Annotated in this window: 60 protein-coding genes and 1 pseudogene (2 of these 61 only partly in view); 27 read left to right on the top strand and 34 right to left on the bottom strand. The window is 74.3% G+C overall.

The window, feature by feature from the left end; translation table 11 throughout:
- From AB3388_RS09640 to AB3388_RS09625, 4 genes and pseudogenes are all read right to left on the bottom strand, one after another.
- A protein-coding gene (locus AB3388_RS09640) for a putative quinol monooxygenase (protein ID WP_495410546.1) crosses the window boundary here: on the bottom strand, nt 1–166 show its 5' end (the start). The gene continues 185 nt to the left of window position 1, outside the view; the window shows 166 of its 351 coding nt (coding positions 1–166); the start codon lies at nt 164–166; its stop codon lies off the left edge, out of view.
- Between the two features lie 17 nt (nt 167–183).
- Nucleotides 184–1,314, bottom strand: a complete 1,131-nt coding sequence (locus tag AB3388_RS09635) for an aromatic ring-hydroxylating oxygenase subunit alpha (protein ID WP_495410545.1) — start codon at nt 1,312–1,314, stop codon at nt 184–186.
- 94 nt (nt 1,315–1,408) lie between these two features.
- Nucleotides 1,409–2,455 carry a Rieske 2Fe-2S domain-containing protein gene (locus AB3388_RS09630; RefSeq protein ID WP_495410544.1) on the bottom strand — a complete coding sequence of 349 codons (1,047 nt, stop codon included), beginning with the start codon at nt 2,453–2,455 and terminating at the stop codon, nt 1,409–1,411.
- A pseudogene (locus tag AB3388_RS09625) lies at nt 2,452–3,447 on the bottom strand (PDR/VanB family oxidoreductase); the annotation flags it as partial. The pseudogene AB3388_RS09625 and the gene AB3388_RS09630, both read right to left, overlap by 4 nt.
- A gap of 138 nt (nt 3,448–3,585) precedes the next feature.
- On the opposite strand from AB3388_RS09625, the gene AB3388_RS09620 reads away from it, so the two are divergent.
- Both AB3388_RS09620 and AB3388_RS09615 read left to right on the top strand, forming a co-directional pair.
- Entirely contained in the window at nt 3,586–3,996 is a 411-nt protein-coding gene (locus AB3388_RS09620) for a nuclear transport factor 2 family protein (RefSeq protein ID WP_495410543.1), read from the top strand.
- A gap of 15 nt (nt 3,997–4,011) precedes the next feature.
- Entirely contained in the window at nt 4,012–4,317 is a 306-nt protein-coding gene (locus AB3388_RS09615) for a hypothetical protein (protein WP_495410542.1), read from the top strand.
- Between the two features lie 120 nt (nt 4,318–4,437).
- Here the strand turns inward: AB3388_RS09615 and AB3388_RS09610 are convergent, their stop codons facing one another.
- From AB3388_RS09610 to AB3388_RS09600, 3 genes are read right to left on the bottom strand one after another with little or no spacing between them, the layout of a single operon-like run.
- Nucleotides 4,438–4,878: a nuclear transport factor 2 family protein gene (locus tag AB3388_RS09610; protein ID WP_495410541.1), complete on the bottom strand. Its 441-nt coding sequence runs from the start codon at nt 4,876–4,878 to the stop codon at nt 4,438–4,440.
- Between the two features lie 39 nt (nt 4,879–4,917).
- Nucleotides 4,918–6,270: a phosphotransferase family protein gene (locus AB3388_RS09605; protein ID WP_495410540.1), complete on the bottom strand. Its 1,353-nt coding sequence runs from the start codon at nt 6,268–6,270 to the stop codon at nt 4,918–4,920.
- Nucleotides 6,267–7,268 (bottom strand): NAD-dependent epimerase/dehydratase family protein, encoded by a 1,002-nt coding sequence (locus AB3388_RS09600; protein ID WP_495410539.1) that lies wholly within the window; start codon nt 7,266–7,268, stop codon nt 6,267–6,269. The genes AB3388_RS09605 and AB3388_RS09600 overlap by 4 nt, the downstream gene beginning before the upstream one ends.
- Nucleotides 7,269–7,333: 65 nt before the next feature.
- Between AB3388_RS09600 and AB3388_RS09595 the strand changes: the two genes are divergently transcribed.
- Entirely contained in the window at nt 7,334–8,488 is a 1,155-nt protein-coding gene (locus AB3388_RS09595; RefSeq protein ID WP_495410538.1) for an Rv3169 family protein, read from the top strand.
- 2 nt (nt 8,489–8,490) lie between these two features.
- On the opposite strand, the gene AB3388_RS09590 is transcribed toward AB3388_RS09595, so the two are convergent.
- From AB3388_RS09590 to AB3388_RS09580, 3 genes are all read right to left on the bottom strand, one after another.
- Complete coding sequence (locus AB3388_RS09590) at nt 8,491–9,051, bottom strand: nuclear transport factor 2 family protein (protein ID WP_495410537.1); 561 nt, start codon at nt 9,049–9,051, stop codon at nt 8,491–8,493.
- Nucleotides 9,048–10,103, bottom strand: a complete 1,056-nt coding sequence (locus tag AB3388_RS09585) for an NAD(P)-dependent alcohol dehydrogenase (protein WP_495410536.1) — start codon at nt 10,101–10,103, stop codon at nt 9,048–9,050. The genes AB3388_RS09590 and AB3388_RS09585 overlap by 4 nt, the downstream gene beginning before the upstream one ends.
- Before the next feature lie 125 nt (nt 10,104–10,228).
- Nucleotides 10,229–10,756: a pyridoxamine 5'-phosphate oxidase family protein gene (locus AB3388_RS09580; protein WP_495410535.1), complete on the bottom strand. Its 528-nt coding sequence runs from the start codon at nt 10,754–10,756 to the stop codon at nt 10,229–10,231.
- 99 nt (nt 10,757–10,855) lie between these two features.
- Here AB3388_RS09580 and AB3388_RS09575 point away from each other — a divergent pair, with 99 nt between their 5' ends.
- Complete coding sequence (locus tag AB3388_RS09575) at nt 10,856–11,329, top strand: nuclear transport factor 2 family protein (RefSeq protein ID WP_495410534.1); 474 nt, start codon at nt 10,856–10,858, stop codon at nt 11,327–11,329.
- A gap of 25 nt (nt 11,330–11,354) precedes the next feature.
- On the opposite strand, the gene AB3388_RS09570 is transcribed toward AB3388_RS09575, so the two are convergent.
- A complete protein-coding gene (locus tag AB3388_RS09570; protein ID WP_495410533.1) occupies nt 11,355–13,097 on the bottom strand; it encodes a PEP-utilizing enzyme in 1,743 nt (580 codons plus the stop codon).
- 158 nt (nt 13,098–13,255) lie between these two features.
- On the opposite strand from AB3388_RS09570, the gene AB3388_RS09565 reads away from it, so the two are divergent.
- The gene (locus AB3388_RS09565) at nt 13,256–14,017 is read left to right on the top strand and encodes a tyrosine-protein phosphatase (protein ID WP_495410532.1); all 762 of its coding nucleotides are present in this window, start codon (nt 13,256–13,258) and stop codon (nt 14,015–14,017) included.
- Nucleotides 14,018–14,136: 119 nt separating this feature from the next.
- Here AB3388_RS09565 and AB3388_RS09560 read toward each other — a convergent pair whose 3' ends face one another.
- Nucleotides 14,137–14,571 (bottom strand): nuclear transport factor 2 family protein, encoded by a 435-nt coding sequence (locus tag AB3388_RS09560; protein WP_495410531.1) that lies wholly within the window; start codon nt 14,569–14,571, stop codon nt 14,137–14,139.
- Nucleotides 14,568–15,050, bottom strand: coding sequence for a VOC family protein (locus AB3388_RS09555; protein WP_495410530.1), 483 nt, complete (start codon nt 15,048–15,050; stop codon nt 14,568–14,570). The genes AB3388_RS09560 and AB3388_RS09555 overlap by 4 nt, the downstream gene beginning before the upstream one ends.
- Before the next feature lie 37 nt (nt 15,051–15,087).
- Here AB3388_RS09555 and AB3388_RS09550 point away from each other — a divergent pair, with 37 nt between their 5' ends.
- Nucleotides 15,088–15,852, top strand: coding sequence for a histidine phosphatase family protein (locus AB3388_RS09550; protein ID WP_495410529.1), 765 nt, complete (start codon nt 15,088–15,090; stop codon nt 15,850–15,852).
- Here AB3388_RS09550 and AB3388_RS09545 read toward each other — a convergent pair.
- The gene (locus AB3388_RS09545; RefSeq protein WP_495410528.1) at nt 15,849–16,964 is read right to left on the bottom strand and encodes an ABC transporter permease; all 1,116 of its coding nucleotides are present in this window, start codon (nt 16,962–16,964) and stop codon (nt 15,849–15,851) included. The two genes, AB3388_RS09550 and AB3388_RS09545, sit on opposite strands and share 4 nt — an antisense overlap.
- The gene (locus AB3388_RS09540) at nt 16,961–18,484 is read right to left on the bottom strand and encodes a sugar ABC transporter ATP-binding protein (RefSeq protein ID WP_495410527.1); all 1,524 of its coding nucleotides are present in this window, start codon (nt 18,482–18,484) and stop codon (nt 16,961–16,963) included. The genes AB3388_RS09545 and AB3388_RS09540 overlap by 4 nt, the downstream gene beginning before the upstream one ends.
- 354 nt (nt 18,485–18,838) lie before the next feature.
- On the opposite strand from AB3388_RS09540, the gene AB3388_RS09535 reads away from it, so the two are divergent.
- A complete protein-coding gene (locus AB3388_RS09535; RefSeq protein WP_495410526.1) occupies nt 18,839–19,975 on the top strand; it encodes a sugar ABC transporter substrate-binding protein in 1,137 nt (378 codons plus the stop codon).
- Nucleotides 19,976–20,051: 76 nt separating this feature from the next.
- Here the strand turns inward: AB3388_RS09535 and AB3388_RS09530 are convergent, their stop codons facing one another.
- A complete protein-coding gene (locus tag AB3388_RS09530) occupies nt 20,052–20,177 on the bottom strand; it encodes a hypothetical protein (protein WP_495410525.1) in 126 nt (41 codons plus the stop codon).
- 443 nt (nt 20,178–20,620) lie between these two features.
- Complete coding sequence (locus tag AB3388_RS09525; RefSeq protein WP_495410524.1) at nt 20,621–21,373, bottom strand: SDR family NAD(P)-dependent oxidoreductase; 753 nt, start codon at nt 21,371–21,373, stop codon at nt 20,621–20,623.
- A 127-nt stretch (nt 21,374–21,500) separates the two neighbouring features.
- Between AB3388_RS09525 and AB3388_RS09520 the strand changes: the two genes are divergently transcribed.
- Complete coding sequence (locus AB3388_RS09520; protein ID WP_495410523.1) at nt 21,501–22,046, top strand: VOC family protein; 546 nt, start codon at nt 21,501–21,503, stop codon at nt 22,044–22,046.
- 42 nt (nt 22,047–22,088) lie between these two features.
- Here the strand turns inward: AB3388_RS09520 and AB3388_RS09515 are convergent, their stop codons facing one another.
- From AB3388_RS09515 to AB3388_RS09480, 8 genes are read right to left on the bottom strand one after another with little or no spacing between them, the layout of a single operon-like run.
- Nucleotides 22,089–22,910, bottom strand: coding sequence for a sugar phosphate isomerase/epimerase family protein (locus tag AB3388_RS09515; RefSeq protein ID WP_495410522.1), 822 nt, complete (start codon nt 22,908–22,910; stop codon nt 22,089–22,091).
- 1 nt (nt 22,911) lies between these two features.
- Entirely contained in the window at nt 22,912–23,517 is a 606-nt protein-coding gene (locus AB3388_RS09510) for a hypothetical protein (RefSeq protein ID WP_495410521.1), read from the bottom strand.
- A complete protein-coding gene (locus AB3388_RS09505) occupies nt 23,514–25,151 on the bottom strand; it encodes an FAD-dependent oxidoreductase (protein ID WP_495410520.1) in 1,638 nt (545 codons plus the stop codon). Before AB3388_RS09505 ends, AB3388_RS09510 begins: the two co-directional genes overlap by 4 nt.
- Nucleotides 25,148–25,912: an SDR family NAD(P)-dependent oxidoreductase gene (locus AB3388_RS09500; protein WP_495410519.1), complete on the bottom strand. Its 765-nt coding sequence runs from the start codon at nt 25,910–25,912 to the stop codon at nt 25,148–25,150. The genes AB3388_RS09505 and AB3388_RS09500 overlap by 4 nt, the downstream gene beginning before the upstream one ends.
- Nucleotides 25,912–27,561, bottom strand: a complete 1,650-nt coding sequence (locus AB3388_RS09495) for an FAD-dependent oxidoreductase (protein ID WP_495410518.1) — start codon at nt 27,559–27,561, stop codon at nt 25,912–25,914. The genes AB3388_RS09500 and AB3388_RS09495 overlap by 1 nt, the downstream gene beginning before the upstream one ends.
- Nucleotides 27,562–27,593: 32 nt before the next feature.
- Nucleotides 27,594–28,394 carry an SDR family NAD(P)-dependent oxidoreductase gene (locus AB3388_RS09490; RefSeq protein ID WP_495410517.1) on the bottom strand — a complete coding sequence of 267 codons (801 nt, stop codon included), beginning with the start codon at nt 28,392–28,394 and terminating at the stop codon, nt 27,594–27,596.
- 3 nt (nt 28,395–28,397) lie between these two features.
- Entirely contained in the window at nt 28,398–29,774 is a 1,377-nt protein-coding gene (locus AB3388_RS09485) for an aromatic ring-hydroxylating oxygenase subunit alpha (RefSeq protein WP_495410516.1), read from the bottom strand.
- On the bottom strand, nt 29,771–30,016 hold the full coding sequence (locus AB3388_RS09480; protein ID WP_495410515.1) for a hypothetical protein: 246 nt from the start codon (nt 30,014–30,016) through the stop codon (nt 29,771–29,773). Before AB3388_RS09480 ends, AB3388_RS09485 begins: the two co-directional genes overlap by 4 nt.
- Before the next feature lie 195 nt (nt 30,017–30,211).
- On the opposite strand from AB3388_RS09480, the gene AB3388_RS09475 reads away from it, so the two are divergent.
- Genes AB3388_RS09475 through AB3388_RS09465 form a run of 3 tightly spaced genes read left to right on the top strand, consistent with a single transcriptional unit; the run spans nt 30,212 to nt 32,732 of the window.
- Nucleotides 30,212–31,591, top strand: coding sequence for an aromatic ring-hydroxylating oxygenase subunit alpha (locus tag AB3388_RS09475; protein WP_495410514.1), 1,380 nt, complete (start codon nt 30,212–30,214; stop codon nt 31,589–31,591).
- On the top strand, nt 31,588–31,830 hold the full coding sequence (locus tag AB3388_RS09470) for a hypothetical protein (RefSeq protein ID WP_495410513.1): 243 nt from the start codon (nt 31,588–31,590) through the stop codon (nt 31,828–31,830). The genes AB3388_RS09475 and AB3388_RS09470 overlap by 4 nt, the downstream gene beginning before the upstream one ends.
- Nucleotides 31,831–31,832: 2 nt before the next feature.
- Nucleotides 31,833–32,732: an SMP-30/gluconolactonase/LRE family protein gene (locus AB3388_RS09465; RefSeq protein ID WP_495410512.1), complete on the top strand. Its 900-nt coding sequence runs from the start codon at nt 31,833–31,835 to the stop codon at nt 32,730–32,732.
- Here AB3388_RS09465 and AB3388_RS09460 read toward each other — a convergent pair.
- Nucleotides 32,687–33,463: a GntR family transcriptional regulator gene (locus AB3388_RS09460; protein WP_495410511.1), complete on the bottom strand. Its 777-nt coding sequence runs from the start codon at nt 33,461–33,463 to the stop codon at nt 32,687–32,689. The two genes, AB3388_RS09465 and AB3388_RS09460, sit on opposite strands and share 46 nt — an antisense overlap.
- A 64-nt stretch (nt 33,464–33,527) precedes the next feature.
- On the opposite strand from AB3388_RS09460, the gene AB3388_RS09455 reads away from it, so the two are divergent.
- From AB3388_RS09455 to AB3388_RS09420, 8 genes are read left to right on the top strand one after another with little or no spacing between them, the layout of a single operon-like run.
- The gene (locus AB3388_RS09455; protein ID WP_495410510.1) at nt 33,528–34,055 is read left to right on the top strand and encodes a nuclear transport factor 2 family protein; all 528 of its coding nucleotides are present in this window, start codon (nt 33,528–33,530) and stop codon (nt 34,053–34,055) included.
- Nucleotides 34,056–34,069: 14 nt separating this feature from the next.
- Nucleotides 34,070–34,837: an SDR family NAD(P)-dependent oxidoreductase gene (locus AB3388_RS09450; protein WP_495410509.1), complete on the top strand. Its 768-nt coding sequence runs from the start codon at nt 34,070–34,072 to the stop codon at nt 34,835–34,837.
- Between the two features lie 54 nt (nt 34,838–34,891).
- The gene (locus AB3388_RS09445; RefSeq protein ID WP_495410508.1) at nt 34,892–35,755 is read left to right on the top strand and encodes a sugar phosphate isomerase/epimerase family protein; all 864 of its coding nucleotides are present in this window, start codon (nt 34,892–34,894) and stop codon (nt 35,753–35,755) included.
- A complete protein-coding gene (locus AB3388_RS09440; RefSeq protein WP_495410507.1) occupies nt 35,752–37,185 on the top strand; it encodes an FAD-dependent oxidoreductase in 1,434 nt (477 codons plus the stop codon). The genes AB3388_RS09445 and AB3388_RS09440 overlap by 4 nt, the downstream gene beginning before the upstream one ends.
- On the top strand, nt 37,178–38,227 hold the full coding sequence (locus AB3388_RS09435) for a zinc-dependent alcohol dehydrogenase (protein ID WP_495410506.1): 1,050 nt from the start codon (nt 37,178–37,180) through the stop codon (nt 38,225–38,227). Before AB3388_RS09440 ends, AB3388_RS09435 begins: the two co-directional genes overlap by 8 nt.
- The gene (locus AB3388_RS09430) at nt 38,224–38,748 is read left to right on the top strand and encodes a nuclear transport factor 2 family protein (RefSeq protein WP_495410505.1); all 525 of its coding nucleotides are present in this window, start codon (nt 38,224–38,226) and stop codon (nt 38,746–38,748) included. Before AB3388_RS09435 ends, AB3388_RS09430 begins: the two co-directional genes overlap by 4 nt.
- Entirely contained in the window at nt 38,741–39,565 is an 825-nt protein-coding gene (locus AB3388_RS09425; protein ID WP_495410504.1) for an SDR family NAD(P)-dependent oxidoreductase, read from the top strand. Before AB3388_RS09430 ends, AB3388_RS09425 begins: the two co-directional genes overlap by 8 nt.
- A gap of 11 nt (nt 39,566–39,576) precedes the next feature.
- On the top strand, nt 39,577–40,491 hold the full coding sequence (locus tag AB3388_RS09420) for a carboxymuconolactone decarboxylase family protein (RefSeq protein WP_495410503.1): 915 nt from the start codon (nt 39,577–39,579) through the stop codon (nt 40,489–40,491).
- Between the two features lie 104 nt (nt 40,492–40,595).
- On the opposite strand, the gene AB3388_RS09415 is transcribed toward AB3388_RS09420, so the two are convergent.
- From AB3388_RS09415 to AB3388_RS09405, 3 genes are read right to left on the bottom strand one after another with little or no spacing between them, the layout of a single operon-like run.
- Nucleotides 40,596–41,513, bottom strand: coding sequence for a TIGR03619 family F420-dependent LLM class oxidoreductase (locus AB3388_RS09415; protein ID WP_495410502.1), 918 nt, complete (start codon nt 41,511–41,513; stop codon nt 40,596–40,598).
- A complete protein-coding gene (locus AB3388_RS09410; protein ID WP_495410501.1) occupies nt 41,510–41,968 on the bottom strand; it encodes a hypothetical protein in 459 nt (152 codons plus the stop codon). Before AB3388_RS09410 ends, AB3388_RS09415 begins: the two co-directional genes overlap by 4 nt.
- A complete protein-coding gene (locus tag AB3388_RS09405) occupies nt 41,965–42,966 on the bottom strand; it encodes a phosphotransferase family protein (protein WP_495410500.1) in 1,002 nt (333 codons plus the stop codon). The genes AB3388_RS09410 and AB3388_RS09405 overlap by 4 nt, the downstream gene beginning before the upstream one ends.
- Before the next feature lie 92 nt (nt 42,967–43,058).
- On the opposite strand from AB3388_RS09405, the gene AB3388_RS09400 reads away from it, so the two are divergent.
- Together AB3388_RS09400 and AB3388_RS09395 are read left to right on the top strand one after the other, a co-directional pair.
- Nucleotides 43,059–43,853 (top strand): SDR family oxidoreductase, encoded by a 795-nt coding sequence (locus AB3388_RS09400; RefSeq protein WP_495410499.1) that lies wholly within the window; start codon nt 43,059–43,061, stop codon nt 43,851–43,853.
- A 10-nt stretch (nt 43,854–43,863) separates the two neighbouring features.
- The gene (locus tag AB3388_RS09395) at nt 43,864–44,304 is read left to right on the top strand and encodes a nuclear transport factor 2 family protein (RefSeq protein WP_495410498.1); all 441 of its coding nucleotides are present in this window, start codon (nt 43,864–43,866) and stop codon (nt 44,302–44,304) included.
- Between the two features lie 44 nt (nt 44,305–44,348).
- Here the strand turns inward: AB3388_RS09395 and AB3388_RS09390 are convergent, their stop codons facing one another.
- Nucleotides 44,349–45,185: a mycofactocin-coupled SDR family oxidoreductase gene (locus AB3388_RS09390; RefSeq protein WP_495410497.1), complete on the bottom strand. Its 837-nt coding sequence runs from the start codon at nt 45,183–45,185 to the stop codon at nt 44,349–44,351.
- Nucleotides 45,186–45,277: 92 nt separating this feature from the next.
- On the opposite strand from AB3388_RS09390, the gene AB3388_RS09385 reads away from it, so the two are divergent.
- Together AB3388_RS09385 and AB3388_RS09380 are read left to right on the top strand one after the other, a co-directional pair.
- Complete coding sequence (locus AB3388_RS09385; protein WP_495410496.1) at nt 45,278–46,156, top strand: glucose 1-dehydrogenase; 879 nt, start codon at nt 45,278–45,280, stop codon at nt 46,154–46,156.
- A complete protein-coding gene (locus AB3388_RS09380) occupies nt 46,153–47,037 on the top strand; it encodes a sugar phosphate isomerase/epimerase family protein (RefSeq protein WP_495410495.1) in 885 nt (294 codons plus the stop codon). The genes AB3388_RS09385 and AB3388_RS09380 overlap by 4 nt, the downstream gene beginning before the upstream one ends.
- A 3-nt stretch (nt 47,038–47,040) precedes the next feature.
- Here the strand turns inward: AB3388_RS09380 and AB3388_RS09375 are convergent, their stop codons facing one another.
- Together AB3388_RS09375 and AB3388_RS09370 are read right to left on the bottom strand one after the other, a co-directional pair.
- Complete coding sequence (locus AB3388_RS09375; RefSeq protein ID WP_495410494.1) at nt 47,041–47,784, bottom strand: SDR family NAD(P)-dependent oxidoreductase; 744 nt, start codon at nt 47,782–47,784, stop codon at nt 47,041–47,043.
- Between the two features lie 10 nt (nt 47,785–47,794).
- On the bottom strand, nt 47,795–48,439 hold the full coding sequence (locus AB3388_RS09370) for a histidine phosphatase family protein (protein WP_495410493.1): 645 nt from the start codon (nt 48,437–48,439) through the stop codon (nt 47,795–47,797).
- A 39-nt stretch (nt 48,440–48,478) separates the two neighbouring features.
- Here AB3388_RS09370 and AB3388_RS09365 point away from each other — a divergent pair, with 39 nt between their 5' ends.
- On the top strand, nt 48,479–50,437 hold the full coding sequence (locus AB3388_RS09365) for an oxidoreductase (RefSeq protein ID WP_495410492.1): 1,959 nt from the start codon (nt 48,479–48,481) through the stop codon (nt 50,435–50,437).
- Nucleotides 50,438–50,511: 74 nt separating this feature from the next.
- Nucleotides 50,512–50,961 carry a nuclear transport factor 2 family protein gene (locus AB3388_RS09360; RefSeq protein ID WP_495410491.1) on the top strand — a complete coding sequence of 150 codons (450 nt, stop codon included), beginning with the start codon at nt 50,512–50,514 and terminating at the stop codon, nt 50,959–50,961.
- A gap of 1 nt (nt 50,962) precedes the next feature.
- Here the strand turns inward: AB3388_RS09360 and amaB are convergent, their stop codons facing one another.
- A complete protein-coding gene (gene amaB / locus AB3388_RS09355) occupies nt 50,963–52,489 on the bottom strand; it encodes an L-piperidine-6-carboxylate dehydrogenase (RefSeq protein WP_495410490.1) in 1,527 nt (508 codons plus the stop codon).
- 116 nt (nt 52,490–52,605) lie between these two features.
- Here amaB and AB3388_RS09350 point away from each other — a divergent pair, with 116 nt between their 5' ends.
- A complete protein-coding gene (locus AB3388_RS09350; protein ID WP_495410489.1) occupies nt 52,606–54,054 on the top strand; it encodes a cytochrome ubiquinol oxidase subunit I in 1,449 nt (482 codons plus the stop codon).
- Complete coding sequence (locus tag AB3388_RS09345) at nt 54,051–55,046, top strand: cytochrome d ubiquinol oxidase subunit II (protein ID WP_495410488.1); 996 nt, start codon at nt 54,051–54,053, stop codon at nt 55,044–55,046. Before AB3388_RS09350 ends, AB3388_RS09345 begins: the two co-directional genes overlap by 4 nt.
- Nucleotides 55,047–55,055: 9 nt before the next feature.
- Here the strand turns inward: AB3388_RS09345 and AB3388_RS09340 are convergent, their stop codons facing one another.
- Nucleotides 55,056–55,058 carry the 3' end of a glycerophosphodiester phosphodiesterase gene (locus tag AB3388_RS09340; RefSeq protein ID WP_495410487.1) on the bottom strand. It continues 783 nt past the right edge of the window, so the window shows 3 of its 786 coding nt (coding positions 784–786); its start codon lies beyond the right edge, outside the window — the gene reads right to left on this strand; its stop codon occupies nt 55,056–55,058.

Below are 55,058 nucleotides of genomic sequence, written 5' to 3'. Positions count from 1 at the left end.
GGCCGGGGAGGTCCGGGTCCGGGGTGAACGCGTAGTCGATGCAGCCGGGCTCCTCGCGGCTCTTCGCCACGACGCCGGCGAACGCGCGCAGCGCCGCCTCCCGGTCCGCCGGTTCGAAGTCCATCCAGCCGGCGACGATGACCGCGGGACCGTCCTGAGATGCCACGCTGACCGCCCTTCCCGTCAGGCGTCCAGCATCTGCTGCACGACCTGGTGGAAGTGCGTGATCTTGCATTCGTGGTCGTTGAAGCGGTTCTTCTCGTACGCGGAGGAGTGCTTGGTGGCGCCGACCTCCTGGTAGATCTCCACGTCCTCGGCCACGACGTCCTTCAGCCGGTTCCAGTGCTTGTTGACCCCGGCGAGGTACTCCTCGTCGCCCTCCGGGTCGTACTGCAGCTCCCACGTCTCGAAGCGGGTGCGGTCGACCGCGAGCGGCACCGCGCGGAAGAGCTGGATGTGGTTCGGGTTGTTGTTGAACACCGCGGTCGGGAAGACCGTGTAGTGGCAGATGGCCAGGCTCTGGTGGTCGCGGGTCTCCTTGAGCCGGGGCAGCACGCCCTTGTAGGGGACGATCATCATCCCGTGCGGGCCCCAGTGGAAGAAGGTGCTCTCGCGGCCGTCCTTGGCGTCCTGTGCGGGGACCTTGTGCAGCGCCGGGGCGTGGTAGTTCTCGTTGAAGCCGTCGATGACGACCTTCCAGTTGACCGGCAGCTCCCACACCAGCTTCTCGACGAGGATCATGTCCTCCATCCGGTAGGCGCCGAGGTCACCCACCAGTTCCTCGCCCAGGTACTCCACCAGCGGCGGGGCCACCCCGGGGCCGGCGAGGACCGCCCACACCCAGCCGCCCCACTCGTCGCACTCGACCGCCGGGGCCGCGAGCCCCTCGAGCTGGGACGTCGCGAAGTCCTCGCGGTCGGGGACGCCGAGCACGTTGCCCTCGAAGTCGTAGGTCCAGTTGTGCCAGCGGCAGGTGAACCGGCGGGCGCCGCAGCCGGACTCCTTCACGATGCGGGCGCCGCGGTGCATGCAGACGTTGTGGAACCCGGCGACGCCGCCGTCGCGCCGGCGGGTGACCACGATCGTCTCGCCGTGGCCCTCCCAGACGACGTGGTCGCCGGCGTTCGGGATCTCCGAGGAGCGGCAGACGATCTGCCAGGTGCGGTTGAGGACCTTCTTGCGCTCCTGCTCGTAGCGCTGCGGGTCCAGGTACACCGACGCGGGCAGCTCCGACGGCTCGGCGTCCGGGGGCAGCAGCGGCACGCCGGGGCCGTGCCGGTAGGGCAGGTCGCCTCGGGTGGGGACGAAGACCACGGAACCCTCCGGAAGACGGGGTGACAGGGCTACTGCGGCCGCTGTGACCTGGGGCACGATCCGCGGCCGACGATTCCCGAAAGCGGAGTCGGTGTCAAGTAAGTCGGCGGGGCCGCTCCTCGTCGATGAGCCGCCGCACGAGCTGCTCCGCGCGCACCGAGGCGGCGTCCGCCGCGGCGTGCACGCGGCGTCCCGGGCCGTCCCGGTCCACCGTCTGCTGGATCGCTTCCAGCAGCGGCTCGTCCTCCTCCATCGTGCGCTCGTGGATCCGGCGCAGGGTGTCGTCCACCTCGCGGTCGCCGAGGGCGTAGTCGCGCGCCGCCCACCAGTGCACCCGGGTGGCGCCGGGGTCGATCGGCGTGAACGCGCGGACGAACACCGAGCGCAGCACGACGCCGTCCGCCTCGATGCGCATGTGGTCGACGTGCATGGCCGGCGAGACGAAGATGCCGGACTCGTGCTGCACGGCCCGGGTGTCCGGGGGCAGCCCGGTGGCCGCGCTCTGCCAGGCGGCCAGCGGCGCGGCCGGGAAGGTGCGGGCGTAGGAGACCGAGGTCTCGGTGACCTCGATCTCGAGCGGGGGCGGCCCCTCGAGGTAGCCGCGGTGCGAGGTGTCGGGGTGCACGTACGCGAAGTGCGTGCGGTCGAGCGCGTTCTCGTGCAGCAGCTGGTAGCCGGCGGCCACCGTGCGGCTGCCGCCGAGGACCGACCACGCGGCGTCGTCCAGCCACGGCGCCCGCGGGGGCGCGGCGGTGCCGGCCCGGCGGGGGTCGCCCAGCCAGACCCAGACCAGCCGGCCCTCCTCGCGCACGGGGTGGCCGGCCACCGCCGCCCCGTAGGGCACGTGCTCCTGCGACGGCACGAGCACGCAGGCGCCGGTGCGGTCGTAGGTGAAGCCGTGGTAGCGGCAGACCACCTTGTCGTCGACGAGGCGGCCCATCGACAGCGGCAGCGCCCGGTGGGCGCAGCGGTCCTCGAGCGCGACCACGCCGCCGTCGCTCGCGCGGTAGAGCACCACCTGCCGGCCCAGCAGCCGCCGGCTGGTCAGCTCGGCCCCGACCTCGTCGGCGGTGGCGGCGAGGTACCAGCAGTCGAACGGGTAGTCGGCCGCGGGCTCCCTGCCGCTGCCCGGGCCGGTCACAGGTCCAGCACCAGACGCGGGGAGTTCGAACGCGAGACGCAGATCATCATGTAGTCGCCCGCCTCCTTCTCCTCCTCGCTGAGCAGCGAGTCGCGATGATCCGGGGAGCCTTCCACGACGGCGGTCTCGCAGGTGCCGCAGACGCCCTCGAGGCACGACGACAGCGCGTTCACGCCCGCCTCCTGCACGACGTCGAGGATCGAGCGGTCCGGCGGCACGGTGACCGTGATCCCCGAGCGCTGGCAGACCACCTCGAAGCCGGTCGCGGCGGCGCCCTCGGCCACCGGCTTGGCGGCGAAGCGCTCGACGTGCAGGCTGCCCGCCGGCCAGGCCGCGCAGCGCTGCTCGACCGCCTGCAGCAGCCCCTCGGGCCCGCACGCGTACACCAGGGTGTCCCGCTGGGGCTCGAGGATCGTGGCCAGGTCGAGCAGCCCGTGCTCGTCCTCGGGCCGCAGCACGACGCGCTCGCCGTAGGCCGCCAGCTCGTCGCGGAACGCCATCGAGCCCGACCGGCGGCCGCCGTAGAACAGCGTCCAGTCCGCCCCCGTGGCCTCCGCCTGCGCCACCATCGGCAGGATCGGGGTGATCCCGATGCCCCCGGCGATGAAGACGTAGCGCTCCGAGGCCACGAGCGGGAAGTGGTTGCGCGGTCCCCGCACCGGCAGCCGGGCGCCGGCCTCCAGCCGTTCGTGGACGAAGCGGGAGCCGCCGCGGCCGCCCTCGTCGAGCAGCACGCCCAGCCGCCAGCGGCCGCGGTCGGCGGGCGAGCCGGACAGCGAGTACTGGCGGGTCAGGTCCGGGGAGAGCACGAGGTCGACGTGCGCGCCCGGCGTCCACCCCGGGAGGTCCTGGCCGTCGGGGTGCTCGAGGACGAGGCTCACGACGCCGTCCGCGACCTGCGTCCGCTCGGCGACCACGAGCTCGTCGACGTGCTCGGAGTAGATCGTGGCCATGGCCGTGGTCGGCTCGGCCGCGGTCATGGGCCGTCCCCCTCGTTACTCGACTGCGAGCACAGAAAGTGTCGCCCGAGTGTGGTCGCGGGCACGATCGGCGTCAACCGGACCACCTGGCACGTCCGGCCGCCGACCCCCAGAATGAGCGCCGACGACGGCGCCGGCGGAAGGTGCGACGTGGACGAACGGATCGCGCTCGTCGAGGCCCTGTTCGCCGCGTGGTCCAGCGGCGACCCGGACGCGCCTCGGCCCTACCTCACCGAGGACGCCGTCCTCGACGACGTCATCGGCGGCGTGTACCGCGGGTGGCCGGCGATCCGCGCCTACTTCGCCCGCGGCCTGGCCAGCTGGCCCGACCTCCGGCTGGTGCCGACCGGCGAGTGGTGGAGCCGGGACGACGGACTCGCCTTCACCTGGGTCATGTCGGCGACCGTGTCCGACGACCGCTTCGGCCCGGGGACGGCGGGGCGCCGGTGGCAGGCGCCGGGCATGAGCTACGTCGTCCTCGACGGCGACCGCGTCCGGCTCGAGGTCGACTACCACGACGGCGGCTCCCGGGCCCGCTCCCTGCAGACGCCCGGTTCCTGACGAAGGGGGACTTCCGTGACCAGCGAGAACGAGCAGATGCCGGCCGAGGCCCGCGTGGCGCCGACCGCCGAGGCCGCGGAGGCGGGCGCGGTCCCGCTGATGAACGAGGAGGTGCCCGTCCCCCGCGGCGCGACCGGCCCGTCGTACGAGGCGGTCTCGGCCGCGGAGGCCGCCGCCGAGCAGGCCCACCAGCCTCCGGCCGAGATGCGGGTGGCGCCGCTCGTCGAGCCCACGGTCGAGGTCGACGCGGGCGCCCACCTCCCGCCGGAGGCGGCGATCATCCCGGTGACGCACACCGAGGGCGAGGACCCCGCCCGCTGACCCGCCCCGCCTCCGGGTCGAGGCGCAGCCCGGTGACGATGTGCGGAAGCGGCGCGTTTCCGGCCGGGACGTGCGCCGTGGACGCACAGCGTCGGCCATCCCGCCCGGTGACTCCCCGGGTCAGCCGCCCAGGACCGCCGGGTTGCCGTCGGTCCACCAGGTCTCCAGCCGCCGGCGGGTGAACCGCCAGCCGTCGGGGGTGCGCGACACCTGGTCGGTGTAGCGGCCGGCGATGACGTACAGGTCGCCCCCGGGCGTGCCGGCCTTCACGTGCTGGGCGTGCAGGTAGCACTGCGCCGTCGCGGCGTCGCCGTCCACCTCGACCTGGACGTTGCCGATCAGGTGGTGGCTGCGGTCCAGCGGGACGAGCGCGCCCTGGCACGCCTGCTCGATCGCCGGGTAGCCCTCGAACCCGCCCAGCCCCTCGTACTCGGTCACCGCGTCCTCGGTGAAGCAGGTGCGCAGCAGCGACCAGTCGCGATCGTCGAGCGCGGTGCCGTAGCGGTAGCTGAGCTGGGTGATGTCGCGCTCGTCGAGCAGCCGTTGCAGGACCGCGTCCATGGACCTCTCCTCCTCCTGGCGGCCGGGCGGCTGTCGTCGTCAACGGGGGGACGGCGCGACCAGGTCGGCCAGCCGCCGCAGGAACCGGGCGTGCACCGCGGTGCCGATCGCGAGCAGGTTCGGCGTCGAGGCGACGCCGTCGCGGAACAGCCGCAGCGCGGTCAGGTTGGCGCAGGCGCCCTTGAACTGGTTGAACGCCTCCCATGCGTGCCAGTCGGCCGGCTCGAGCCGGATGCCGGTGATCCGCTCGATGCGGTCGAACCAGGCCTCGGGCGGCCCGAGCTTGCGACCGCGGATGATCGCCAGGTACGCCCAGTCCTCCGCGGCGTCGCCGTGGTGCACGAACTCCCAGTCGGTCAGCGCCACGATCCGGCCGTCCTGCGACAGGAAGTTGCCCGGACCGGGGTCGCCGTGCACGACCACGGTCCGGCCGGTCGGGCGCAGGTGCGCCCGCAGCCACGCCGCGGCCTCGTCGAGCAGCGGCACCGGCTCGGGGACCGACGACCGGTAGACGTCCTCCCACCGGTCGATCTGCCCGGCGACCGCGGCCTGCGGCTCCGGCACCGGCCCGAGCGCGGCCGAGACGACCGCCGGGTCGCCCTCGTGGATGGCGTGCAGGGCGGCGACGAACGCGTCGAGCACCTCGTCGTCCACCGCGTTGCGGCCCGGCACGAGCTCCATGACGAAGAAGGGCCGGCCGAGCACCTCGGGGCCCTCGATCCACCGGACCGGCGGAACCGGGAGATCCGCCTCGGCCAGCGCCCGCATGGCGCCGGCCTCCAGGGTGCCGTCGGTGCCGAACGTGCCGCCCTGCTCGATCCGCACCATGTAGCCCGCCGGGCCCTGCGGGGTGGTCAGCTCGATCCGCAGCATCCGGCGGCTGTGGCCGCCGGAGACGACGATGGCGCGGTCCACCTCCACCGGCCCCGCGTGGACCTCGGCGAACCAGCGGGTCAGCCGGTCCAGCTCGTCGGCCGGCACGCCGCGCTCCACCGGCTCGACGTCGGTGGCCGGGTGGCCGCTGAAGGTCTCCAGCAGCGGGGCGGCGACCCGGATGTCCTCGTCGAGCTGGTCGAGCAGCACCGCCCGCACGGGCGCCGCGGGCCCGTCCGACGAGGGTGCGCCGACCGCCCGGACGAGGACCTCCGACGCCTGCCGCAGCGCCGCGCCGAGGTCCGGCTCGGCTGCGGGCGTGCCGAGCGCCTCGAACAGCCGCCGGGCCCTCCCCTCCGGGTCGGCGGCGGGACGGGCGGCGGCGTAGCGGGCCAGGCCGGTCAGCTGCACGGCAGTGTCGAGGGCGTGCCCGGGCGGCAGCGCCGGGGCGAGGACGTCGCCGATCGTCGCGGCCACGGCCCGCCACAGGACGGCGTCGTCCACCGGCCGGTCGCTCACCGGCGCAGCCCGTCGGCGACCTCGGCCTCGTAGGCCAGGTCGAAGCCGGAGCCCCAGAGCGGATCGGCGATGGCGCCGTCGGTCTCGGCGAGGGGGGAGGCGCAGAACCACGCGTAGGTCTCGGCCATGCCGGTGCGGAAGTCCCGCTCGGGCGGCAGCCCGAGCAGCCGCTGCGCCTTCTCGGTGCTCACGATCCCGTGGTGGCGCGCGGCGAACAGGTGGCTGAACGGCAGCTTCTGCAGTCCGGCGAGGGCGTCGTCGGGCACGGGGACGACGTCCGCCTCGGCGCCGGCCACCTCGGCCGCCGTCGCCACGTACTGCGCCGCCGTCACCCCCTGCCCGCTGAGGTTGAACACCTCCCCCACCGCGGCCGGGTGCCGGCCGAGCGCGAGCAGGCCGGCGCACAGCTCGTCGACGTGCCCGTAGGAGGTGGCCACCAGCCCCTGGTGCGGCAGCAGGATCGGCAGGCCGCGGCGGAGGCGGGTGAACATCGCCGCCTCCATGTCGTAGATGTTGTTGGTCGGGCCGTAGATGGCCGCCGGCCGCCCGACCGTCGCGGGGAAGCCGCGCTCGCGCGCGGCGTCGAGCAGCACCCGCTCGGCGTAGACCTTGAAGCCGCCGTAGGTGGTCGGCGGCTCGTCGCGCACCGGCTGGTCCTCCGTCCACGGGAAGAACCCGCTGGGCCGGTAGGCCATGATCGAGGAGACGAACACGTACCGGCCGGTGCGGCCGTCGAGCAGCCGCACCAGGTCCTCGAACGAGGAGCCGCCGGCCGCCATGACGAACCCGGACACGTCGTAGACGGCGTCCCACTCCGTCCCCCCCAGGACGGCGCGCATCGCGTCGGGGTCCTTGCGGTCGGCGACCAGCTGACCGACCCCGGGTGGCGGCGCGGACCGGCCGCGGTTGAGCAGGGTGACCTCCGCGCCGTCTCGCCGCAGGTGTTCGACCAGCCGGCCGCCGACGAAGCTCGATCCACCCAGCACGAGAGTGCTCACCGGCACCTCCCCCTCCATTGGCCCAGAACGCGCGACGACCCCCGGGGCGGGACCAGACTGCCCCCATGACGACGCCCCCAGGCGGCCGGCTGACCCGCGCCGACGAGTGGCCCCGCCACCAGGTGGCCCGCACCTTCGACTCCGTCGCCAGCGACTCGCCGCACTGGAGCGACGGCTACTACTTCACGGCCTCGGACGACGCGGGGACCGCGTCGCTGTACACGGCGATCCGGCTGTACGCGAACAACGACGTGATGGACGGGTACGCCTGCGTCGGGATCGACGGCCGCCAGCACAACCTGCGCTGGTCGCGCCGGCTGCGCCCGGCGATCGACGACCTGGCCGTCGGCCCCCTGCGGGTGGAGGTGCTCGAGCCGCTGGAGCGGCTGCGCACCACCTGCGCGCCCAACGAGCACGGCATCGCCTACGACCTGACCTGGTCCGGCCTGCACGAGCCCTATCTGGAGGGGTACGTGGACCGCTGGGCCGCCGGCCGGCTGACCGCGCAGCGCTGCAACTACGACCAGTGCTGCGACGTCTCGGGCTGGCTGGAGGTCGACGGCCGGCGGCTGGAGGTCACGCCCGACCGGTGGGTCGGTGTGCGCGACCACTCCTGGGGCATCGGCCGCACCGGGGGGCCGGCCTCCCCCGCCGCCGCTCCCCTGCCGGCCGGCGTCGGGCAGCGGACCTTCGCGGTGCGGCAGTGGTCGATGGTGCGCCTGCCTGAGCGCGTCCTCTTCTGGCAGCTGCAACAGGAGGCCGACGGCTCCTACGGGATGTTCGAGAGCCGGGTGCTGCCCCGCACGCCCGGCGCGGAGCCGTGGTCCTACAGCGAGCCGGCGGAGCTCGAGCTCCGGCTGGTGCCCGGCCACCGCCGGCTGCGCTCCGGCACGATCGCGCTGCGCCGGCCGGACGGGGACGTCGACCGGTTCGCGTACACCGTCGTGGGCACCCCGGTCTACCTGCAGGGCGGCGGCTACTGGCAGGGCTTCGACGACGGCCTCGGCCGCGGGGTCTACCGCGGCGACGACCACGGCGAGGGCGAGGTCTGGGACGTCTCCTCCCCCAGCGCCGTCCACGATCCGAAGGGCCTCTTCCGCGCCCGGCCCGACGCGTGGGCCGAGCACTTCGCGACCTTCGAGAACCTCGACGACCCGGCCGAGCGCGGCACGGGGCACCTGGAGTGCGTGATCGCCGGGGCGCACCCCGACCTGGGCTGAGCTCACGGCGTCCCCTGGCGCGGCGGGAAGCCGTCCGGCCCGACCGGCGCGCCGGTCCCCCGGTCCTCGGCGCCCTGGTGGAACAGCGCGACCTCCATCGGCATCGGCTCCCCGCGCGGGGTGCGCCGGGTCCACTCGTGCACGACCACCCGGTGCGCGATGCCCCACCGGCCGTCGCGGCGGCCGTAGCGGTCGGCGTAGCGGCCCCACCAGGAGTCGAGCACCGGCGTCCCGTCGTCGGCGGTGCGCAGCAGGTGCGCCAGCACGTAGGCCTCCCCGCGGGCGTCGTCCGGCCCGTCGAGCTCGACCAGGTGGTTGAGGACGCAGTGCATCGTGGCCTCGTACCGGCGGTGCGAGGCGATCACCCGGTCGCAGAAGGCGGCGGCGTCCCCGACGACGACGCCGTGGTCGTCGACCGCCCCCGGCAGGTAGGCGCCGCGCAGCAGGTCGGCGTCGAGGCGGTCCACGCCCCGGCAGGCGCGCAGCACCACCTGCCGGATCTCCTCGATCGCGACCAGCCGCTCGACCGGATCCACGGCGACGGAGGCGCTCGGCCGGGTCACCGCTCGTTCGGGACGATGACGGCGCGGCCCTGCAGGGTGCCGTCGGCCATCTGGCGGTAGGCGTCCATGGCGTCGTCGAGCGGGAACGTCGTGATCTCCGGGGTGAGGTGGCCGGCCGCGGCCAGTTCGAGGACCTCCGCCAGCTCGGGCCGGGAGCCCCAGACCGTCGACTGGACGCTGGCCTCGTACGGCATCGTGTAGAAGCTGACCGGCAGCACGCCGCCCGCGGCGCCGATGATCGTCAGGTCGCCGACGTTGCGCACGACGCTGCTGCCCAGCGCCAGGGTCGCCTCCGCGCCCACGAAGTCGAGCACCACGTCGGCGCCCTTGCCCTTGGTCGCCTCGCGGACCTGCGCCGCGGTGTCCTCCCCGGAGACGAACGTGGCCTCGGCGCCGCACTTCTCCGCCAGCCGCAGCGCGTCCTCCTTCACGTCGACGGCGAGCACGCGGGTCGCGGTCAGGGCCTTGAGGACCTGCACGCCGAGGTGGCCCAGCCCGCCCACGCCGATGACCACGGCCGTGCTGCCGGGCAGCAGCTTGGCCAGCGAGCGCCGGACGGCGTGGTAGGGGGTGAGGGCCGCGTCGGTGAGCGGCGCCGCCTGCACCGGGTCCAGCCCGTCCGGCAGGGGGAACAGGAACCGGGCCTCGGGCACCAGCATGTACTCCGCCATGCCGCCGTCCGCACCGAGGCCGCCGCCCCCGCCGGGCACGAGGGCACGCGCCGGGTCCTCGCAGTAGATCTCCGCCCCGGCGCTGCAGCGGGCGCAGGAGCCGCAGCCCCACGGGCCGTAGACCGCGACCGGCTCGCCGACCTCGAAGCCGGTCACGCCCGCCCCGACCTGGTGCACCCAGCCGGCGTTCTCGTGGCCGAGGGTGAACGGCAGCTGGAAGGGCACCATCCCCTCCGCGTAGTCGTGCATGACGTGCAGGTCGGAGTGGCAGGCCCCGGCGCCGCCCACCCGGATCACGACCTGCCCGGGGCCGGCCTCCGGTTCCGGGACGTCGACCAGCTCGGGGTCGGACTGCCACCTGGTCTGGCGAAGTGCGCGCATGTGCCTGCCTCCTGGGGCGGCGGGAGCGGACCGAGGCGATGGGAGTTACTCGATTCCGGACCCAGAAACTCCTCGCGCGTCGGAGTGTGCTGTGCATCACCCCGGCCGTCAACCGGTCGCCCGGGTCAGCGCGCGGTCGGCGCGGCCGACGGCGCGGCCGCCCACATCTTGGCGCTGTCGAAGCCGATCCGGCGCTCGGGGACGATCTCCAGGACGACCCGCCCCGGCGAGTCGAGGTGGGCGGCGAAGGAGGCCGCCTTCTCGGGGTCGTCCGGCCGCAGCCGGGCGGCGAACGCCGGGTAGAACCAGGCCTTGGTGTCGTCGTCGTCGTGGACGACGCAGCTGCCCTTGTAGGTGAGCGACTTGCTCACGGTGATGCCGGACCCCTTCGAGGTGATCGCGATGCTCACCCGAGGGTCGCGGCGCACCGCGGCGATCCGCGGCCGGCCGGCGGTGGCGGTGAGCCAGAAGCGGCCGTCGCGGGCGAGATAGTTCATGACCACGCCCATCGGGTGGCCGTCCTTGCCCAGCCAGATGAAGGTGCACTCGGTCTGCCGCTCCAGCAGCTCGGCCTCCTGCTGCTCCTCCAGGGTGTACGAGCGGACGTCCTCCCAGTCGCGGGCCGTGTCGCCCTGCATCGGGTCACCGGACATCGGGGGTCTCCCTCCAGACGCGTGAGCGGAGTCTTGCGCTAACTGGAGACGGTGTCTAGTTTCTGGCCCCGAGCCGGTCGCTGGAGAAGGGGATGCCCGATGCCCGACGCCCTGCAGGAGCTGCTCGACAAGGTCGCGATCTCGGAACTGCTGGCGCGCTACTCCACCGCGCTCGACACGCGGGACTGGGACCTCCTCCGGGAGGTCTTCGCGCCCGACGCGGTCTGCGACTACGGCTCGCTCGGCAACCCGCACGGCGTCGAGGCGATCACCGACCTGGTCCGCGGCACCATCGCCGACCTCGACGCGACCCAGCACCTCGTGGGCAACGTCGTCGTGGAGGTGCGCGGCGACGAGGCGACCGCCGACTGCTACCTGATCTCGCAGCACATCCGGAGCGGCACACCCGGCGGCGACCACTACTTCCTCGGCGGCCGGTACAGCGACCGCGTCGTCCGGACGCCGTCGGGCTGGCGGATCGCGCACCGCACGCTGCACCGCATGTGGGCCAGCGGCAACCGCGACGTCGTCCGCCGGCCCACCGAGGCAGCGGGAGGGGACCCGGCCGTCTGACGCGGCCGGATCCCCTCCCGTCCCGTCAGGTGAGCGCGGGCTCCGGCACGCTGATCACCGTCACCCGGCCGGTCGACCCGTCGACCTCCACCTCGGCACCGGTGGGGATCCGCCGGGTCGCGTTCGTGACGCCGGCGGCGCACGGGATGCCCAGCTCGCGGCTGACGATCATCGCGTGGCTGCCCATGGCGCCCACGTCGACGACCACCGCGGCCGACACCATGAACAGCGGCGTCCACGACGGGTCGGTCTGCGGCGCGATGAGCACCTCCCCAGGCTGGAAGTCGGAGATGGCCGCCGTGTCGTGGATGACGCGGGCGATGCCCCGGGCCACCCCGGCCGACGCCGGGCCGCCCTGCAGGACGTCGCCGGCCTTGGCCACCTCGACCTCGACCTCCGTCCTCCGCGGGATGTCCGCCAGCGCGGGCACCCCCTTGCGGGAGTCCAGGAAGGTCGGGATGTCCAGGCCGGCGAGCTCGTGCCACCTCCGCTCCCGCTCGGCCAGTCGCTCCTTGAGCGCCTCCGGCTCGGCGACGAGGATGTCGAGCTCGTCGTCGGTGGCCATGAACAGCTGCTGCGGGCTCTCCAGGTGCCCGTCGGCGTGCAGCCGCCGGGCCACCTCGGTGAGTGCCATCCGCGCCTCGTGCAGCACCTTGATGCAGTTGGTCTTGGCCCGCTCGCGCCAGGCGCCGAACTTCCGGGCCGAGCTGACCGCGAGCTCGAAGGTCGCCAGCGCCTCGGCGTTGTCGCCGAGGATCTCCAGCGCCCTCGCGGTGGCCTCCGTGCGCTCCCGCTCCTGGTCGCCCTGCCGGCTGGCCGGCGAGGCCTCGTCCCCGAGGGTGCGCAGCCGGTCGACCAGGCCGAGGGCGAGCTCGGGCCGGGTCTCCCACGAGTCGGCGCCGATGTCCCACTCGCTCGGGCCGCGGTAGCCGAAGTCGCGCAGGAAGCGGTGGAACTGGGCGAGGAACTCCGCGTGCCCGCCGTCCAGCCGGTCCAGCAGGCCCGGCACGCCCTCGTCGAACACCTTCATCAGCCCGGCGTCGGCGCGCACCGTCCGGGACAGGTCCCACAGCGCGAACGACGGCGCCGCCGAGTCGACGTCCCCGGCCTGCCCGATCACCTTCACGATCAGCGACGGGTCGGCCTGGCCGAGCAGCTGGCCGAGCACGGCCGGGCCGGTCGCCGCCTGGTTGCTGCCGATGGTCTCGCTGCGCCAGCAGAGCCGCTCGAACGGCATGAGCGAGCGCGCGTACATCACCAACGCGGCCGGCGACATCGCGGCGAGGTCCGGCCGGTTGGCGCGGACGCGCTCGGCGATCTCCCGCTCCTCCTCCAGCTCGGGGAAGGTCGTGGTGGTCAGCGCCCACTGGGTGCGCGCGCCCATCTTGGCGCTGAGCTCGTCGTTGACGTCGTCCGGGCGCTCGTCGTGCGGCGGGGAGTCGGCGCTGAAGAAGGCGGCGTCGATCGCCTGCCAGCCGATGCCGGCGCGGATGCCGACCACCCGGACGTTGGACTGGTTGATGTACAGGTAGCCGTAGAAGAACCCGGCGACGGGGGCCATGTCCTCCTGGGCCAGCTCCGTCGGGGTGAAGGCGTCGAGCGCGACGTAGCCGGCCGCCCAGCCCGGGATGATGTGCGGGATCCAGCAGAAGCTGGCACCCAGCGGCGTGATCGGGTCGGGCAGCACGTCGTTGGCGTTGAGCCGCGTGTACACCGGGAACCGCTCGCTCGGAACGGTGTCGATCAGCCAGCCGTGCTGCTCTGACATCGACGACGGTCCTTCCTGTTCGGCGGGCGAGGCCCGCGGCTGTGACCCGGCTCACGGCGCCGGGTTTCCGGAGAACTGTAGAGGCACTCCACAAAGTGCGCACCCACTTCCGCGCCGCCGGGTTGTGGGTTACTTGTCAGCGTCACTAGTTTGGGGTCGTGAGCGGCGAGGCGGCAGCGGTGCGCGCCCTGGTCGTGGAGGGCCTGCTCAACGTCCGCGACCTCGGCGGGCTCACCACGCGCGACGGCGCACGGGTGCGGCGCGGCCTGGTGGTCCGGTCGGACAACCTGCGCGGGCTGACCGACGACGGCGCGGTCACCCTCGTCCGCGACGTGGCGCCGCGGCTGGTCATCGACCTGCGCACCGAGCAGGAGACCGCCCGGGAGGGCCGCGGGCTGGCGGCCGTGGAGCACGTCCGCTACGTCAACGTGCCGATGCAGCCGAAGGCCGCGCTCAACCCCGAGCAGGTGGCGGCGGGCCTCGCGACCAATCTCTACGACGACTACGTCCTGCAGGCCCGGGACAACGGCCCGCAGCTGCTCGCCGCCCTGGAGCTGCTCTCCGCGGAGGACTCCCTGCCCGCGGTCATCCACTGCACCGCCGGGAAGGACCGGACCGGCCTCCTGGTCGCCCTCCTGCTCGAGCTGCTCGGGGTGGAGCGCGAGCAGGTCGTGGCCGACTACGCCGCGACGACCGACAACATGCCGGGCATCCTCGCCCGCATCCGGTCCTCCCCGTTCTTCCAGGGCAACGGCCTGGCCGCGGCCCCCGCCTGGATCTTCGAGTCCGACCCGGCCACCATGCGCGACTTCCTGGCCTGGCTGGACGACGAGCACGGCGGGGCACGGCGCTGGGCCGAGGCCGGCGGGCTGGCCCCCGAGGCGGTGCAGCGGCTGCGCGCCGAGCTGCTCGAGGGCTGACGGGAGCGCCGCCGCGCCGGGGCCTCCGGAATCAGGCGATGTGCGTTCCTGGCGGGTTTCGGCGGCGGAATGCGCCATGCACGAACACCACCCGGCCGCCCGGCCCGAGGGCGGGCGGGTCAGGACGGCGGGAGCGGGACGACGGTGCCGGGGTCCATGGCCCCGCGGTAGACCATCGCGAAACGGCGGGAGGCGAACTGCCAACCTTCGTCGGTGCGCCGGTACGTGTCGTCGTAGTGGCCCAGGTGCAGGACGCCGGCGCCGTCGGCCAGGTGGTTGAGCTCGAGCACCCACCAGGCGCCCCGCCCGGTGTCTCCGGTGATCTCGACGGTGCCGGTCGGGGCGAGCTGGGCCACCCACGGGTACTTGGCGATCGCCGACGTCCACAGCTGCACCGCGGCCTCCCGGCCGTGGGTGACCCGGCCGCCGCCGAGGTCCCAGGTGGCGTCCACCGCCCAGGTGGCGGCCCACGCCGCGGGGTCGCGCCGGCAGACCGCGTCGCAGTACCGGGCGACCAGGTTGCGGACGGCGAGCTCGTCGTCGGCCGCGCTCACGGCTGCGCCTCCCCCGCCCGCAGCCGTGCCTCGAGCCGCGGCCGGAACGCGGGGCCCACCAGCTCCCACCACAGCCCGGCGCCCGTGTCGTGGTAGCTGAACATCGCCGGCTGCCCCTCGGCCGGCACGTGGCGGACCCGCCCGGGCATCCCGGCGTCGTCGAAGCGGCTGATCGTGCCCTCGAGGTCGTCCACCCAGAAGCCGACGTGCTGCAGGCTCAGGGCGTGCGCGGCCCACACGTTGCCGGAGAGCTCCTCGATCAGCTCCAGGTAGGGCGGCCCCTGCATCGAGTAGGTGGCCGCGATGCGCGCCTCCCGCGGCCGGCCGTCGACCAGCACGTCGAGCCTGCTGTCGCCGACCTTGCTCCAGGTGAACCCGAGGGCGGTGGAGTACCGCGCCATCGCCTCGCGGACGTCGGGCACCACGATCCCGACGTGGTACATGTCCAGCCCGGCGGGCGGGGTCCCGAACCAGCTCACTGCGCGCTCCTTCGGCGTCCTCGATAGCGTCCGTGGGGTGACCACCGCTCATCCGGTCCCCGCGTCACCGGCGACCCCCTCGCCGCCCCGGCGGCCCCCGGCGCCGGCGCCGCCCCCGTTCTCGATGCAGCACACCTTCCTGCTCGCGCAGGCCGAGGCCACCGAACTCGCACTCGTGCGCCACGGCCAGCAGCAGCTGCCGACGTCCCCGGTGTTCACGCCGGCCGAGTGGGTCGACCCGCCGTTGTCGGAGACCGGCCGCCGGCAGGCCGAGCTGGTGGGCCAGGCGTTCGCCGGGCGGCCGGTCGACGCCGTCGTCTGCAGCCACCTGAGCCGCGCGCACGAGACGGCGCGGGCCATCGCCGCGCAGCACGGCATGGAGCCGGTCGTCCTGGAGGACCTGCGCGAGGTCGAGACGTACCGCGACCTGGCCGACGGCGAAACCCCCGCCGACGCGCTCGCCGAGCCGTTCTGGCGCGGGGTGCAGGAGCGCTTCCCGCGGGAGCGGCGCTGGGACCTCGTCCCGTTCGGCGAGAGCAGCGCGGAGCTGCGTCACCGCGTCGTCTCGACCATCGAGGGCCTCCTGGCTCTGCATCCCGCCGCCAACCTCGTCGTCGTCTGCCACGGCGGGGTCATCAACGCCTATCTGGCGCACCTGCTCGGCATCGAGGAGGACATGTTCTTCCTCCCCGCGCACACCTCGGTCAGCCGGGTGCGGCTGCTGGGCCCGCGACGGGTCCTGCACAGCCTGAACGACCGCGACCACGTCACCACGGCCGACCCTGGCCTGCTGACCTACTAGGCCTTCCGGGCCGACCGGGCGGCCAGGGCGACTGCGATGATCAGCGCGGCACCGTTGAACAGGTCGGTCACGTAGGTCGGCGCACCGGCCAGTTGCAGCCCCTTGACGCCGGTCGCGAGCAGGTAGATCGCGATCAGCGTGCCGACCACGTTCACCCGGCCGGGCTTGATCTGGGTCGAGCCGAGGAAGACCGCGGAGAACGCGGGCAGCAGGTACGACGGGCCGACCGTCGGCGAGGCCTGCCGCAGCTGGGAGGCGAGGACGACGCCGGTGATGCCGGCGACCAGCGCGGAGGCGACCAGCGAGCCGAACACGACGCGGTCGACCCGCACGCCGGCCAGCCGGGCGGCCACCGGGTTGCCGCCGGAGGCGTACAGGTAGCGCCCGACCGGCAGGTACTCGATCAGGATGTAGATGATCGCCGCCAGGCCCAGCATGAGGTAGAAGGGCAGCGGGATGCCGATGATCTTCCAGGAGAAGAAGTCGACGAACGCCTGGCTGAAGCCGCTGACGATCTGCTTGCCGTCGGTGATCCAGTACTCGGCCGCGACGAGCAGGCTGCTCATGCCCAGCGTGGCGATGAACGAGCTGACCTTGAGGTGGACGACGACGAAGCCGTTGACCGCGCCGATGAACGTGGCCGCCACGATCGCCGCGAACGCCGCGAGGATCGGGTTCCACCCCTGGGTCTGCAGCCAGATGGTCAACGCGACCGAGACCCCGGCGACCCCGGCGAAGGACAGGTCGAAGACGCCGGCGGCGAGCGGGATGATGATGCCCAGCGCCAGCATCGCGGTGATCGCCGACTGCCCGGCGACGATCGTGAGGTTCTGGGTGCGCAGGAACGTGTCGGGCACCCAGAGCGCGAAGAGGATGATCAGCGCGGCCCACACGTAGAGCCCGCTGAAGCGGTCCAGGCCCAGGCTGAACCCTGCCGACGTCTTCTCCTCGTGCGTGGTATCCGGCCGGGTCGCCTGGTCCGCTTCGACCACGGGGTTCCCGGCCTCCGCGGCCGACAGGTGGACGCCGGACTCGGGGGTGGGGGTGACCACCGGGTCGGTGCCCGGGGTGCCGCCCGCGGACGGACCGCCGGTGGTGCCTGGCCGAGTCATGCCGCCGCTCCTTTGCTCTGGCCGATGGTGGCCGCCGTGATCCGGTCAGGGTCGATGTGGGGCCGGCGCAGCACGTCCGCGATCCGGCCGTTGCGCAGCACGACCACGCGCTCGGCGAGCCGCGTCAGCTCGCTGTGGTCGGTGGAGACCACGATGACGGCCGCGCCCTCCGCGGCCGCCTCTTCGACCAGGACGTGGATGTCGGCCTTGGCGCCGACGTCGACGCCCTGGGTGGGCTCGTCGAGCACGAGGACCTTCGGCTTCTGCCGCATCCACCGGGCCAGCACGACCTTCTGCTGGTTGCCGCCCGACAGCGTCGACAGCCCGCGCTCGGGCACCGGCGGCTTCACCTTGAGCTTCTGCAGCCAGGAGGTCACCTCGGAGACCTCCTTCTTGCGGTTGAGGAGGAAGCCCACCTTGAAATGGCCGGGGTTGACGATCGACACGTTCTCCCGCAGGTTCGAGTCCAGGAAGGCCGCGTTGGCGTGCCGCTCGGCCGGCACCAGCGCCAGCCCGACCTCGACCGCCTTGTCCGGCCGGTGCGCCTCGAGCTCCCGCCCGTCGATGGCGACCGACCCCTCGCGGTCGATGCCGCCGAAGAGGGCGAGCGCGATCTCCTCGCGTCCGGAGCCGGTGATGCCCGCCACGCCCACGATCTCGCCGGGGCGCACCTGCAGGTCGACCCCGGCAAGTGCCCCGGTGCGCAGGTCCTGCGCCCGCAGCACCGGCTCGCCGGCGCGGGTGGTGACCTCCGAGGGCACCTGGAACTGCTCGAGCTGCCGGCCGATCATCAGCGCGATCAGGCCGTCCTCGTCCAGCCCCTTCACCGGCCGGGTGACGATGTGCCGGCCGTCGCGCAGCACCGTCACGTTGTCGCAGAGGCTGAACACCTCGTCGAGGTGGTGCGACACGAACAGCACCGCCACCCCCCGGTCGCGCACGGCCCGCACGGTGGCGAACAGCCGGTCGATCTCCGCGGCCGGCAGGTTCGCCGTCGGCTCGTCGAGCACCAGCAGCCGCGCCGGGGTGGACCGCGGCGAGAGCGCCCGGGCCAGCGCGATGGCGGTCCGCTGGCTGATCACCAGATGGCTGGTGGGCGCCTTGACGTCGAAGTCGTACCCGAGTCCCCGCAGCGTGTCGCGGGCCAGCTTCTGCTCCCGGCGCCAGGAGATCAGCCCGAACCGGTTGCGCTCGTAGCCGTGCCCCATCGCCAGGTTGTCCCGGGTGTCCAGAGTCGGCACCAGACCCAGGTCCTGGTGGACGAAGCGCAGCCCGGCGTGGTCCCCCGCGCCGGCCGTGCCCAGCGCGAGCGGCTCGCCGTCGACGAACACCTCGGCACCGGGGTCGGGATCGTGATAGCCGGCGAGGATCTTGATCATCGTCGACTTGCCGCAACCGTTCTGACCGACCAGGGCGCGGATCTCACCGGGTTGGATCTCGACGTCGACCTCGATGAGCGCCCGTTGTCCCGGGAAGGTCTTGGACAACCCACGGATCTCGACAGCGGGCGTTGAGGACATCCGACTCCTTGCGCCAGGGAGGAAGGGGGGACCGGGCAACGTCGCGGAGTTTTCTGACACCGACAGCAGAAACTCGGCGAACTGTAGCCCCCGTCACACCCCTGCGCCAAGGGTTGGCCGCCCTCCGGCGACCGGAGAACGAACTGGCCGGGTCAGCCTTGCGGCGCGGTCGCGGGCCAGGTCTCGAACTTGTATCGGACTACAGAAACCCCCTTGGCTATGACCCAGGTCACTGTTACCTTGCCGCCTGATCCGGCTGACATGGGACGAGTGCGCCGCTGCTGTCGTGCTCCGGAACCTGGTCGTCGGCAACCTCGAGATCCCGGGCGGAACCCCGGACAAGGAGTCGCACCAATGCGGAGCCGAAAGACCACAATCCGGACCTTCCTCGCGGTCGTCGCGCTGACCACCGCGGCAGCGTGCAGCCAGGGCAACGACAGCGGCAGTGGCGGGAGCGGCGGGAGCGGCGAGGAGAACTCGGCCGCGCAGTCGGAGATCGAGCCCTTCCTGTCCCCGCCCGAGGACATCCCGCTCGACGAGCCGATGACCGCCTGCCCCGCAGGGGGCAAGACGATCATCGTCACCGAGAACCCGCAGGCGGTCACCCGCAAGACCAACGACGGCCTCGAGGTCGGCGCGAAGCTCCTCGGCTGGACCGTCGTCCGCCAGCCGGTGGACCCCGCGGATCCGCAGAGCCCGCAGAAGGCCTTCGACGCCGCCCTCGACCAGAACCCGGACGCCGTGCTCGTCTCCGGCAACCCCTCCTCGACGTTCCAGGCCCAGCTCGACCGGGCCAACCAGCTCGGCATCCCCGTGCTGCTCTCGGACAACGGCGAGGACCCGAGCGTCAACGGCACCGCCTACACCATCGGCCTGGACGACTTCAACCAGACCGGCCTCTGGGGCAAGATGAACGCCGACTACGCCGCCTCCAAGGGCGCCAAGAGCGTGCTCATCATCGACCTGTCCCTCTACCCGATCCTGCACGCCTGGGCCGAGAGCGCGGCCAAGACGCTGGACGGCTACGGCATCGAGAACACGACCTACGACGCCCAGCTCACCGACCTGGCCGGCGGGACCATCCCCGACCGGATCGTCAGCGAGCTGCAGCGCAACCCGGACATCGACTGGGTCCTCCTGTCGCTCGGCGACATGACGACCGGGCTCGACGCCGCACTGAGCGCCGCCGGGCTCGACGTCAGCGTCGGCGGGGAGAGCGCGAGCACGGCCAACGTCGAGGGGCTGAAGAACGGCACCGATGACCAATGGACCGGGTTCGCCGCGGAGATCCACGGGATGTACCGGATCGACGCGCTCGCCCGCATCTTCGCCGGTCAGGACCCCACCGGGATCAAGGGGTACTCCAACCTGCCGACGCAGCTGCTGACCCCCGACAACATCGGCGACGCACCCCTCGACAGCGAGGGGTACTACGTCGGCGTCGACAACTACTCGGACTACTTCGAGAAGCTGTGGAAGTCGGCCTGCTAGCAGCCCGCTGAACGACGGACGGGGCCCCGGCATCGCGCCGGGGCCCCGTTCGTCGTTGCGGATCATCCGCCCCGGGTCACCAGACGGGCGGCACCGCCGGGACCGCGTCGGTGCCGATCCCGGCCGCCCGCTCCCGGATCACCTCCCGGTAGGCGGACCGGGTGAGCACCCAGAAGCGCCCGGTCCGGACGGCGTCCAGCACGCGCCCGGCGGCCTCGTCGGCGGTGATCGTCGGAGTCGCGCCCGAGATCGTGCGCGGGCCGCTCGCCGGTGCGGTGGCGGCGGGCTCGGGCGGCCGGTTGCGCGCACTCTCGGCGATCCCGGTGGCCAGCCACCCGGGGCAGAGGACGGAGACGCCGATGTCGGGACCCTCCGCGACTCCGACAGCGTCGCGACCGTCGCCTTGGACGCGCCGTACACGGCCTGCTTCGGCATCGGCAGCGGGGCGGTCATCGACGGGTGGTCACCACGTGCGTGGGCTCGCCTTGAAGGCGTCGAAGGACTCCTCGGCCAGCCGGTCGAGGTCGTCCCCGCGGAGACTTCGGTGACGATGGCGCGCATGTCGGCCCGCGAGCCCGAGCCCGCCGGACGCGCCGGTCACCACGGCGACCCGGCCCTCCAGCTCGCGGAGGCCGGTGGCCGTCGTCAGATGACCGTCTCGCCGCCGTCCACCACCAACGTGGTGCCGGTGACGAAGCTGGCGTCGTCGGAGAGCAGGAAGCACACGGCCGCCGCCAGCTCCTCGGGCTCGGCGGTGCGCTTCTGGATGTTGCCCTGCCCGAACACGGCGGCGCCCTTCTCGACGTCGCCCTCGCCGCGGGCCAGCAGGATCGGCTCGGTCATGCCGGAGCGGGTCCGGCCGGGCGCGACGACGTTGACCCGGATCTCCGGGCCGACCTCCAGCGCCAGCTGCCGGGTGAACCCGGCGACGGCGGCCTTCGCGGCGCCGTACGGGGCGTTCTGCTTCTGGGCGAGCAGCGCCGCGACCGAGGCCACGTTGACGATCGAGCCGCCACCGCGGCGGCGCAGCAGCGGCAGGGCGTACTTGCACACCAGGAAGGTGCCGCCGGCGTGGACCAGCATCATCCGGTTCCAGCGCTCCAGCGACCACTCCTCGATCGGCCCGAACTCGGCGTGCCCGCCGGCGTTGAAGACCGCGTCGACGCCGCCGAGCTGCTGCTCGGCCGCGGCGAGGGCGGCGCGCACCGACTCCTCGTCGGACACGTCGCAGCCGAGGCCGATCGCGCCCTCGAGCTCCGCGGCGACCGCCTTGGCGCGCCCCTCGTCGAGGTCGGCGACGGCGACCCGGCCGCCCTCGGCGGTGAACCGCCGGGCCACGGCCGCCGCGATGCCCGAGCCGCCGCCGGTGGCGAACAGCACCTTGTCCGTGAAGCGCATGACGCCCTCCCAGGCTTTGTTGAGGGGGCCTACAGAAACACCGTCCGGAGCGGGCTGTCAACGGCCTGGACCGAACTCGGCGCAGTTACTAGGCTGAGACTGCAGAAAGTCGACTCGAGGAGGTTCGGTGGCGCCCCTGATCCGGTACCCGGTGCAGCAGCACGCGTTCGTCGTGGCCGACCTCGACGAGGCGATCCCGCGCTGGATCGAGACCACGGGGGCCGGGCCGTTCTGGGTCAGCCGCAACCACCGGGGCCGCGACCACACCTACCGCGGCCAGCCGTCGGACCACCTGCTGTCCTACGCCTTCGCCGGCACCGGTCCCACCCACGTGCAGCTGATCCAGCAGGACGACGACACGCCCTCGATCTACCGCGAGATGTTCGGCCCCGGCGAGGAGGGCTTCCACCACATCGCCGTCCTCGTGCCCGAGGCCGAGATGCCCGCCGAGGTGGCCCGGTTCGAGGCGGCCGGGTTCGAGGTCGCCGACACGCTGTGGTCCTACGTCCCGGTGGCCTACATCGACTGCCGCGAGGCGATCGGCTGCTTCGTCGAGCTGCACGGCGAGAACCAGGAGATCCGCGACCTGTTCGCGCTGTTCCGCGACTCGCACGCCGAGTGGGACGGCGTCACCGACCCCGTGCGCGTGCGCAGCCGCACCTCGTCGGCCTGAGCAGAGTGCCACGGCGCGGAAGATGCGCCCCTGGCACTCCCCTCACAGCAGGGCGCGGGTGGCGGCGCCGAGGCGGCGGACCCAGCCGGCCGGGTCGGTGCGGGCCGCCGGGTTCGGTACCTCCAGGCTGACCGGGGCGTCCGGCCCCGCCTCCGCCAGCAGGCCGGCCAGCGGCAGGACGCCCTCCCCCGGCGGCAGCCGCTCCCCCACCGCCTCCTGCACGGCGCGGCGCAGCCCGGCCGGATCGGTGCCGGCCGGCGCGGCCGACGCCGCGTCGCACAGCTGGAGATAGGGCAGCCGGCCGGGCCCGAGGACGGCGAGGTCGGCCGGCACCGCACCGGCCCGCGCGAGGTGGAGGGCGTCGACCAGCACGCCGGCGTCGTCCGCACCGGCGGCCTCGAGGAGGGCCAGGGCGTCGGCCGGTGTGCGCAGCGCGGAGAAGACCATCGGCTCGACGGCGCAGCGCAGGCCGTGCCCGCGGGCGAGGCGGGCCAGCTCGGCGAACACCTCGGCGCGCCGGGCCGGCTCCGGGTCCTCCACCGCCGTGAGCAGGAACCGGGCGCCGAGCTCGGCGCCGATCGCCAGCAGCGGCTCGGCGTCGGCGGCCGCCGTCCCCGGGCGGAGCCGGAACACCTCGACGTCGAGCACGCCCAGTCCGGTGTCGGCGAGGGCGGCCGCGGTGGCGCGGCGCAGCGCGACGTCCCCTACGAGGTCGAACCCCGTCCCGTCACTGGCCGGGACCAGGCGCAGCGCCCCGACCAGGTCGAAGCCGGCCGCGGCCGCGTACCGCACCAGCTCCGGCGGCGGGACGTGCAGCGCGCTCAGGGAGGCCAGCGACAGCTGACGCTCACGGTTGCCCGGCACGTCACGGCCGCCGGGCGGGCCGGTGCACGGCCGCGAGGAGGGCGGCGTACGAGCGGACCAGTGCCGCCCGCTCCTCGGCGACGAGTGGGCCGGCCGGATCCCGGTCCCCCGCGACCCACGCATCCGACAGTCGCATCGCCTCCGCCCGCTCCGCCGCGGCCGGCCGGACGGCGTCCTCCGGCACTCCGTAGGTCGCCGAGTACAGCGCCTGCAGCGCGGCGACCAGCGGCTCGTCGTCGGCCGGCCCGTCCGCGTGCTGCAGCTCGCGGTGCACCCGCCACCACTCCACCTCGAGCCGAGCCGCCTCATCCGGGTCGAACCGCTCGTCCGAGCTGCGCGCGACCAGGACGTAGAACCGGCGCATGTACTCCCGGGCGAGGTCGGGCCGGTTGTCCGGATACGGCGCCCAGACCTGGTTGGCCCGCAGCACCCACCACGCGCCGCGCACGGTTCGCGGCCAGGACAGGCCGAAGGCGTGCCGGACCACGCGCACGGCCGCGAACAGGAAGGCCCGCCACTCGTGCCGGTAGTACGTCACCCAGGTGCGGCACTCGAGCTCCCCGACCAGTCGGGGGTCGAACGCGCGCAGCGACGAGATGCCGCTCACCTGACCAGGGCGCGGGCCCGCAGCGCTGCGTCGCACCCGGCGCGGAAGCCGAAGACCAGCGCCGGGCCGAGCGTCCCGCCGTGCCCGCCGTAGGTCATCCCCATAACCGAGGCCATCGCGTTGCCGGCGGCGTAGAGGCCCTCGATCGGCGCCCCGTCGACATCGAGCACCCGCGCGTCGCCGTCCGTCCGCGGGCCGCCCTTGGTGCCGAGCGCGCCGACCCGGACCGGCACGGCGTGGTAGGGCGGGGTGTCCAGCGGGCCGAGCGTGGCCTGCCGCGTCTCGCCGAAGCGTGCCGTGTCGCCCCAGGCCCGGTCGTGGTGGCTCTCGCCGCGCCCGTGGTCGGCGTCGGAGCCGGCCGTCACCTGCGCGTTCCAGCGCGCCACCGTGTCCTCCAGCGCGCCGGCCGGCACCCCGATCCGCTCGGCGAGGCCCGCGACGGTGGGCGCCGCCACGATCCAGTCCGGCGCCGGCTCGGCGGCCGTGCGCCCGGCCAGGCCGTAGGTGGCGAAGTAGTGCCCGTCGAAGAGCAGCCAGGCCGGGGAGTTGACGTACTCGAAGCGGGCGACGTCGACCACGTGGAAGGCGTTGCCGAGGGCGTTGTAGTTGGCCGCCTCGTCGGTGAACCGGCGGCCGTCGCGGTTGACCATGATGCAGTGCGGCCGGGTCCGCTCGGAGTTGACCTGCCACGGCTGCACGCCGCGACCCGCGATCGGCACGTCGATGGCGGCCACCCACCAGGCCTCGCGCATGTTGCCGAGGGCGGCGCCGACCCGCATCGCCATGCGCAGCCCGTCGCCGGTGTTGGTCGGCACGCTGACCGGCCGCTCCAGCGGGCCGCGGAGGAAGGCTCGCACCAGCTCGCGGTCGTGCTCGAACCCGCCGGTGGCGAGGACGACGCCGCCGCGGGCGCGCGCCTCGAACGGGCCGTCCGGCCCGAGGACGCTGACGCCGACCACCGCGCCGTCCTCGACCAGCAGCCGGTCGCCGCGGCAGCCGGTGCGCGGGACGACGCCGCGGTCGAGCAGGCCCCGCAGCAGCCGGCCGACCAGCGCCTGGCCGCAGCCGCGCTCGTCGTCCCGCCGCCGGCGCGCCACCTCCTCGGCCGGCACGCCGCCCGGCGCCCGGCGGCCGAGCGAGGTCTCGCTCATCGCGACGTCGCCGGTGAGCTGGTAGCCGCGGGTGACCCGGCCGGCCCACTCCCCCAGCTCGCCGAACGGGAAGAGCGGGCACTCGACCGACCGGCCCTCGCGCCGCCCGCCGGGGTGCTCGGGGTGGTAATCGGAGAGCCCCCGCACGGTCTCGAAGACGACGGGGCTGTTCTCCTCGAGCCAGTCGACGACCTCCGGGCAGGTGTCCACGAACGCCGCGGCCAGGTCCGCGTCGATCAGCCCGTGCGACAGCGAGTCCAGGTAGGTGAGCACGGTCTGCCGGTCGTCGGGGATGCCGAGATCCCGTTCGTGCCGGTTGAGCGGCAGCCAGGCGACGCCGCCCGACCAGGCGGTGGTGCCGCCGACGGTGTCGGCCTTCTCGAACAACCCGACGGACGCGCCGTCCGCGGCCGCCCGCAGCGCCGCGGTGAGGCCGGCCGCACCGGTGCCGAGGACGACGACGTCGTACTCCTCGGCGCTCATCGCGCGAGGTAGCCGCCGTCCACGGCCAGCGCATGGCCGGTCGTGAACGACGAGTCGTCGGAGGACAGCCACAGCACCGCGCCGGCGATCTCGTCCGGCGTGCCGAACCGGCCGAACAGGCTCAGCCGCCCGGCGACCTCCTGCGGATCCCGGCCGCGCGCAGCGATCGCCCCGAGCAGCATCGGCGTCTCGATGGCGCCGGGGCAGACGGCGTTGATCCGGATGCCGTCGGCGGCGTGGTCGATCGCGCCCGCCCTGGTCAGCCCGAGGACGCCGTGCTTGCTGGCGGTGTACGCGGCCTGGTGCGGCTGCGGGCGGAAGGAGTTGGTCGACGCGATGTTGACCACCGTGCCGCCGCGGCCCTGCGCCCGCATCGCCCGGATCTCGTACTTCATGCAGAGGAACACCGACCGGAGGTTGACCGCGAGCATCCGGTCGTAGGTGTCCTCCTCGCAGTCGGCCAGCGGCTGCGTCTCGTTCTCGATGGCCGCGGCGTTGACCCCGTGGTCGAGGCGGCCGAACTCGCGCACCGCCGTCTCGACCATGGCCTGGACGTCGCCGCTGTCGGACACGTCGGTGCGGCGGAAGACCGCCCGGCCGCCCTTGGCGGCGATCTCCGCGGCGGTCTGCTCGCCGCCGTCGACCGCGACGTCGGCGACGACGACCGCCGCCCCCTCCCCCGCCAGCGCGAGCGCGATCGCCCGGCCCATGCCGCTCGCGGCCCCGGTGACGACGGCGACCCGGCCGTCGAAGCGGGCCATCAGCCCGCGGCCCCGGCCGGCGCGGCGGCGACCCGTCCGGCCGCGTGCCGCCCGGCCAGGAAACCGAAGACCATCGCCGGCCCGAGGGTGCCGCCGGCACCGCCGTAGGTCATCCCGAGCACCGAGGCCATGACGTTTCCGGCGGCGTAGAGGCCCTCGATCGGCGCGCCGTCGACGTCGAGCACCTGCGCGTTCGTGTCGGTGCGCGGGCCGCCCTTGGTGCCGAGGCAGCCGCTGTACACGCGCACGGCGTAGTACGGCGCGGTGTCGAGCGGGCCGATGGTGGTCTCCGGCCCGTCACCGAGGGAGCTGTCGCCCCACCAGCGGTCGTGCAGGCTCTCGCCCCGCCGGAAGTCGGGGTCGCGCCCCTCGGTGGCGGAGGCGTTCCAGTGGGCGACCGTCTTCTCGAGCTCGTCGGCCGGGACGTCGATCCTGTCGGCCAGCGTGGCGAGGTCCGGCGCCTCGACCATCCAGTCGGGCGTGGCCCGGCCCTGCCCCGAGCGGAAGCCGGCCAGCCCGTAGCGCTGCAGGTAGTGGTCGTCGAAGAGCAGCCAGGCGGGGTGGTTGACGTAGTCGAACTCGGTCACGTCGAGCACGTGGAAGGCGGCGCCGAGGGCGTTGTAGTTGGCCGCCTCGTCGGCGAACCGGCGGCCCTTCTTGTTGACCATGATGCTGTGCGGCCGGCTGCGCTCGCCGTTGACCTGCCAGCCGGCGAGGGTCCCGTCGGGCATCGGGACGTCGATGATCGGCACCCACCAGGCCTCGCGCATGTTGCCCAGGCCCGCGCCGACCCGCATCGCCATGCGCAGGCCGTCCCCGGTGTTGGTCGGCACCGCCGCCGTCCGCTCCAGGGGGCCGCGGATGAACGTGGTCACCAGGTCGCGGTCCCACTCGAAGCCGCCGGTCGCCAGCACCACGCCGCCGCGCGCGCCCACGGTGCGGCGTCCCTCCGCGGTCTCGACGACGACGCCGGTCACCCGGCCGTCCTCGCGGACCAGCTGCACCGCGCGGGCGCCGGTGACCGGCTCGATGCCGCGGTCGAGGCAGCCCTTCAGCAGGGCCCCGACGAGCCCCTGGCCGGCGCCGCGCTCGTCGCGGACCTGCCGCCGGGCGAGCTCGTCGGCCGGCACGCCGCCCGGCGCGCCGCGCCCCAGCGAGGTCTCGCTCATCAGGATGTTGCCGGACAGCTGCGGGCCGACGGTGACCCGCTGCTGCCACGACCCGAGGTCGGCGTACGGGAAGAGCGGGCACTCCAGGGAGCGGCCGCCGCGGCGGGCCGCGCCCGGGTGCTCCGGGTGGTAGTCGGGGAAGTCCTTGATGATTTGGAAGCGGGCGGGGGTGTGCTCCTCCAGGTAGACGAGCACCTCGGGCCCGGCATCGACGTAGGCCGCGGCCAGCCGTTCGTCGATCAGGCCGTGCGACATGGACATCAGGTAGGTCAGCACGTCCTCGCGGCTGTCCTCGAGCCCCAGCTCGGCCATGTGGTGGTTGCGCGGGATCCAGACCATCCCGCCCGACCAGGCGCTGGTCCCGCCGACCTTGTCGGCCTTCTCGAAGACGGCGACCCGCGCGCCGCCGTCGTGGGCCGCGATGGCGGCGGCCAGACCGGCGGCGCCGGTCCCCAGCACCACGACGTCGAAGCTGTCCACGTAGACCTCCACTCACTGTTGTCGTCGTCACGTCACTCGGACTGCCAGCGGTCCTCCACCGTGCGGCCTCCCTCGCGGCCGCCGCCGACCAGCACGTTCTGCCCGGTGACCCACGACGACGCCGGACTGGCGAGGTAGAGCACCGCGGCCGCCATGTCCTCCGGCGTGCCCAGCCGCCCGAGCGGGACGGTCGAGATCAGCCGGGGCAGGTCGGCCTCGGTCAGCTTCAGGGCCGAGAAGAAGGTCTCCGTGGGGACCATGCCCGGCGACACCGCGTTGACCCGGATCCCCTGGGGCGCCAGCTCCGCGGCGAGGGTGGCGGTCAGGTTGAGGACGGCGGCCTTGGCCGCGCCGTAGGCGCCGGTCCCGGGCGCCGGCCGCATGCCGGCGCCGGAGGCGATGTTCACGATCGCGCCCCCGCGGGGCAGCCGGGCGGTCGCCGCGCGGACGCACGCCAGCAGCGCGACCAGGTTGAGCTCGAGCATGTCGCGCAGCTGCTCGTCGGACGTCCGCGCGAGCGGCCGGACCGACGGGTCGTCGGTGCCGCCGGCGTTGTTGACCCACACGTCCAGGCGCCCGAGCTCGTCCACCGCCCGGTGGGCGAGCAGCTCCGGGGTGTCGCCGCGCAGGTCGGCGGGCACCGCGACCGCCCGGCGACCGCGGGAGCGCACCTCGTCGGCGACCGCCTCGACCTCGTGCGCGCGGCGGGCGGTCACCACGACGTCGGCCCCGGCGTCGGCGAGGGCCAGGGCGATCGCCCGGCCGATGCCCCGGCCGGAGCCGGTGACCACCGCGACCCGGCCGTCCAGGCGGAAGAGGTCCAGGATCGACACGGCTCAGGCCCCGTCAGCCACCCACGTGTCGTACAGCGAGTGGAAGTGCCGGATCTTGCTCTCCTGGTAGACCGCGAAGGAGACGCCCGTCTTGCGGGTGGCCTTCAGGCCCTTCTGCACGGCCTCGAGGTTGAACTCGTCCTGGTCGAACACCCGGGCCAGGGAGCCGAGCTCCTCGACGGCGCTGCGCCACGGCTCGTCGGCACCGAGCTGCCGGTGCGGGGCCGGGGGCGGCCGCTCGCCCGAGAACGGCGAGAGGAGGAAGACCTCCATGATGCAGCTCTCGTGGTCGTCGCCGTTGGGCCGCCAGCGGTAGGTGATCTGGTTGTAGCCGCCCCACGGGTGCATGTTGGGGAACACCGTCAGGAAGTGGCTGTCGACCAGCTCGGCGTCGCAGAGCTCCTCGACCCGGTCGCCGATCACCGGCCGCAGCGAGCGGCGGGCCGACTCGGCCAGCGTCTGGCGCGCCGTCCAGCCGTCGGGCACCTCGAGCATCGGGGGGTCGTCGATGCGCTGGTCGATCTGGGAGTTCAGCCGCTCCTGCTCCGTCGGGTCCCACGGCAGGTAGGGGCTGGGCACGCCGCGCGGGGAGATCGCCCGCGAGACGTTGCCGAATACGTCGTACTGGGAGTTGGCGTCGCCGAAGCCGGGCAGCAGCTGGGGGTGCGTGGTGATCACGTGGAAGGACTCCATGAAGGCCTCCTGCGCGACCTTCCAGTTGGTCCGCAGCACCTTGGAGACGTGCACCCGCGTGTAGCGCTCGTCCAGCGGCCAGCGCTCGAAGAGCGGGTCGATGTTGCCGAGGAAGTCCTCCAGCGGCTCGCACTCGGGGTCGGGGTTGATGAACACGAACCCGGCCCAGGTGCCGACCTTGACCTCGGGCAGCATCCAGCTGTCCGGTTTGACCTGCGGGAAGTCCCAGGCGCTGGGCACGCGCTTGAGCTTGCCGCCCAGCGACCAGCAGAACCCGTGGAAGGCGCACTCCAGCTCGCCGACCCGCCCCGGCCCGTCGCGCAGGGCCCGGCCACGGTGCAGGCAGGCGTTGACGAACGCCTTGATGCCGCCGGCCCCGGGTGCCGCGCGGACCAGCAGGTAGGACTTGTCGGCGATGTCGTAGACCTCGGTGTCACCGACCTCGGCGAGCACCTCCTCGCGGCAGGCGAACTGCCACACCCGCGACCAGAGGTGCTCCTTCTCCTTCTCGTGCCAGGCCCGGTCGAGATAGCGCTCGACCGGGATGTCGTCCTCGCCGAAGTAGCCGGGCTCGTCGATGCGCAGCAGCGGCGGCACCGGCTTGCTGTCGCGGTCGAGCAGGTCCTGGTAGGTCGGGCCGTTGCCCCGGAAGCCGGTGCGCGAACGGACGTCGGGATCCGTGGTCACGAGAAGGTCTCCTCGGTCTCGAAGCGCCGGCTGCGGCTGCCGGGACCGCCGGCGTGCTTGCCGCCGCTGACGATCCAGCGGCACAGCTCCGGGTCGGCCCGGAACACCTCGCCGGCCACCCAGTTGCCGTCCCGGTCGAAGCGGCCCTGCTTGCCGTCGCGCTCGGTGACCAGCACCGGGCCGTGGTCGTCGGGGGCCCACTCGTACATCGCGCGGCTGAGCGCGTGCTGGATCTTGCGCATCGACCCTCCATCGGGGCGGGCAGCCGGCCGGGCGGCGTCTCCCGCGGGCAGTAACTGCTGTCCGTGCACAGTAAGGGTGCACCCCGTCGCGGTCCAGGGTGCCGGTCGACAACCCCGGGGCTACTTTGTACGGTGAGCCTCCAGTAAGTACCGATGGCGCGCGCCCTCGTCGGGCGGAGGGGAGCCGGGACCGCCGTGACGATCTCCGAACGGCCCGCCAAGCAGCGGACGCCGGGGCTGAGCTGGTACGACCTGGTGCTCGAGGACGACCAGCCGGTGCCCGAGCACCTGCGGGAGCGGTTCCCCTACAGTGCGCGCACGCAGCACGTGCCGGTGGAGCGCTACACCAGCCGCGCCTGGCACGAGCTCGAGCGCACCCACCTGTGGCGCCGGGTCTGGCAGATGGCCTGTCGCGAGGAGCACCTGCCCGAGGTGGGCAGCTACGTCGTCTACGAGATCGCCGGCGACTCCTACCTCGTGGCCCGCACCCGCGAGGGCGGCATCAAGGCCTACGTCAACGCCTGCCTGCACCGCGGCCGGGCGCTGAAGGACTTCGACGGCCGGTGCAGCGAGTTCCGCTGCTCGTTCCACGGCTTCACCTGGAAGCTCGACGGCACCCTGCGCTACATGCCGGGGTCGCGGGAGTTCCCCGAGATCGAGGCCGACCGGGACGCGTGGCGGCTGCCCGAGGCCAGGGTCGGCACGTGGGGCGGGTTCGTGTTCATCAACCCCGACCCCGACTGCGAGCCGCTGGAGGACTTCCTCGGCACGCTGCCCGAGCACTTCGCCCTGTGGGACTTCGAGCACCGCTACCTGCAGGCGCACGTCGCGAAGAAGATCCGCTGCAACTGGAAGGTCGCCCAGGAGGCCTTCGACGAGGGGCTGCACCTCGGCGCCACGCACCCGCAGTCGGCCCCCTACGTCGGCGACGCCAACAGCGCCGTCGACGTGTACGGCAACTACGCCCGCCAGATCAGCCCGTCGGGCACGCCGATCGAGGACATGCCGGTCGAGCCGAGCGAGCGCGACATCCTCGCCCGCATGCTCGACGTCCGGGAGGGCGAGGAGCTGCCCATCCCGTTCTCCCAGCGGACGACGGCCCGCGACAGCATGGCCCGCGCCGCCCGCGAGCGCTGGCGGGACGTGCTGGGCGCCGAGGCCCAGAACATCTCCGACGGCGAGCTGCTCGACCACTGGAACTACGCGGTGTTCCCCAACCTGCACCCGTGGGGCGGCTACAACCGCATCGTCTACCGGTACCGGCCCAACGGCGACCGGCACGACGAGTGCATCTTCGAGGTCATGTTCCTGACGCCGTACCGCGGTGAGCGGCCGCCGCCGGCGCCGATCACCTGGCTGGACTTCGAGGACTCCTGGACCAAGGCGAGCGAGCTGCAGACGCTCGCGCTGGTCATGGAGCAGGACACGTTCAACATGGAGGCCGTGCAGCGCGGGCTGCAGACCACCCGCATGCCGCACGCGATCATCTCCGACTTCCAGGAGGACGTGATCACCTGGCGGCACGACCTGCTCACCGAGTGGGTCGAGAAGCGCGCCGAGGAGGACGCCCGGTGATGGAGCCGCAGGGCGGGATCCGCCACCCGCTCAACCCGCGCGCGCTCTACACGCCGGACGAGGGCGGCACGGTCCGGGTGACCATGGGCGAGCGCTGGGGCCGGTTCCGCAAGGACGGGCTGTGGCTGGAGGGCCCGCTGTTCGAGGCCGATCCCGAGCTGTGCCTGTGGGTGTCCTCCCCCCGGCCGACGGGCCACCACCGGATCAGCCGCCTCATGGACATGCCGGCCGAGCGCTAGTCGTGGACGTCCTGGTCGCCGCCGGTGACCAGCTCGGCGAGTGCCCGGTGTGGGACGAGCGCGCCGGCGTCCTGCACCGCGTCGACGCGCTGGCCGGCGCCGTCCTCTCCCTCGACGTGGCCGCCGGCACCGAGCGGCGCGTCGACGTGGGCCGGCACCTGGGCAGCCTGGTCCTGCGCGAGGACGGCGACGGGCTGCTGCTCGCCGCGCACGGCGGCTTCCGCGCCCTGGACCCCGCGTCCGGCCGCAGCGAGCCGCTCGCGCCGGTGGACCCGGACGTGCTGATGAACGACGGCGGCTGCGACCCGGTCGGCCGCTTCCTCGCCGGGACCATGACGCGCGACGTCGTCACCGGGCGCGGGGTGCTCTACCGCTTCGACCCGCCCGATGCCGCGGTGCCGGTGCTGGGCGGCCTCACCGTCAGCAACGGGCTGGTGTGGGACGAGGCGGGGACCACGCTCTTCCACATCGACACCCCGCTGCGCCGCGTCGACCGGCTCGCCTACGACCCGGGCACCGGCACGGTGAGCGGCCGTCGTCCGTCGATCGACCTCTCCGGCTTCGCCGGCCTGCCGGACGGGATGGCGATCGACGCCGAGGGCTGCCTGTGGGTGGCGTTCTGGCGCGGCGGCGCGGTCCGTCGGTTCGCGCCGGACGGCCGGCTGCTCGACGAGCGCGCCGTCCCCGTGCTGCGCACCACGAGCTGCTGCCTCGGCGGCCCGGACCTGCGCGACCTGTACGTGACCACGGCCCGCCGCAGCATCCGCGACGTGCCGCTCGACGTGGAGGAGCTCGCGGGCGCGGTCTTCCGGTTCCGGGTCGACGTGCCGGGCGTGCCGGCGCGGCGGTGGCGCGCTCAGGCCTCGGCGCCGACCGAGGCCGAGGCCGCGACCGCCGAGTAGTCCAGCCGGTAGCGCACCCGGTCGGCCCGCGCGCGACGGCGCACGCGGAGCACCGGCCGGCCGTCCGCGTCGGCGGTCAGCCCCTCGCGCACCAGGACGGCGGCGCCGGGCCGGATCCCCAGGACGGCGGCGTCCTCGACCGTGGCCGCCTCCGCGGCGAAGGTACGCCAGACGTAGCGCAGCGGCTCGCCCGAGCGGTCCAGCAGCAGGCCGTAGAGCCCGTCGGACTCCCGCCACCGGCCCACGACGTCGCCGAGCCGCTCCTCGGGGGCCCACGCGGTCGAGCAGACCCACATCTCGCCGTCCACCTCGAGCGCGCTCTCGACCCGGCGCAGCGGGGCGTCCGGCAGCTGCAGCTCCGCGCGCACGGCGGCGTCGTCGTCCCGGGCGGTGCCGAGCAGCACGTCGCGGTAGCGCTGCCCCTGGCTGCGCAGCATCGTGCGCAGGCTGCCGGAGAACTCCTCGGGCGTCAGCGGGATGGTGATCGCGATCGGCTCGGGCCGCGGCGAGACGAACGTCCCGGCGCCCTGCCGGGCGCGCAGCCGGCCCTCGCGGGAGAGCTCGTCGAGCGCGCGGCGGACGGTGAGCCGGTGCACGCCGAGGTCCTCGGCCAGCACGCCCTCGCTCGGCAGCCGGTCGCCGGGGGCGTACTCGCCGGAGGCTATCCGGTCGAGCAGGACGGTGCGCACCCGCTGGTATAGCGGGACCTCCCCCCGGCGCGGCGCGGCCATGCGTGCAGCGTAGCGGCCGGACCGGCCCTTCCCCCGAAACGTCTAGATGACTACGGTCGGCCGGGTGCGTGGCAGTCCGATGGACGAGGACGGCGGCCGGCGCCTGGCGCGCCTCGAGGCCCGCCTGGAGCTGCAGGAGCTGCTGGGCCGCTACGCCCTCGCCGTCGACGACCACGACGCCCGGGCCCTCGCGGACTGCTTCACCGACGACGCGGTCTTCGCCTCGCCGAACAGCCCGCCGTCGGTCGGGCGGGACGCCGTCGTCGACTTCTTCCGCGTCCGGTTCGACCGGTACGGCGCCACGCTGCACGTGCCGCTCTTCCAGGTGCTGCACGACCTCGACACGGACCGCGCCCGCGGCACCGTGGTCGCCCGGGCCGAGCTCGCCACCGCCGACGACACCGTCGTGACCGTCTTCCGCTACGAGGACGAGTACGCGCGGGAGGCCGACCGCTGGCGGTTCCGCCGCCGGGACGTCCGGACCCTGTACGCCATGCCGCTGCGGGACCTGGTGGCCGGCGGGCTGGCCTGGCCGGAGCGCAAGCGCTGGCCCGGCGTCGCGCCGTCCGCCGCCGAGCTGCCGCCGGCCTGAGAGAAGAGCCCGTCATGGACCTCGGACTGGCCGGACGGCGCGCCGTCGTCACCGGCGGCAGCCACGGCATCGGGCGCGCGGTCGCCGCCCGCCTGCTCCGGGAAGGGGCCGGCGTGGCGATCTGCGCGCGGGACGAGCAGGGGGTCCGGAGCGCGGCCAAGGAGCTCGCGGAGCTCGGGACCGTGCACGGCTCGGTGTGCGACGCCGGGGACGGCGACACGGTGCGCCGCTGGGTCGACGGCGCCGCCGAGGCCCTCGGCGGCATCGACATCGTCGTGAGCAACGCCAGCGCCAGCGGCCAGCACGGGGACGGCGCCGGGCCCTGGGAGGTCAACTTCCGGGTCGACGTCCTGGGCTGTGTCGCGCTGTGCGAGGCGGCCCGGCCCTACCTCGAGGCGTCCGATGCCGCCGCGATCGTGCAGATCGGCACGATCACGGCCATCGAGCACCACGACGTGCCGATCAACCCCAGCTACGGGGCGTTGAAGGCGGCGACGATCAACTACATGGCCCAGCTCGCGCAGCGGTGGGGGCCGCTCGGCATCCGCGCCAACACCGTCTCCCCCGGGCCGATCCTGATCGAGGGCCGCAAGTGGGACAGCCTGCGGGAGCGCCGGCCGGAGATCTACGCCCGCGACCGGGACCGGCACCCGCTCCGGCGGATGGGCACGGCCGAGGAGGTGGCCGACATCGTGGCGGTGCTGGCCAGCCCGGTCGCCGGCTGGGTGAACGGCGAGAACGTCGTCGTGGACGGCGGCTACACCAAGCGCGTCGGGTTCTGAGCGGCTCGCGAAGTTCCTGTAGACCGCCTCCAGTAAGTCCGCTAGGTTCGCGGCGTGGACGACGTCCTGCACGGCATCGGCTGGGTCCTGTGGTCGGGCACCCTCGGTCTGGAGAGCCCGATCCCCGGCCGGATCGAGGCGGCCGTCGCCGGCGGATACAGCCGCTTGTCGGTGAGCCCGCTCGACGTGGCCCGAGCTGAGGAGCAGGGCATCTCGGCAGGGGAGCTGGGCCGTCGCATCCGGGGCGCCGGCCTGGAGATCGTGCTGGACCCCGTCATGAACTGGTACGGCGGCGCGCCGCGGGCCGACTCACGGTTCGCCCGGTTCACGGCCGACGAGTCGCTGCGCATGTGCGAGGCGCTGCAGGTCGTCTCGATCACGGTGATCGGGCAGGCGACCAGCGACCTGCCGGCCGAGGAGGTCGCCGGACCCTTCGGTGCGTTCTGCGACCGCGCCGCCGGTCTGGGCGCGCAGGTCCACCTGGAGTTCATCCCGATGACCGCGATCCGCGACCTGGCGACGGCCTGGACGATCGTGCGCGGCGCCGACCGGCCCAACGGCGGCATCCTCTTCGACACCTGGCACTTCTACCGCGGCGACCCGGACTTCGCCGTCCTCGACCGGGTGCCGGGCGAGCGCATCTTCGCCGTCCAGATCGACGACGCCGAGGCCGAGCCGCGCGGCAGCATGCGCGAGGACACCCAGCACCGGCTGCTGCCCGGGGACGGCTCGTTCGACCTGCCCCGGGTGGTGGCGGCGCTCGACCGGATCGGCGCGCTGCGCTGGGTCGGCCCCGAGGTCATCTCGCCGGAGACCGAGGCGATGGACCCCGTCGAGGCCGCCCGCGTCGCCGGAGACCGCGTCCGGGAGCTGATCGCCCGGGTCCGGACCGGGCAGCGGGAGGGTGCACAGCGATGATCACCGACCGGGACGTCGACGTGCTCGTGGTGGGATCCGGCGCCGCCGGACTGGCCGCCGCGCTGGCCGCCCGGGAGGGCGGCGCGGAGCGGGTGCTGATCGCGGAGGCCGAGGGGGTCGTCGGCGGCTCGTCGCGGCTGTCGGGCGCGCTCACGATGGGGGCCGGCACGCGCTACCAGAGCGCGCTCGGGATCGAGGACGACGCCGACTCCCTCTTCCACGACTACATGACGCTCAACCACTGGGACGTCGAGGCGGCGGTCGCCCGGCGGCTCGCCGATCTCGCCGGCCCGACGGTCGAGTGGCTCGGCGATCTCGGCGTCGAGTTCTACGACCAGATGGTCTACGGCGGGGACGAGCGGGTGCCCCGGGTGCACGTGCCGATCGGCCGCGGTCAGGCGGTGGTCGACGTGCTGCACCGGGCCTGCCGGCAGGCCGGCGTGGACATCGCCCTCGGGCAGCGGGTCGACCGGCTGCTGGTCGAGGACGGCGCCGTGACCGGTGTCGCCGTCGGCGACGACGAGATCACCGCCGGCGCGGTGGTCCTTGCCTCCGGCGGGTTCGGCAACGATCCCGAGCTGCTCGCCGAGCGCTTCCCCTCCGCCGCGGCGACCGGGTGGACCTGGTACATCGGCGCCGACGGCTCGCGCGGGGACGCGCTCGGCCTCGCCGAGCAGGTGGACGCCCAGATCCTGGGCCATGACCGCGGGCTGCGGCTGCTGCACGCCGGCTTCGCGCAGATCTACGAGGCGTACCTGCCCGGCTGGATCGTCATCGTCAACCGCGAGGGCCACCGGTTCTTCAACGAGACGGCGCCCTACGGGATCACCGACGGCCTGCTGCGCGCCCAGGGCGACGTGGCCTGGGCGGTCTTCGACGACGCCGCGCTGACCGCGGCGACCGCGGCCGGGGTGGCGCGCTACAAGCAGAAGATCCCCGGGTCGACGAAGAAGCAGAGCCCGCACTGGAACGCCGACGTCATCGAGCAGATGGTCGCCGCCGGGAAGGTGCACCGGACCGACAGCGTCGCGGCGCTCGCCGAGGCGCTCGGCCTCCCGATGGGGGCCTTCGAGGGCACGGTCGCCCGGCACAACGCCCAGGTCGCCGCCGGTGAGGACGCCGACTACCTCAAGGACCCGACGTTCCTCGAGCCGATCGCCACCCCGCCGTTCTACGGCGCCGAGATCCGGCCCGCGACGGTCTGCTTCACCGCCTGCGGCCCGCGCATCGACCGGGACGCGCGGGTGCTCGACACGGGCGGCCGGCCGGTGCCGGGCCTGTTCGCCGCCGGAGAGTGCGTCGGCGGCGTGATCGGGCCGGCGTACGTCGGCAGCGGCAACTCCTACGCCAACTGCCTGGTCTTCGGCCGCGTCGCCGGTGCCGCGGCGGCCGCCGCCGTGCCCGTCCCGGAGGGATCCGCCCGTGGCTGACGTCACCGCCGCGCTCATCACCGGCAGGGAGACCGTCGAGTTCCGCGACTTCCCCGAGGAACCGCCCGCCCCGGGGCGGGCGACCGTCGACATCGCGCTGTGCGGCATCTGCGGGACCGACATCGCCTCCTACCGCAGCGGGCACCTGCACAGCCCCGCCGTCTGCGGGCACGAGTGGGTCGGCACGGTCACCCACGTCGGCGACGGCGTGGACGGCGTCCGTGAGGGCGAGCGGGTCGTCGTCGCCGTCCCGCCGCCCTGCGGCCGCTGCCCGGAGTGCCGCGGCGGGCTGGCCGAGCACTGCCGGACGACGTCGATGGTGGCCCGGGGCCGCAACGACCTCGCCCCGCCGCACGGGGGCTTCGCCCGCAGCATCACCGTCCAGGCCGACCGGCTGCTGCCCGCCCACCCGGACCTGACCGACGAGGAGGCGGCACAGGTCGAGCCGGCGACGGTGGCCTTCCACGGCGTGCGACGGTCGCGGATCGCCCCCGGCGACACCGTCGTCGTGCAGGGCGCCGGCCCGATCGGGCTGCTCGTCGCCCAGTTCGCCCGGGTGGCCGGCGCGGGCCAGGTGCTCGTCGTCGAGCCCTCGGAGGCGCGCCGGGAGCTGGCTCTGGAGCTGGGCGCCTCCGCCGCACTGGCCCCGGAGCAGGCGGCCGAGGCGGTCCAGGAGGCCACCCGGGGGCTGGGAGCCGACGTGGTGCTCGAGTGCGCGGGCGTGCCCAGCCTGCTGCAGACCGCGGCCGACCTGACCCGGACCGGCGGCGTCGTGGGCCTGATCAGCTTCCTGGCCCAGCCGGCCACGATCCAGGGCGCCCGGTGGCTCGCCAAGGAGCTCACCCTCGTCGCGTCGAACGCCTTCACCCACGACGACTTCCGCCGCAGCATGGCGTTCCTGGCCGACGGCCGGGTCCGGGCCGCGCCCCTGCACAGCCGCACGGTCGGGCTGGCCGACCTCGAGGCGACCCTGCGCACGCTGGCCGCCGGTCCCTCGGCGGACGTCAAGGTGCTGGTCGACCCCCGAGGAGGCCCGGCGTGACCGACGAGCTGGAGCTGCTGCTGGCCGAGCGGGCGATCCAGCGCGTGCTCACCACGTACTCCCGCGGTGTCGACCGGTTCGACTTCGAGTCGGTGCGCGCCTGCTACTGGCCGGACGGCACCGATGACCACGGCTCGTTCGCCGGCGGGGTCGACGACTTCATCGTGTTCGTCGAGAAGTCGCTGAACCGGTTCGAGCGCACCGCCCACTTCCTCGGCAACGTGCTCATCGACGTCGACCTCGACCGCGACGTCGCCCGCGCCGAGACCTACGCGGTCGCCTTCCACCGCTACACCGACCCGGAGGGGCAGCCGACCGACATGTGGGCGGGCCTGCGCTACGTCGACCGGTTCGAGAGACGGGCCGGCGAGTGGCGGATCAAGGCCCGGGTCTGCGCCTTCGACTGGCGCCGCACCGACCGCGTCGAGGGCGAGGGCGGCTTCGCCGACAGCTACGCCCGGGGGCTGCGCTCCCCTGACGACATCGTGTTCCGCATCCTGGAGGTCGGGGCCGGTGGATGAGCTGCGTGGCCGGGTCGCGGTCGTCACCGGCGCCGCGAGCGGGCTCGGCCGAGCGATGGCGGAGCGGTTCGCGGCCGAGGGCATGCGCCTCGTCGTCGCCGACATCGACCGGGACGGCGTGCACGAGGTGGCCGCGGCCCTGGCCGGCGCCGGCTGCGACGCGCACGCGGTCGCGACCGACGTCTCCCGCGCCGACGAGGTGGCGCGGCTGGCCGACGAGGCGTTCGCCCGGTTCGGCGCCGTCCACGTGCTGTGCAACAACGCCGGCGTGGTGAAGAACGCGCGCGCCTGGGCGCTGACCGAGGACGACTGGACATGGGTGCTGGGCGTCGACCTGTGGAGCGTCATCCACGGCGTGCGCGCCTTCCTGCCGCGGATGATCGAGCAGGGCGAGCCCGGCCACGTGGTCAACACGGCGTCGATGGCCGGGCTGCTGCCGATGCCGAAGCTGGCCGCCTACGCGACGGCGAAGGCCGGCGTCCTGGCGCTGTCGGAGTCGCTGCAGCTCGACCTCGACGCCGAGGGCGCCGACATCGGCGTCTCCGTCTTCTGCCCCGGGTTCATCGCCACGCGGATCACCGAGAGCGCCCGCAACCGCCCGGAGGCGCTGGGCGAGACGGCGGCATCGACGGGACCCCGGACGGTCTCCGGCGTGCAGCCGACGATGACCGCCGACGACGCCGCCGCGCAGGTCGTCGACGCCGTCCGCGCCCGCCGGTTCTGGATCCTCACCCACGACGACTACCGCGCCGTGATCCGGGAGCGGGCCGCCGGGATCGGGACCGACGCCCGCCCGGTGGTGCCGCCGGTGTGGTGAGGGGGGACGAGATGGACGCACCCGGGGTCGGGCTGGCGGCGCCGTTGCGCGCGCTGCGCGCGGAGGCGACCGGCCTGCTGGACGTCGCCTGCGCGCGGGCCTGGGCCGCGGTCGACCCCGCCGTGCTGGGCGCGATGCGGGACCGCGCGGCGGTGCTGCTGGGCCACCCGGCCGGGCAGCGCGTCGACGCGCCGGACGAGACGGTGCGGGCCTGCGTGGAGTTCGCCGAGCAGGTCGTGCTCGACGTGGCCGGTGTCGGCGAGGCAGGTGGCGACGCGCTGCGGCAGCACCTCGACGAGGCCGTGGTTCCCGACGTCGTCCGGGCGTTCTTCGTCGTCGAGTACGCGCTGCGGCTGGAACTGGTGTCCGCGCGGCTGTTCGACGGCCCGGTCGTGGCCGAGCCGGTCCGGCCCGCCCCGTCGGCCGACCCGTCCGCGGCGCTGCGCGAGGCGCTGGCCGACTACCAGGACGCCGTCGTCCGCGGCGACGCGCTGGACCCGGTCCTGACCGAGCTGGTCCGGCTGCGCTGCGCGCGGACGCACAACTGCCGGATCTGCCGGACGCTGCGGCTGGCCGACGCCCGCGACGCCGGCGCCGACGACGCCGTGACCGCCGCCGTGGACCGCTACGAGACCAGCGACCTCGACGAGCGCACCAAGGCGGCGCTGCGGGTCACCGACGCGGTGATCACGCTGCCGTCGAGCCTGACGCCCGAGGCGGCCGCCGCCGCGCGGGCGCTGCTCACGCCGGAGGAGCTGGCCGAGCTGTGCCTGGACGTGGCCAAGTGGAGCACCCAGAAGGTGCACGTCGCGCTCGGGACCGACGCGCCCGACCGGCTGCCGCTGGACGAGCAGGGGGTCAGCTGGTTCCGCTTCGGCAGCGACGGTCGCGTCGCCGGGTTCTCGGCCACCCCGGACGGCGGCTGACTGCTGTTGCCGCTGAGAGCCGATCGATGTGCGGAATCGGCGAATGTCCGGCCGGATGGTGCGCCGTGGACGCACAGTGATCGGGCCCGTCGCGCGGCCTGCAGTCAGGTCGCGGATGCCCGCTGCGCGGCGGCGAGCTCCTCGAGGAACGCCGGCGCCCGCGCGGCCTCGGGGCACCAGCCCATGAGCGACACAAACAGATCCGTGCCGCCGGCGGCCACCAGCCCGTCCGCTCCGGCCAGCGAGGCGGCGACGTCGACCCGGCCGTCGTCGTCGCGGACCGCCTGCGGCGTCACGCGCACCCGGACCGAGGCGGGGTCGCGCCCGGCCTCCTCGAGCGCGGCCCGCAGCCGGCGCACGCCGGCGGCGACCGCGTCGGGCGGGTCGACCGGCGCCGGGATCCAGCCACTCCCCCATCGCACGATCCGAGCGAGGTTGCGCTCGGTGAGCGCGCCGCCGATCCAGAACGGGACGCCGCCGTCCGCGGCCGGGCGGGGCCGGCAGTGGATGCCCTCGAAGGCCACCGTCGGCAGGTCGACGTCCACCGGCCCCCCGGTCCACAGCGCGTGGCAGGCGGCCAGCTGGTCGTCGAGGACCTGGTGGCGCCGCTCCCAGTCCACCCCGAGGGCGCGGTACTCCTCCTCCTGCCAGCCGGTGCCCACGCCGAGCACCAGCCGCCCGCCGCTGAGCACGTCGACGGTGGCCGCCGTCTTGGCCAGCAGCGCGGCCGGGCGCAGCGGCGAGATCAGCACCGCGGTGGCCAGCTCGACCCGCTCGGTGACGGCGGCGATCGCGGCCAGCACGGTCAGCGGCTCCAGCCAGGGCGCCTGCGGACCGCCGGGGAAGCGGCCGTAGGGGTACCGGTCGACGCGCGAGCCCATCACGACGTGGTCGACGACGGAGACGCCGTCGATCCCGGCGCGCTCGGCGGCGACGGCGAGGGCCGGCAGCGACCGCCACGCGCCGGCGCCCAGGTAGTCGGCGTAGTTGGGCAGGCCGACGGTCAGCCGCGGCGCGGTCATCGCCCGGCGGAGTCCCAGCCGCCGACGACGTCGTCCTCGTGCGCGAGGCGGTCGGCCAGCAGCGCCTCGCCCTGGCGCACGAGGTCGAGCCGCTCGGCCGCGAGCACGACCTCGAGGGACACGGACAGCACCTCGCCGGCCCGGGCGTAGACCTCCGCGACGTCGGCGAGGTGCAGGCTGTCCCGCGGCGCCGCGGCCAGCTCGGACAGCGCGCCGCGCAGCTCGCCGGCCCCGGTGGCCGCCTCGACGGCCCGGCCGTACGCCTCGACCGCCGCCACCTCCGCGTCCATCCAGGCGATCTCGTGCCCGGCCCGCACCGCCGCGTTGCGCAGCACCTTGTCCAGCATCACCAGCCGCACCTGGGCGGTCTCGTCGGCCACGGCCGGGAGGACGTCGTCCCGCAGCACGCGGCAGCAGTCGAGCAGGACCTGCTCGGTGGTGGGCCGCCCGATCATCGCGCTCCCGTCCGGTCGTGGGTGAGCCGCCGGCACACGTCGAGGTAGAGCCGGTACTGGTGGGTGACGGCGTTGACCAGGTAGGTCCCCATGACGCCGCGCGTCTCGCCGTGGGCGACGGCGTCGAGCGCCCGCAGGATCTGCACGAGCAGCGGCGCCATCCCGATGACCAGGAAGTACTCGACCGTGCCGGGGTTCACCTGCTCCTCGGTCAGCCCGGTCCGCTCGCGGTAGCGGGCGAGGAAGCCCTCCGGGTCGTCGGCGTAGACGTTCGGCGGCATCGGGATCTGCGTGTAGTAGCCGAGGTCCTCCCGCGGATCGCCGATCCGCGCGAACTCCCAGTCGATGACCACCGGGCCGCCGTCCTCGCCGACCAGCACGTTCGACGGCTGGCAGTCGCCGTGCACCAGGGTGAACGGCACCGGCGGCGGGCGGTGGCGGCGCAGGACGGCGCTGACGTAGCGCAGCACCGGGCTGCGCTCGGCGAGCTCGCGCTCCACCGTCCGGTAGAGGTCGAGGACGCCGTCGAGGTGGTCGTCCCAGCTCGCCGGGGGCGCCATCGGTAGCGACTCGAGCGGCACCCGGTGGATCTGCGCGATCGTGTCGACGAACAGCCGGGCCGGCGCGGCGGGCTCGGGCGCGGTGGCGAGCAGGTCCTGCAGGTTCCGCCCCTGGACGTGGTCGAACACGATGCACTTGGTGCCGAAGTGCTCGCCGGTCGCGTCGTACCACCGCGGCCGGGCCACCGGCACCGCGCCGGACGCCGCCAGCGCCTGCAGCAGCGCCCACTCCGCGTCGCGGTCGCTGACGAACACGCCGTCGCCGGGCGGCGGGTCGCCGCGCAGCACCAGGCGCTCCGCCGTCCCGTCGTCCCAGGTCACCTCGGCGACGGCGGAGAGCCGGCTGTAGCCGCCGGTGATGGGCCGCAGCTGCCCGACGGTGGCCCGCCGGCCCGGCTCGGCGCACGCGAGGAACCGTTCGAGCGCTTCGCGTGTCATCGTCGCGTCGGCCATGGGCCCGGCCCCCTGTCGCAGCGTGCCGGACACGATGGCCGGTCGGGCAGCGACGGTCAAGCCGACGGGAGGACGCCGTGAGCGGGCGGTTCGAGGGCAGGGTCGCGGTCGTCACCGGCGGCGCGAGCGGCATCGGCGAGGGCATCGTGCGCCGCGTGGTCGCCGACGGCGCGGCGTGCGTCGTCGCCGACCTGCAGGCCGACCGCGCGGCCGCGCTGGCCGCCGAGCTGGGGGACGGCGTCCGCCCGCTGCGCGTGGACGTCGGCGCGGAGGACGACATCGCGCACCTGATGGAGTTCACCGTGGCCGAGTTCGGCCGGCTGGACTGCCTGTTCAACAACGCCGGCGTGCTCGGCCCGACCGGCTCGCTGCTGGACACCTCGCGGGAGGCCTGGGACGCCACCCTCTCCGTGCTGCTGACCAGCGTCTTCCTCGGCATCAAACACGGCGGCCGGGTGATGCGCGCGCAGGGCTCGGGGGCGATCGTCAACACCGCCAGCACCGCCGGGGTGCGCGGCGGCCTCGGCCCGCACGCCTACACCGCGGCCAAGCACGGCGTCGTGGGGCTCACCGAGTCCGCGGCGGTGGAGCTCGCGCCCTCCGGGATCCGGGTCAACGCGGTCGCGCCCGGTGCGACGGTCAGCGCGATGACCGCGCAGGCCGTCTCCGGCGACAGCACCGCACTGGACGCGGTGACCGAGCGGCTGCGGGAGCGGTTCGGTCGCCCCGCCCTGCCCGAGGACGTCGCCGCCGCAGCCGCCTTCCTCGCCAGCGACGAGGCCTGGTACGTCAACGGCACCTGCCTGGTCGTCGACGGCGCCAGCGAGGTGCCGGGCAGCAAGGCGCGCCGCTTCTACGACCCCACGACCTGAGGAGAGTCCCGTGGACCCGGTCCTGCAGCGGCTGCTCGACGAGCGGGAGATCGCCGCCGTCTGCATCCGCTACGCCACCGCCATCGACGACCGCGACTGGGCGCGGCTGCGGTCCTGCTTCGTCCCGGACGCCGTCGGGATCTACCACGCCGACCGGCCGCTGTCCGGGCGCGCGGCGATCGAGGACGCGATCCGCACCGCGGTCACGCCGCTGACCCGCACGCAGCACCTGGTCACGAACATCGCCGCCGAGGTGCGGGGCGACGAGGCGTCGTCCTCGTGCTACCTGCTCGCCCAGCACGTGCGGGACGGCGTCCCCGGCGGCGACAAGTTCGTCATCGCCGGGCAGTACCGCGACCGGTTCGTCCGCACGGACGACGGCTGGCGGATCCGCGAGCGCCGCCTCGACCGCTGGTGGACCCGCGGCAACGCCGAGGTCACCGCCCGCTGAGCGTCTGCCGCAGCGGCCCGCCGCCGCGCTATTGGCACGGGCGGCTACTTGGTGCTGTAGCCGGCGTCCACGGGGAGCTCGATGCCGGTGATGTGCCGCCCGGTGTCCGAGGTCAGGAAGAGGATCGCCTCGCTGATCTCGGACGGGTCGATCCAGCCGACGGGCAGCAGGTTCGTCCCGCGCATGACCTCCTCGGCCTCCTCGCGCGTGACCGTGGCCGGGTCCCGGTCGGGGAAGAGCAAGCCGCGCAGCGAGTCGTTCTGGATCATCGGGGTGTCGACGTTGGTCGGGTGGACGACGTTGACCCGGATCCGGTCGGCCGCCAGCTCCTGGGCGAGCACCCGCATCAGCCCGACCAGCCCGTGCTTGGCCGCGCAGTAGTGCGCGATGTTCGGGACGCCCTTGAGCCCGCCGACGGAGCCGATCAGCACGATCGCGCCGCCGTCGCCGCTCGCCCTCAGGTGCGGGATCGCCGTCCGCACCGTGCGGAAGACCCCGCTGAGGTTGATGGCGATCATCTCGTCCCACATGTCGTCCGTGAGCGTCTCGGCCGGCCCGAAGGACGCGATGCCCGCGTTGGCCACCACGATGTCCAGCCGGCCCAGCTCGGCCACGCCGTCGGCGACCGCCTGCTCGAGCGCCGCGCTGTCCCGGACGTCGGCCCGCCGGGCGACGATCCGCCGGTCCAGCTTCTCGACCTGCCGGACGGTCTCGTCCAGGTCCTCCTGGGTCGCCATCGGGTAACCGACGCTGCCCACGTCGGTCAGCGCGTCGACGGCGATGACGTCGGCCCCCTCCTGCGCCATCCGGACGGCGTGCGCGCGGCCCTGGCCGCGCGCGGCCCCGGTGATGAAGGCGACCTTCCCGTCGAGGCGGGCCATCTGCGACCTCCCTGGCGTCCGGGGCGCACTGGTGGTCACCCCTGCCGCGACGTTAGTGTAGTGGATCACAAGTTACTACCCCTGGGGGGACCGTGAGCGGACGCGTCGACGGCAAGGTCATCGCGATCACGGGGGCGGCCAGCGGACTCGGTGAGGCGACCGCCCGGCTGATGGCCGCCGAGGGTGGCCGGGTCGTGCTCGCCGACGTCCAGGACGACCGCGGGCAGCGCCTCGCTGCCGAGCTCGGCGAGAGCACCCGGTACGTGCACTGCGACGTCACCCGCGAGCCGGACGTCGCCGGGGTCGTCGACACCGCCGTTCGCGAGTTCGGGCGGCTCGACTGCATGTTCAACAACGCCGGCATCGTGGGTGCGCACGGCGGGATCGACGAGATCCCGCTGGACGAGTACGAGTTCACGATGGCCGTGCTGCTCCGCTCGGTGTTCCTCGGGATGAAGCACGCCGCGCGGGTGATGAAGCCGCAGCGCTCGGGCGTCATCCTGACCACCGCCAGCATCGGCGGGCTGCAGGGCGGACTCGGCCCGCACATCTACGGCGCCGCCAAGGGCGCGGTCGTCGCGCTGACCAAGAACGTCGCCGCCGAGCTCGGCGCGTGGTCGATCCGGGTCAACGCGATCGCGCCCGGGAAGATCCTCACCCCCATGAACGCGGCGAACGTCGTCGGCGACCCGGACGCCATGGACGAGGCGCGCGTCGCCTTCGCGACCCGCACGCCGCTGCGCGGCCGGATCGGCGAGGCGCACGACATCGCGCACGCCGCGCTGTGGCTGGCCAGCGACGACGCCGGGTTCGTCAGCGGCCACACGCTCGTCGTCGACGGCGGGCTCACCACCGGCTCCCGGGAGGACGTCGCCCCCGGCGAGCACGGCCGGTGGGCCAGCCGCCGCGACCTGGTCCGGGAGGCCGGCCGGAGCGGGCTCCCCGGCGATCCCGAGGGCGCGGCGGAGTGACCGGGCTGACGGCTGAGGACCGGCTGGCCGCGTTGCCCGGCTTCCCGGACCTCGGGCCGGACGACCTGATCCTCAGCCACTTCAGCCTGGGCCGGCACCGACCGTTCGAGGAGCGCGTCGCGGCCGCCGCGGACGCCGGGTTCGCGGCGATGGGCCTCTACATCGGCGAGTACCAGCGGCTGCGGGCCGAGGGCGCCCGCGACGCCGACCTGCGGGCGGTCCTCGACTCCCACGGGATGCGCGTGGTCGAGATCGAGGCGCTGCGCGGCTGGGGCGCCACCGGACCGGAGCGCGAGAAGTACCTGGAGACCGAGCGCGCCGTCCTCGGCATGAGCGACGCCCTGGGGCCGGGGCACCACGTGCAGGTGATCGGGCCCTACGCCGGCACCCTGGACGACGCCGCGGAGGCCTTCGCGGGGGTGTGCGACCGCGCGGCCGAGCACGGGCTGTGCGCCGCGATCGAGTTCCTGCCGGAGATGTCGAACATCCCCGACGCGGCCACCGCGATGGAGATCGTGAGCCGCTCCGGCCGCGCCACCGGCGGGATCTGCCTCGACGTCTGGCACCACCTGCGCGGCGCCGACGACGAGGAGATGCTGCGACGCATCCCCGCCGACCGGATCTTCACCGTGCAGCTCGACGACGGCCCGCGCCGGCCGGTCGACCCCGACTACTACACCGACTGCACCCGCTACCGCGACGTCCCCGGCGAGGGCGAGTTCGACCTGCCGGGCTTCCTGCGCCTGCTGGACGGCATGGGCGTCCGGATCCCGCTGTCGGTCGAGGTCATCTCCGCGGAGCTCCACGAACGGCCGGCCGCCGAGGTGGCGCGCCGGCTGCACGACGCCACCCGCGCGGTGCTGGCCGCCGCCCGCGGCTGACTCTCACCCACCCTCCAGCTCGGCCACCAGGCCGGTCATCACCTGCTGCGGCTCGGCGAGCACCTCCGGCGCGCGCTCGGCCAGCGTCCGCTCCACCAGCTCGGCGAGCGGATCGGGGAAGACGACGGTCGCCTCCGCTGCCCACCCGTCCAGCGACCGGTCCACGACCGACTCCGGCGACGCCTTGCGGTAGGGCACGTCGGCGGCCATGTCGGTGTCGATGAAGCCCGGGTGCGAGGTGGTGACGACGACGCCGTCCGCCTTCAGCTGCTGACGCAGCGCGAGCGCCAGCATGCGCATCGCCGCCTTGCTCGCGCCGTACACCGGTGAGCTGCGCGAGACCACCAGCCCGGTCACCGAGTTGACCATCAGCACCCCGCCGCGGGCGCGGCGCAGCGCCGGCGCCAGCGCCTGGACCAGCGCGAGCGGGCCGAAGACGTTCACCTCGAAGGTCTCCCGGATGACCGCCTCGTCGCTCTCCAGCACCGGGCCGGTCGGCGAGAGCCCGGCATTGCTGACGAGGAGCTCCACGTCCCCGCAGGAGGAGACGACGGCCGCGCGGTCCGTCGCGCTCGTGACGTCGAGCCGGACGGGGACCACCCGGTCGCTCACGGCGGACAGCGCGCCCGGGTCGCGCGCCGCGGCGTACACCTTGGCGGCGCCGCGGGCGAGCAGCCCGTGCACGAAGGCCAGGCCCAGGCCGCGGTTCGCCCCGGTGACCAGCGCCGTCCTGCCCTCGATCCGCATGAACCCTCCTCTAGCGGTAGGTGACCGCGTCGCCGTCCAGGTGGCTGTGCTCGTTGAAGGTGAGCAGCGCGATCCCGGTCCGCCCGGAGGCGAGCTTGGTGACCGCGCAGTTGACGGCGACCCGGTTGAGCGCCACCAGGCCGGCCGCGCCGGTTCCGAGCAGGTCGGCGCAGACCGTGCCGATCACCCCGGCCGAGGTGAAGACGACGCCGTCCTGACCGGGCTCGAGGCTCGCGACGAACTGGTGCAGCGCGTCGCGGACGTTCGCGGTGAACTCCGGCCAGCCGCCCGCGTCGCCGTGCTCGACCCACGCGACCAGGGCGGCGTCGAGCACCACCTGGAACTCGCGGGAGCTCTTCGGCTCCTCGGCCCCGTGCGCCGCGGCGTAGCGCCGGACCAGGTCGATGTGGTCGTACTCGTCCCACCGCGGATCGGTCCGCGGCTCGACGTCGTGCCCGGCGGCGGCCAGGGCGAGGGTCGCGGTGTCGCGTTGCCGGCGCAGCGAGCCGTGCACCGCGACCGGCCGGCGCAGTCCCCGGTCGCGCAGCCAGCGGCCGGTGGCCTCGGCCTGTTCCCGGCCGAGGGCGGAGAGCTGGTCGTAGTCGTCGTGGCCGAAGGAGGCCTGGCCGTGGCGGACGAGGAGGACGATCGGCACCGCGTCAGTCTGCCGTGCCACGCGACGGAGGTCTCGCCGATGACCGAGCCGGCGGATCCGCTGTTCCGGCCGATCACCGTCGGGACGATGGCGCTCGACCACCGGCTGGTCGTGCCGCCGCACAGCGGCGGCGGGGGCGCCCTGCTCCTCTCCGAGGAGCAGTTCGAGCGGATGTGCCGCTACTGGCTCGCCCGCGTCGAGGGCGGCATGCAGTGGGTGGGCGGCGGACCGGTCTTCGTCCGCAACCCGGTCATCCCCGGCTTCGAGCCGAGCGGCGTGGGCGCGAACGTGGAGGGCTACTTCCGCCACCCGCTCTTCGTCGACCGGATGGGCCGCTACCTGCAGCGGTTGCACGCGGCCGGGGGCTTCGGCACCGTGCAGATGGTGCTGCAGGGCGGGCTGCCGATCGCGCCCTCGCCGACGCTGTCCGGGTACCTGGACCACACCGTCCCGCACGCGCTCGACGCCGACGAGATCCGCTGGCTCGTGGAGGAGTACGCCGCGTCCGCGGCCCTCGCGGCGGAGGCCGGCGCCGACGCGATCGAGCTGCACAGCAACCACGACGACGTCCTGCAGTGGTTCCTCTCGCCGCGGACCAACCACCGCGGCGACGCCTACGGCGGCGACCTGGCGGGACGGCGGCGGCTGGTCCGGGAGATCTGCGAGGCGATCCGCGCGCGCGTGGCCCGCCCGCTGACCCTCGGCCTGCGGCTGTGCCTCGACGAGCGGATCGACGGCGGCTTCGGGATCGACGAGGCCACCGCCCTCACGCAGGCGTTCACCGCGGACGGCACCGTCGACTACTTCAGCTTCGACGTCGGCAGCAACTGGGGCGAGCCGAGCTACGTGCCGGTGGGCTGGCACGGCGAGGCGGAGTGGGCGGCCCTCGCCGGGCGGGCGAAGGAGGGCACCCACCTGCCGACCGTGTACGTCGGCCGGGTCGTGCATCCCGAGGTCGCCGAGGCGGTGCTGCGCGCCGGGCAGGCCGACCTGGTCGGGCTCGCGCGGGCGACCATCGCCGACCCGGAGTACGTCGCGAAGACGCGGGCCGGACGGCGCGCGGACATCCGGCCGTGCATCGCGGTCAACGACTGCATCGACCGCCGGTCGGGTCAGGGGCTGCCGTTCGCCTGCGCGGTGAACCCGGAGGCGGGCCGCGAGTCCGAGCCGCCGCCGGAGTCGACCGCGCCCCGCCGGGCGGTGCTCGTCGTCGGTGGCGGCCCGGCGGGCACCGAGGTGGCCGCGCTGGCCGCCGAGCACGGCCACCGGGTGACGGTGGTGGAGCGGGAGGAGCGGCTCGGCGGCCAGCTCGCGATCGCGGCGCGCGCCCGCGCCAACCGGCAGTACGCCGACTGGCTGGCCTGGCAGGAGCGCCGTCTTCGCGGGCTCGGCGTGCCCGTCGAGCTGTCCACCGAGGCGACGGCCGCCGACGTCCTCGGCCGCGGCACCGACGTCGTGGTCGTCGCCACCGGCGCGCTCCCCCGGATCCCGGAGCTGCCGGGCATCGACCTCCCGCACGTCGTCACGGCCGCGGCGGCCCTCACCCGGCCGCTCCCCGGGGCGCAGCGGGTCGTCGTCGTCTCGGAGGACGACCGCGCGGCGCCGCTCGCGGTGGCCAACCACCTCGCCGGGGAGGGGCACGACGTCACCCTCGTGCACCAGTCGCCGGCGCCGTCCCCGCAGGTCGGCAAGTACTCGATCGGCTCGATGCTCGCCGGGCTCGACCGGGCGGGCGTCCGCCTGGTCCCGATGGCGCGGCTGGTGGCCGTCGAGCCGGGCGCCGTCCACCTGGCGCACACCTACAGCGACCGGCGGTGGCGGCTGGACGGCGTCGACCGGGTGGTCCTCGCCTGCGGCTCGGTGCCCGACGACGCCCTGTTCCAGCAGCTGCGCGGCTGGCACCCGGCGGTGCACGTCCTCGGCGACGCGTACGCGCCCCGGCGGCTGTCGTTCGCCACCCGTCAGGCACGGGAGCTGGTGCGCGGCGTCCTGACCTGACGGCGAGGATTGCCCGGATCGGCCCGGTGCTGCTGGGATGCGGGACAGCCGCCCCACGCCACCGAGGAGCACTCGTGACCGGTATCCCGGACGACGTCGCCGCCCGCCTCGACCGCCTGGAGAGCGAGGCCGCCGTCCGCCGGCTGGCCGCCGACTACTGCCAGGCGTTCGACGACCGGGTGCTGGACCGGTTCCTGGCGCTCTGGCACGAGGACGCGATCTGGGAGCTGCTGCCCGGCACCGTCCTGACCGGCCACGAGGGCATCCGCACGGCGACCGAGGGGGCCTGGGGCTCGCTGCCGGCCACCCGCCACCTGACCACCAACCACACCGTCGAGATCGACGGCGACACCGGCACCGGGTCCGCGCAGGTCCTCGCGTTCGTCCAGGGCGCCGACGGCGCGTGGATGCAGGGCGTCTACACCTACACCGACGTCTACGAGCGGCGCAACGGCCGCTGGGCGTTCGCCCGCCGCGGCGCCGTCCCGCACCTGACCGCGCCGCTGCCCACCACCGGTCCGTGAGTCAGACGGTGAACGTCACGCCCTGCGCGAGCGGCAGCTCACCGGAGTAGTTGACCGTGTTGGTGGCGCGGCGCATGTAGCTCTTCCAGGCGTCGGAGCCGGACTCGCGGCCGCCGCCGGTCTCCTTCTCCCCGCCGAACGCGCCGCCGATCTCGGCCCCCGACGTGCCGATGTTGACGTTGACGATGCCGCAGTCCGAGCCGTCGGCGGCGAGGAACCGCTCGGCCTCGGCCTGGTCGGCGGTGAAGATGCTCGACGAGAGCCCCTGGGGGACGTCGTTGTTCAGCGCGATCGCCTCGTCCAGTGTCCGGTAGGGCAGGACGTAGAGGATCGGCGCGAAGGTCTCCCGCCGGACGACGTCGGTCTGGCCGGGCATCCGGACGACGGCGGGCTCGACGTAGAACGCGTCCGGGGCCTCGTCCTCGAACCGGCGCGCGCCGCCCACGACGACCTCGCCGCCCTGCGCGACGGCCTCCTTCAGCGCCTGCTGCATGGCCTCGTAGGCGCGGCCGCCGATCAGCGGCCCGACGAGGGTCCCCTCCCCCACCGGCGAGCCGATCGGCAGCCGCCGGTAGGCCGCGGCGAGGCGCTCGGTGAGCTCGTCGACCACCTCGTCGGAGGCGATCACGCGGCGCATGGTCGTGCAGCGCTGCCCCGCCGTCCCCGCGGCCGAGAAGACGATGCCGCGGATCGCGAGGTCCAGGTCGGCCGACGGCGTCACGACCGCGGCGTTGTTGCCGCCGAGCTCGAGCAGCGCGCGGCCGAAGCGGTCGGCCACCCGCGGCCCGACCGCCCGGCCCATGCGGGTGGAGCCGGTCGCGGACAGCAGCGCGATCCCCGGCGCGTCCACCAGCGCCTCGCCGAGCTCGGGACCGCCGATCAGCACCTGGCTGAGCCCCTCGGGGGCGCCCTGCTCCGCGATCGCGCGGTCGAGCAGCGCGGCGGCGGCGAGCGCGGACAGCGGCGCCAGCTCCGAGGGCTTCCAGACCACCGGGTCGCCGCAGACCAGCGCGAGCGCGGTGTTCCACGACCACACCGCCACGGGGAAGTTGAAGGCGCTGATCACGCCGACGACGCCGAGGGGGTGCCAGGTCTCCATGAGCCGGTGCCCCGGGCGCTCGGAGCTGATCGTCCGGCCGTAGAGCTGCCGCGAGAGCCCGACGGCGAACTCGCAGATGTCGATCATCTCCTGGACCTCGCCGAGGGCCTCGGAGGTGATCTTGCCGACCTCGAGGCTGACCAACGCGGCGAGGTCCGCCTTGTGCCCGCGCAGCAGCTCGCCGAAGCGGCGCACGAGGCCGCCGCGGACCGGCGCGGGGACCGTCCGCCAGCTGAGGAACGCCTCGCCGGCCCGGGCCACCGCGGCGTCGGCGGCGGCGGCGTCGGACCAGCCGACGGCGGTCAGCGGCAGGCCGTTGACCGGGGAGACCACCGGGCGATCCCCCGCGACGGCGGCGACGTCCACGCCGCAGCGGCGCAGCGCCTCCTCGGCCTGGCGGGTGAGCTCGTCGGCGCTGGGCAGGGTCACGGTCTGGTCCTCACGTCCGGTGCGGGGTGCAGGAAGCACTATCTCCCGGACGCCGGACCCGACACAGCCCCGCCCGCTGTGGCCCCGCCGGCGGCTCGGGAGGAACCTCTGCAGACATGCCGGACCTGGTTCCCGCGGTCGGCCAGGCGCTGCTGGCAGCCGCGGACGCGCCGTCTCAGCTGCTGCCGGCGCGGCAGATGATGGCCTTCACCCTCGGCTTCCACATCGTCCTGGTGCCCTTCGGCGTCGCGTTCACCTTCCTGATGCTGATCGCCAACCACCGCGGGCTGCGCCGGGGGGACGACGAGGCGATGCTGCTGGCCCGGCGGTGGTCGCAGGTGGCCGGCGTGCTGTTCGCCGTCGGGGCGGTCTCGGGGACGGTGCTGTCCTTCGAGCTCGGGCTGCTGTGGCCGGGGCTGATGGGCCGCTTCGGGGCGGCGTTCGGCATCCCGTTCGCCGTGGAGGGGCTGTTCTTCTTCCTCGAGGCGATCTTCGTCGCGATCTACCTCTACGGCTGGGACCGGATGCGACCGTGGGCGCACTTCTGGTCGGGGGTGCCGATCGTGCTCTCCGGCATCGGCGGCACCGTGTCGGTGGTGGCCGCGAACGGCTGGATGAACCAGCCGCAGGGCTTCGAGCTGCGCGCCGGCCGGGTGGTCGCCGTCCGGCCGTTCGAGGTCTTCTTCAACGGGGCGTTCTGGCACGAGGCGGTGCACATGCTGCTGGCCGCCTACATGGTGGCCGGCTTCACCGTCGCCGGGGTGTACGCCGTCGGCATGCTGCGCGGCCGGCGGGACCGCTACCACCGCCTCGCGCTGGCCATCCCGTTCACCGTCGCCGCCGTCTGCGCACCGCTGCAGGTCGTCGTCGGCGACCTCGCCGCGCGGGAGGTGTACCAGGAGCAGCCGGCCAAGTTCGCCGCCATGGAGCTGGTGCCGCGCACGGACACGCACGTGCCGCTGCTGCTCGGCGGGTTCATGGCCGACGGCCGGCCGCGGTTCGCCATCGAGATCCCGTGGGGTGCCTCGATCCTCGCCGGCGAGAGCCCCGACACCCGGATCGCCGGCGTCGACGCGATCCCCGCCGACGTCCGCCCCGCCGACCGCATCCTGACCACCGTCCACCTGGCGTTCGACGTGATGGTCAGCATCGGCTTCCTGCTGCTGGGCCTGGCCCTCTGGTGGGCGCTGGCCTGGTGGCGGCGCCGGCAGATGCCGCAGAGCCGGTGGTTCCTGCGCGCCACCGCGGTGTCCGGCGCCCTGGCGCTGATCGCGCTGTGGGCCGGCTGGATGGTCACCGAGGTGGGCCGGCAGCCATGGACCGTCGTCGGGCTGCTGCTGACCCGGGACGCGGTGACGACGACCGGGAACGTGTGGCCGTTCTTCGCCGCGACCGTCGCCCTGTACGCGGCGGTCGGCTACGGCACCTTCCTCGCCCTCCGGCTGCTGCGCCGCCGCTGGCGCGCGGCGGAGGCGGGCGGGGACGCCGTGGACGCCGGGGACGCCGACGTGCCCTACGGCCCCTCCCGCGCCCGGGAGGCCGCCGCCGCGGACGGCGCGCCGTGAGCACGTTCGCGGCGGTGGTGCTCTTCCTCGGCGTCCTCGCCTACGCCGTCCTCGGGGGCGCGGACTTCGGCGCGGGGTTCTGGGACCTGACCGCCGGCGGGGCGGAGCACGGCCGCCGTCCCCGGCACCTGGTCGACGAGTCGCTGGCGCCGGTGTGGGAGGCCAACCACGTCTGGCTGGTCTTCGTGCTGGTCATGCTGTGGACCGGCTTCCCGATCGCGTTCGCGGCGATCATGACCACGCTGTTCGTCCCGCTGGGCCTGGCGGCGCTGGGGATCGTGCTGCGCGGCGCCGGCTTCGCCTTCCGCAAGGTCATGGTCCGCACCGACCAGCAGCGGGTCACCGGGGCGGCGTTCGCGGCGTCCTCGGTGCTCACGCCGTTCTTCCTCGGCACCGTGGCCGGGGGGATCGCCTCCGGGCGAGTGCCCACCGCGGGGCGCGGCGACCCCGTCGGCAGCTGGCTGAACCCGACCTCGCTGCTCGGCGGGGCGCTCGCCGTCCTCGCCTGCGCGTTCGTGGCCGCCGTCTTCCTCACCGCCGAGGCGCGCCGGCGCGACGAGCCCGACCTCGAGGCCTGGTTCCGCCGCCGCTCCCTGGCCGCGGCGCTGGTCACCGGCGCGGTCGCCCTGGCCGGCATCGCGATCCTGCGCGCGGACGCCCCGCGGCTGTTCGACGACCTGCTCGGCCCGGGGCTGCCCCTGGTCCTGCTCTCCGCGGTCTGCGGCCTCGGCTCGGTCGTGCTGCTGCGCCGGGGCGCCCCGCGGCTGCTGCAGGGGCTGGCCGTGACCGCGGTCGCCGCCGTCGTCGCCGGCTGGGGCGTCGCCCAGTACCCCTACCTGCTCGGGACCCACCTGACCATCGCGCAGGCCGCGGCGCCGACCGCGACGCTGTGGTCGCTGACCGTCGTCGCCGCCGCGGCGCTCCTGCTCGTCGTCCCCGCGATGGCCCTGCTGTTCGTGCTGGCGCAGCGGGGCCGGCTGGAGAGCCACTGACGGACGGCGTCA

It is taken from the genome of Geodermatophilus sp. SMS 5-13 (genome assembly GCF_059428245.1).
The sequence above is the reverse complement of the archived record's forward strand: the minus strand, read 5'-3'. Positions and strand labels throughout refer to the sequence as shown.

Bases quoted from the DNA above. Each gene is read 5' to 3' on its own strand.
- AB3388_RS09390 (WP_495410497.1), bottom strand. From the start codon at position 45,185: ATGGCCCGCCTCGACGGGAAGGTCGCCTTCATCACCGGGGCCGCGCGC.
- AB3388_RS09460 (WP_495410511.1), bottom strand. From the start codon at position 33,463: ATGGCCGCGCCGCGCCGGGGGGAGGTCCCGCTATACCAGCGGGTGCGC.
- AB3388_RS09440 (WP_495410507.1), top strand. From the start codon at position 35,752: ATGATCACCGACCGGGACGTCGACGTGCTCGTGGTGGGATCCGGCGCC.
- AB3388_RS09500 (WP_495410519.1), bottom strand. From the start codon at position 25,912: ATGGCCCGCTTCGACGGCCGGGTCGCCGTCGTCACCGGGGCCGCGAGC.
- AB3388_RS09410 (WP_495410501.1), bottom strand. From the start codon at position 41,968: ATGATCGGGCGGCCCACCACCGAGCAGGTCCTGCTCGACTGCTGCCGC.
- AB3388_RS09570 (WP_495410533.1), bottom strand. From the start codon at position 13,097: ATGTCAGAGCAGCACGGCTGGCTGATCGACACCGTTCCGAGCGAGCGG.
- AB3388_RS09525 (WP_495410524.1), bottom strand. From the start codon at position 21,373: ATGCGCTTCACGGACAAGGTGCTGTTCGCCACCGGCGGCGGCTCGGGC.
- AB3388_RS09535 (WP_495410526.1), top strand. From the start codon at position 18,839: ATGCGGAGCCGAAAGACCACAATCCGGACCTTCCTCGCGGTCGTCGCG.
- AB3388_RS09545 (WP_495410528.1), bottom strand. From the start codon at position 16,964: ATGACTCGGCCAGGCACCACCGGCGGTCCGTCCGCGGGCGGCACCCCG.
- AB3388_RS09405 (WP_495410500.1), bottom strand. From the start codon at position 42,966: ATGACACGCGAAGCGCTCGAACGGTTCCTCGCGTGCGCCGAGCCGGGC.
- AB3388_RS09595 (WP_495410538.1), top strand. From the start codon at position 7,334: ATGACGACGCCCCCAGGCGGCCGGCTGACCCGCGCCGACGAGTGGCCC.
- AB3388_RS09350 (WP_495410489.1), top strand. From the start codon at position 52,606: ATGCCGGACCTGGTTCCCGCGGTCGGCCAGGCGCTGCTGGCAGCCGCG.
- AB3388_RS09580 (WP_495410535.1), bottom strand. From the start codon at position 10,756: ATGTCCGGTGACCCGATGCAGGGCGACACGGCCCGCGACTGGGAGGAC.
- AB3388_RS09505 (WP_495410520.1), bottom strand. From the start codon at position 25,151: ATGAGCGCCGAGGAGTACGACGTCGTCGTCCTCGGCACCGGTGCGGCC.
- AB3388_RS09575 (WP_495410534.1), top strand. From the start codon at position 10,856: ATGCCCGACGCCCTGCAGGAGCTGCTCGACAAGGTCGCGATCTCGGAA.
- AB3388_RS09420 (WP_495410503.1), top strand. From the start codon at position 39,577: ATGGACGCACCCGGGGTCGGGCTGGCGGCGCCGTTGCGCGCGCTGCGC.
- AB3388_RS09375 (WP_495410494.1), bottom strand. From the start codon at position 47,784: ATGCGGATCGAGGGCAGGACGGCGCTGGTCACCGGGGCGAACCGCGGC.
- AB3388_RS09540 (WP_495410527.1), bottom strand. From the start codon at position 18,484: ATGTCCTCAACGCCCGCTGTCGAGATCCGTGGGTTGTCCAAGACCTTC.
- AB3388_RS09365 (WP_495410492.1), top strand. From the start codon at position 48,479: ATGACCGAGCCGGCGGATCCGCTGTTCCGGCCGATCACCGTCGGGACG.
- AB3388_RS09415 (WP_495410502.1), bottom strand. From the start codon at position 41,513: ATGACCGCGCCGCGGCTGACCGTCGGCCTGCCCAACTACGCCGACTAC.
- AB3388_RS09450 (WP_495410509.1), top strand. From the start codon at position 34,070: ATGGACCTCGGACTGGCCGGACGGCGCGCCGTCGTCACCGGCGGCAGC.
- AB3388_RS09585 (WP_495410536.1), bottom strand. From the start codon at position 10,103: ATGCGCGCACTTCGCCAGACCAGGTGGCAGTCCGACCCCGAGCTGGTC.
- AB3388_RS09480 (WP_495410515.1), bottom strand. From the start codon at position 30,016: ATGCGCAAGATCCAGCACGCGCTCAGCCGCGCGATGTACGAGTGGGCC.
- AB3388_RS09610 (WP_495410541.1), bottom strand. From the start codon at position 4,878: ATGGACGCGGTCCTGCAACGGCTGCTCGACGAGCGCGACATCACCCAG.